Annotated in this window: 54 protein-coding genes and 1 other RNA gene (2 of these 55 cut by a window edge); 17 read left to right on the top strand and 38 right to left on the bottom strand. The window is 68.1% G+C overall.

The window, feature by feature from the left end:
• Positions 1 to 638, top strand: partial view of an ABC transporter permease gene (locus ACN0RJ_RS19075; protein ID WP_417721535.1) — the 3' portion only. It extends 124 nt beyond the left edge of the window; the window shows 638 of its 762 coding nt (coding positions 125-762); the start codon falls outside the window, past its left edge; the stop codon is at positions 636 to 638.
• Between the two features lie 184 nt (positions 639 to 822).
• Positions 823 to 921: signal recognition particle sRNA small type (gene ffs, locus ACN0RJ_RS19070), an RNA gene on the top strand.
• 89 nt (positions 922 to 1,010) lie between these two features.
• On the opposite strand, the gene ACN0RJ_RS19065 is transcribed toward ffs, so the two are convergent.
• Genes ACN0RJ_RS19065 through ACN0RJ_RS19055 form a run of 3 tightly spaced genes read right to left on the bottom strand, consistent with a single transcriptional unit; the run spans position 1,011 to position 4,007 of the window.
• Entirely contained in the window at positions 1,011 to 1,772 is a 762-nt protein-coding gene (locus tag ACN0RJ_RS19065) for an ABC transporter ATP-binding protein (RefSeq protein ID WP_417721536.1), read from the bottom strand.
• A complete protein-coding gene (locus tag ACN0RJ_RS19060; protein WP_417721537.1) occupies positions 1,766 to 2,824 on the bottom strand; it encodes a FecCD family ABC transporter permease in 1,059 nt (352 codons plus the stop codon). Before ACN0RJ_RS19060 ends, ACN0RJ_RS19065 begins: the two co-directional genes overlap by 7 nt.
• Before the next feature lie 46 nt (positions 2,825 to 2,870).
• Positions 2,871 to 4,007, bottom strand: a complete 1,137-nt coding sequence (locus tag ACN0RJ_RS19055) for an ABC transporter substrate-binding protein (protein ID WP_417725288.1) — start codon at positions 4,005 to 4,007, stop codon at positions 2,871 to 2,873.
• Positions 4,008 to 4,128: 121 nt separating this feature from the next.
• Between ACN0RJ_RS19055 and ACN0RJ_RS19050 the strand changes: the two genes are divergently transcribed.
• Positions 4,129 to 4,887: a class I SAM-dependent methyltransferase gene (locus tag ACN0RJ_RS19050; protein ID WP_417725287.1), complete on the top strand. Its 759-nt coding sequence runs from the start codon at positions 4,129 to 4,131 to the stop codon at positions 4,885 to 4,887.
• 264 nt (positions 4,888 to 5,151) lie between these two features.
• Positions 5,152 to 5,814, top strand: a complete 663-nt coding sequence (locus ACN0RJ_RS19045) for a flavin reductase family protein (RefSeq protein WP_417725286.1) — start codon at positions 5,152 to 5,154, stop codon at positions 5,812 to 5,814.
• A 47-nt stretch (positions 5,815 to 5,861) separates the two neighbouring features.
• On the opposite strand, the gene ACN0RJ_RS19040 is transcribed toward ACN0RJ_RS19045, so the two are convergent.
• The 9 genes from ACN0RJ_RS19040 to ACN0RJ_RS19000 all read right to left on the bottom strand — a co-directional run bounded on the left by ACN0RJ_RS19040 (position 5,862) and on the right by ACN0RJ_RS19000 (position 14,376).
• Positions 5,862 to 6,803 carry an SMP-30/gluconolactonase/LRE family protein gene (locus ACN0RJ_RS19040; RefSeq protein ID WP_417725285.1) on the bottom strand — a complete coding sequence of 314 codons (942 nt, stop codon included), beginning with the start codon at positions 6,801 to 6,803 and terminating at the stop codon, positions 5,862 to 5,864.
• 4 nt (positions 6,804 to 6,807) lie between these two features.
• Entirely contained in the window at positions 6,808 to 8,100 is a 1,293-nt protein-coding gene (locus ACN0RJ_RS19035; RefSeq protein ID WP_417725284.1) for a TRAP transporter large permease, read from the bottom strand.
• Positions 8,100 to 8,618, bottom strand: coding sequence for a TRAP transporter small permease (locus ACN0RJ_RS19030; protein WP_417725283.1), 519 nt, complete (start codon positions 8,616 to 8,618; stop codon positions 8,100 to 8,102). The genes ACN0RJ_RS19035 and ACN0RJ_RS19030 overlap by 1 nt, the downstream gene beginning before the upstream one ends.
• Before the next feature lies 1 nt (position 8,619).
• A complete protein-coding gene (gene dctP, locus ACN0RJ_RS19025) occupies positions 8,620 to 9,594 on the bottom strand; it encodes a TRAP transporter substrate-binding protein DctP (protein WP_417725282.1) in 975 nt (324 codons plus the stop codon).
• A 77-nt stretch (positions 9,595 to 9,671) separates the two neighbouring features.
• The gene (locus tag ACN0RJ_RS19020; protein WP_417725281.1) at positions 9,672 to 11,177 is read right to left on the bottom strand and encodes a tripartite tricarboxylate transporter permease; all 1,506 of its coding nucleotides are present in this window, start codon (positions 11,175 to 11,177) and stop codon (positions 9,672 to 9,674) included.
• Positions 11,178 to 11,184: 7 nt separating this feature from the next.
• Complete coding sequence (locus tag ACN0RJ_RS19015; RefSeq protein WP_417725280.1) at positions 11,185 to 11,646, bottom strand: tripartite tricarboxylate transporter TctB family protein; 462 nt, start codon at positions 11,644 to 11,646, stop codon at positions 11,185 to 11,187.
• Positions 11,647 to 11,703: 57 nt separating this feature from the next.
• Positions 11,704 to 12,657 (bottom strand): tripartite tricarboxylate transporter substrate binding protein, encoded by a 954-nt coding sequence (locus ACN0RJ_RS19010; RefSeq protein ID WP_417725279.1) that lies wholly within the window; start codon positions 12,655 to 12,657, stop codon positions 11,704 to 11,706.
• A 27-nt stretch (positions 12,658 to 12,684) separates the two neighbouring features.
• Complete coding sequence (locus tag ACN0RJ_RS19005) at positions 12,685 to 13,365, bottom strand: RraA family protein (RefSeq protein ID WP_417725278.1); 681 nt, start codon at positions 13,363 to 13,365, stop codon at positions 12,685 to 12,687.
• A 3-nt stretch (positions 13,366 to 13,368) separates the two neighbouring features.
• On the bottom strand, positions 13,369 to 14,376 hold the full coding sequence (locus ACN0RJ_RS19000) for a hydroxyacid dehydrogenase (RefSeq protein WP_417725277.1): 1,008 nt from the start codon (positions 14,374 to 14,376) through the stop codon (positions 13,369 to 13,371).
• Positions 14,377 to 14,560: 184 nt separating this feature from the next.
• On the opposite strand from ACN0RJ_RS19000, the gene ACN0RJ_RS18995 reads away from it, so the two are divergent.
• Complete coding sequence (locus tag ACN0RJ_RS18995) at positions 14,561 to 15,475, top strand: LysR substrate-binding domain-containing protein (protein WP_417721550.1); 915 nt, start codon at positions 14,561 to 14,563, stop codon at positions 15,473 to 15,475.
• Between the two features lie 19 nt (positions 15,476 to 15,494).
• Here the strand turns inward: ACN0RJ_RS18995 and ACN0RJ_RS18990 are convergent, their stop codons facing one another.
• Positions 15,495 to 16,205: a GntR family transcriptional regulator gene (locus ACN0RJ_RS18990; RefSeq protein WP_417721551.1), complete on the bottom strand. Its 711-nt coding sequence runs from the start codon at positions 16,203 to 16,205 to the stop codon at positions 15,495 to 15,497.
• 212 nt (positions 16,206 to 16,417) lie between these two features.
• Here ACN0RJ_RS18990 and ACN0RJ_RS18985 point away from each other — a divergent pair, with 212 nt between their 5' ends.
• The 4 genes from ACN0RJ_RS18985 (at position 16,418) to ACN0RJ_RS18970 (ending at position 20,740) form a co-directional block, all read left to right on the top strand.
• Positions 16,418 to 16,957, top strand: coding sequence for a TRAP transporter small permease (locus tag ACN0RJ_RS18985; protein WP_417721552.1), 540 nt, complete (start codon positions 16,418 to 16,420; stop codon positions 16,955 to 16,957).
• Positions 16,954 to 18,240, top strand: coding sequence for a TRAP transporter large permease (locus ACN0RJ_RS18980; RefSeq protein ID WP_417721553.1), 1,287 nt, complete (start codon positions 16,954 to 16,956; stop codon positions 18,238 to 18,240). Before ACN0RJ_RS18985 ends, ACN0RJ_RS18980 begins: the two co-directional genes overlap by 4 nt.
• A 56-nt stretch (positions 18,241 to 18,296) precedes the next feature.
• Positions 18,297 to 19,268, top strand: coding sequence for a TRAP transporter substrate-binding protein (locus ACN0RJ_RS18975; RefSeq protein WP_417721554.1), 972 nt, complete (start codon positions 18,297 to 18,299; stop codon positions 19,266 to 19,268).
• An 89-nt stretch (positions 19,269 to 19,357) separates the two neighbouring features.
• Positions 19,358 to 20,740, top strand: a complete 1,383-nt coding sequence (locus ACN0RJ_RS18970) for an NAD(P)H-dependent oxidoreductase (RefSeq protein ID WP_417725276.1) — start codon at positions 19,358 to 19,360, stop codon at positions 20,738 to 20,740.
• A gap of 37 nt (positions 20,741 to 20,777) precedes the next feature.
• Here ACN0RJ_RS18970 and ACN0RJ_RS18965 read toward each other — a convergent pair whose 3' ends face one another.
• The 14 genes from ACN0RJ_RS18965 to ACN0RJ_RS18900 form a co-directional block, all read right to left on the bottom strand.
• A complete protein-coding gene (locus tag ACN0RJ_RS18965; RefSeq protein WP_417725275.1) occupies positions 20,778 to 21,473 on the bottom strand; it encodes a Sua5/YciO/YrdC/YwlC family protein in 696 nt (231 codons plus the stop codon).
• A gap of 2 nt (positions 21,474 to 21,475) precedes the next feature.
• Positions 21,476 to 22,375 (bottom strand): isocitrate lyase/PEP mutase family protein, encoded by a 900-nt coding sequence (locus ACN0RJ_RS18960; protein WP_417721557.1) that lies wholly within the window; start codon positions 22,373 to 22,375, stop codon positions 21,476 to 21,478.
• Positions 22,376 to 22,545: 170 nt separating this feature from the next.
• Entirely contained in the window at positions 22,546 to 23,274 is a 729-nt protein-coding gene (locus ACN0RJ_RS18955) for a Sua5/YciO/YrdC/YwlC family protein (RefSeq protein ID WP_417725274.1), read from the bottom strand.
• Positions 23,275 to 23,277: 3 nt separating this feature from the next.
• Positions 23,278 to 25,170 carry a TRAP transporter permease gene (locus ACN0RJ_RS18950; protein WP_417725273.1) on the bottom strand — a complete coding sequence of 631 codons (1,893 nt, stop codon included), beginning with the start codon at positions 25,168 to 25,170 and terminating at the stop codon, positions 23,278 to 23,280.
• Positions 25,171 to 25,195: 25 nt separating this feature from the next.
• Entirely contained in the window at positions 25,196 to 26,149 is a 954-nt protein-coding gene (locus ACN0RJ_RS18945; protein ID WP_417725272.1) for a TAXI family TRAP transporter solute-binding subunit, read from the bottom strand.
• A 149-nt stretch (positions 26,150 to 26,298) separates the two neighbouring features.
• Entirely contained in the window at positions 26,299 to 27,048 is a 750-nt protein-coding gene (locus ACN0RJ_RS18940) for a GntR family transcriptional regulator (RefSeq protein WP_417721561.1), read from the bottom strand.
• 211 nt (positions 27,049 to 27,259) lie between these two features.
• Positions 27,260 to 28,072, bottom strand: coding sequence for a shikimate dehydrogenase family protein (locus ACN0RJ_RS18935; protein WP_417721562.1), 813 nt, complete (start codon positions 28,070 to 28,072; stop codon positions 27,260 to 27,262).
• Positions 28,069 to 30,081 carry a transketolase gene (gene tkt / locus ACN0RJ_RS18930; protein WP_417725271.1) on the bottom strand — a complete coding sequence of 671 codons (2,013 nt, stop codon included), beginning with the start codon at positions 30,079 to 30,081 and terminating at the stop codon, positions 28,069 to 28,071. The genes ACN0RJ_RS18935 and tkt overlap by 4 nt, the downstream gene beginning before the upstream one ends.
• Before the next feature lie 26 nt (positions 30,082 to 30,107).
• Entirely contained in the window at positions 30,108 to 31,403 is a 1,296-nt protein-coding gene (locus ACN0RJ_RS18925) for a TRAP transporter large permease (RefSeq protein ID WP_417725270.1), read from the bottom strand.
• Positions 31,400 to 31,951, bottom strand: a complete 552-nt coding sequence (locus ACN0RJ_RS18920; protein WP_417721565.1) for a TRAP transporter small permease — start codon at positions 31,949 to 31,951, stop codon at positions 31,400 to 31,402. Before ACN0RJ_RS18920 ends, ACN0RJ_RS18925 begins: the two co-directional genes overlap by 4 nt.
• Positions 31,952 to 32,023: 72 nt before the next feature.
• Positions 32,024 to 33,067 (bottom strand): TRAP transporter substrate-binding protein, encoded by a 1,044-nt coding sequence (locus tag ACN0RJ_RS18915; protein ID WP_417725269.1) that lies wholly within the window; start codon positions 33,065 to 33,067, stop codon positions 32,024 to 32,026.
• A 105-nt stretch (positions 33,068 to 33,172) separates the two neighbouring features.
• A complete protein-coding gene (iolB, locus tag ACN0RJ_RS18910) occupies positions 33,173 to 34,003 on the bottom strand; it encodes a 5-deoxy-glucuronate isomerase (RefSeq protein ID WP_417725268.1) in 831 nt (276 codons plus the stop codon).
• On the bottom strand, positions 34,000 to 35,919 hold the full coding sequence (locus ACN0RJ_RS18905; protein WP_417725267.1) for a bifunctional 5-dehydro-2-deoxygluconokinase/5-dehydro-2-deoxyphosphogluconate aldolase: 1,920 nt from the start codon (positions 35,917 to 35,919) through the stop codon (positions 34,000 to 34,002). The genes iolB and ACN0RJ_RS18905 overlap by 4 nt, the downstream gene beginning before the upstream one ends.
• Positions 35,920 to 36,008: 89 nt before the next feature.
• Entirely contained in the window at positions 36,009 to 36,833 is an 825-nt protein-coding gene (locus tag ACN0RJ_RS18900) for a MurR/RpiR family transcriptional regulator (RefSeq protein ID WP_417725266.1), read from the bottom strand.
• Between the two features lie 371 nt (positions 36,834 to 37,204).
• Here ACN0RJ_RS18900 and ACN0RJ_RS18895 point away from each other — a divergent pair, with 371 nt between their 5' ends.
• The 6 genes from ACN0RJ_RS18895 to ACN0RJ_RS18870 all read left to right on the top strand — a co-directional run bounded on the left by ACN0RJ_RS18895 (position 37,205) and on the right by ACN0RJ_RS18870 (position 43,979).
• Positions 37,205 to 38,146 carry an aminotransferase class IV gene (locus ACN0RJ_RS18895; RefSeq protein WP_417725265.1) on the top strand — a complete coding sequence of 314 codons (942 nt, stop codon included), beginning with the start codon at positions 37,205 to 37,207 and terminating at the stop codon, positions 38,144 to 38,146.
• 138 nt (positions 38,147 to 38,284) lie between these two features.
• On the top strand, positions 38,285 to 39,457 hold the full coding sequence (locus ACN0RJ_RS18890) for an ABC transporter substrate-binding protein (protein ID WP_417721571.1): 1,173 nt from the start codon (positions 38,285 to 38,287) through the stop codon (positions 39,455 to 39,457).
• A gap of 68 nt (positions 39,458 to 39,525) precedes the next feature.
• Positions 39,526 to 40,620, top strand: coding sequence for an ABC transporter ATP-binding protein (locus tag ACN0RJ_RS18885; RefSeq protein ID WP_417721572.1), 1,095 nt, complete (start codon positions 39,526 to 39,528; stop codon positions 40,618 to 40,620).
• Complete coding sequence (locus ACN0RJ_RS18880; RefSeq protein ID WP_417721573.1) at positions 40,617 to 41,477, top strand: ABC transporter permease; 861 nt, start codon at positions 40,617 to 40,619, stop codon at positions 41,475 to 41,477. Before ACN0RJ_RS18885 ends, ACN0RJ_RS18880 begins: the two co-directional genes overlap by 4 nt.
• A 2-nt stretch (positions 41,478 to 41,479) precedes the next feature.
• Positions 41,480 to 42,379 (top strand): ABC transporter permease, encoded by a 900-nt coding sequence (locus tag ACN0RJ_RS18875; protein ID WP_417721574.1) that lies wholly within the window; start codon positions 41,480 to 41,482, stop codon positions 42,377 to 42,379.
• Complete coding sequence (locus ACN0RJ_RS18870) at positions 42,372 to 43,979, top strand: PLP-dependent aminotransferase family protein (protein ID WP_417725264.1); 1,608 nt, start codon at positions 42,372 to 42,374, stop codon at positions 43,977 to 43,979. Before ACN0RJ_RS18875 ends, ACN0RJ_RS18870 begins: the two co-directional genes overlap by 8 nt.
• Before the next feature lie 8 nt (positions 43,980 to 43,987).
• On the opposite strand, the gene ACN0RJ_RS18865 is transcribed toward ACN0RJ_RS18870, so the two are convergent.
• Together ACN0RJ_RS18865 and ACN0RJ_RS18860 are read right to left on the bottom strand one after the other, a co-directional pair.
• Positions 43,988 to 44,866, bottom strand: coding sequence for a PfkB family carbohydrate kinase (locus ACN0RJ_RS18865; protein WP_417725263.1), 879 nt, complete (start codon positions 44,864 to 44,866; stop codon positions 43,988 to 43,990).
• On the bottom strand, positions 44,863 to 45,813 hold the full coding sequence (locus ACN0RJ_RS18860; protein ID WP_417725262.1) for a dihydrodipicolinate synthase family protein: 951 nt from the start codon (positions 45,811 to 45,813) through the stop codon (positions 44,863 to 44,865). The genes ACN0RJ_RS18865 and ACN0RJ_RS18860 overlap by 4 nt, the downstream gene beginning before the upstream one ends.
• Positions 45,814 to 45,896: 83 nt before the next feature.
• On the opposite strand from ACN0RJ_RS18860, the gene ACN0RJ_RS18855 reads away from it, so the two are divergent.
• Both ACN0RJ_RS18855 and ACN0RJ_RS18850 read left to right on the top strand, forming a co-directional pair.
• A complete protein-coding gene (locus ACN0RJ_RS18855; protein ID WP_417725261.1) occupies positions 45,897 to 47,873 on the top strand; it encodes an FG-GAP repeat domain-containing protein in 1,977 nt (658 codons plus the stop codon).
• Positions 47,861 to 48,664 (top strand): shikimate dehydrogenase family protein, encoded by an 804-nt coding sequence (locus ACN0RJ_RS18850; protein ID WP_417725260.1) that lies wholly within the window; start codon positions 47,861 to 47,863, stop codon positions 48,662 to 48,664. The genes ACN0RJ_RS18855 and ACN0RJ_RS18850 overlap by 13 nt, the downstream gene beginning before the upstream one ends.
• 21 nt (positions 48,665 to 48,685) lie before the next feature.
• Here ACN0RJ_RS18850 and ACN0RJ_RS18845 read toward each other — a convergent pair whose 3' ends face one another.
• The 9 genes from ACN0RJ_RS18845 to ACN0RJ_RS18805 all read right to left on the bottom strand — a co-directional run.
• Positions 48,686 to 49,519, bottom strand: a complete 834-nt coding sequence (locus ACN0RJ_RS18845; protein WP_417725259.1) for a shikimate dehydrogenase family protein — start codon at positions 49,517 to 49,519, stop codon at positions 48,686 to 48,688.
• Positions 49,516 to 50,328, bottom strand: a complete 813-nt coding sequence (locus tag ACN0RJ_RS18840) for a sugar phosphate isomerase/epimerase family protein (RefSeq protein WP_417725258.1) — start codon at positions 50,326 to 50,328, stop codon at positions 49,516 to 49,518. The genes ACN0RJ_RS18845 and ACN0RJ_RS18840 overlap by 4 nt, the downstream gene beginning before the upstream one ends.
• A gap of 3 nt (positions 50,329 to 50,331) precedes the next feature.
• The gene (locus ACN0RJ_RS18835) at positions 50,332 to 51,177 is read right to left on the bottom strand and encodes an ABC transporter ATP-binding protein (protein ID WP_417725257.1); all 846 of its coding nucleotides are present in this window, start codon (positions 51,175 to 51,177) and stop codon (positions 50,332 to 50,334) included.
• A 27-nt stretch (positions 51,178 to 51,204) separates the two neighbouring features.
• The gene (locus ACN0RJ_RS18830) at positions 51,205 to 52,044 is read right to left on the bottom strand and encodes an ABC transporter permease (protein WP_417725256.1); all 840 of its coding nucleotides are present in this window, start codon (positions 52,042 to 52,044) and stop codon (positions 51,205 to 51,207) included.
• 69 nt (positions 52,045 to 52,113) lie between these two features.
• Positions 52,114 to 53,118 (bottom strand): ABC transporter substrate-binding protein, encoded by a 1,005-nt coding sequence (locus ACN0RJ_RS18825; protein WP_417725255.1) that lies wholly within the window; start codon positions 53,116 to 53,118, stop codon positions 52,114 to 52,116.
• A 51-nt stretch (positions 53,119 to 53,169) separates the two neighbouring features.
• Positions 53,170 to 53,928, bottom strand: coding sequence for an ABC transporter permease (locus ACN0RJ_RS18820; protein WP_417721585.1), 759 nt, complete (start codon positions 53,926 to 53,928; stop codon positions 53,170 to 53,172).
• Complete coding sequence (locus tag ACN0RJ_RS18815; protein WP_417721586.1) at positions 53,925 to 54,761, bottom strand: IclR family transcriptional regulator; 837 nt, start codon at positions 54,759 to 54,761, stop codon at positions 53,925 to 53,927. Before ACN0RJ_RS18815 ends, ACN0RJ_RS18820 begins: the two co-directional genes overlap by 4 nt.
• 224 nt (positions 54,762 to 54,985) lie before the next feature.
• A complete protein-coding gene (locus ACN0RJ_RS18810; RefSeq protein ID WP_417725254.1) occupies positions 54,986 to 55,699 on the bottom strand; it encodes an ATP-binding cassette domain-containing protein in 714 nt (237 codons plus the stop codon).
• A protein-coding gene (locus ACN0RJ_RS18805) for a thiamine/thiamine pyrophosphate ABC transporter permease ThiP (protein WP_417725300.1) crosses the window boundary here: on the bottom strand, positions 55,686 to 55,771 show its end. The gene runs 1,456 nt beyond the window's last position; the window shows 86 of its 1,542 coding nt (coding positions 1,457-1,542); its start codon lies beyond the right edge, outside the window; its stop codon occupies positions 55,686 to 55,688. The genes ACN0RJ_RS18810 and ACN0RJ_RS18805 overlap by 14 nt, the downstream gene beginning before the upstream one ends.

The raw sequence follows: 55,771 nt of genomic DNA, 5'->3' as shown, positions 1-55,771 counted from the left end.
CCGCCTATGCGCGCTACTGGAACCTGTTCCTGGTCATGGGCTGGCAGACGCTCTGGCGCACGGTCGCCGGGCTGATCCTCGCCATCGTCTTCGGCACCGCGCTCGGCATGGTCATGGGCTTCTCGCGCACCATGCGCGACGCGCTCTACCCGCTGCTCGTCGGCTTCAACGCCGTTCCCAAGGCGACCGTCGTGCCCATCGTGGCGCTGATGTTCGTCGGCTGGCACGATTTCAACACCGTGCTCATCGCCTTCATGATCTCGTTCTTCCCGATCGCCGTCTCGGTCTCCATCGGCCTCTCGACGCTCGAACCCGAATACCGCGACATCCTGCGCTCGCTCGGGGCATCGCAGACCACCATCTTCCGCAAGATCGCCCTGCCCAAGACCCTGCCCGAGTTCTTCGGCGCCCTGAAGGTCGCGGTCACCCTCGCCTTCATCGGCACCAACCTGATGGAGATCGTCTCGCCCCATGGCCGCGGCCTCGGGGCGCTGTTCGATTCCGGCAAGACCAATTCCGATTACCCGCTGATGTTCGCGGTCCTCATCGCGCTCGCCTTCCTGGGGATCGTTCTCTACTACATCGTGGTCGCGCTGGAAAAGATCTTTGCCGGATGGGCCGAACGCCCGGCGGGCTGAAGGGAACACCCCGACCGAACCACCTCCGGTTCCGCGCCGCAAGGTGTTGCACCGGGCAGATCGCACGGGCTGCCGGGACAGGTCTCGCCGGGATCTTTCCCGGATGCATCGCCACGGCCTCCCCAAGGGACCCGATGACAGCCCTCCCCTTGCGAATCCTCTCCGTAACGCCTAGATGACGTCTCGAGAGGTTGGCGCGGGCAGGCACCTCGCCAACCCGGTCAGGTCCGGAAGGAAGCAGCCGTAACGAGCCCCGCTTGGGTCGTTGTCCAGCCTCTCACTTACCCCCCCCTCTTGCAGGCGACGCGCGTCGGACCGGGCCTCGGGCCGTCGACATGCCGTTCGGCAGATGGCGCCGCGAGGCGCGGGCGTTCACGATGCCCGGCGGGTCGGGCCGTCCACGATCATCATGGGACATCCCCTGGAACAGCGCTCCACCCGGCTGTCGATGCCGTAGAGATCGCGGATCATCGCCGGTGTCAGCACCTCCAGCGTCGGACCGGAGGCAAGGATCCGCCCCCCGGCCAGAGCCATCACCGTCGTGCAGGCGCGCATGACCTGGTTCAGATCGTGCAGCGCGAGGATCATCACCGCGCCGGTGTCCTCGGCATAGGCGCGCAGCGACTCGAGCACCTCGTACTGGCGATAGAGGTCGAGCGCGGAGGTCGGCTCGTCCATCAGGACGACCCTGGGCCGCGTGACCAGCGTCTGCGCGATCGACACCGCCTGCCGCTGGCCGCCGGACAGCTCGGTCAGCTGGCGCTCGGCCAGATGGGCGACGCCGAAGCGGTTCAGGATGTCATCGACCGAGGCCAGCTCGGACGCCGACAGCCGCCAACCGCCGCCGTTCTGCTTCAGCGCAAGGATGACGGATTCGTAGACCGTGAGCGCCGCCCCCATCGCCGTGTCCTGGGGCATGTAGCGCAGGTCGCCCTCCTCGGCGCCCACCAGTCGCACAAGGCCGCCGCCGCGCAGCTGGCCCGCAATGCGCCGGAACAGCGTCGACTTGCCCGCCGCGTTCGCCCCGACCAGCGCCGTCAGGGTGCCGCCGCAGATGGCAGGCACGGTTGCATCCGTCAGGATCTCGCGCCGTCCGTAGCGCGCGCCGACCCGATCTAGGGCGAGACTTACCATGACTTGCGCCCCTTCGTGAGGATCAGCGCGGCAAAGAACGGCACGCCGACCAGCGCCGTGATGATGCCGATGGGCAGCACCGCCCCCGGCAGGATCGCTTTTGACAGGACCGAGGTCGCGGAGAGGATGATCGCCCCCGAGAGCATCGCGCCGGGCAGGAAGAACCTCTGGTCCTCTCCCAGCAGCAACCGCGCCACATGCGGGCCGACGATGCCGATGAAGCCGATCGTCCCGACGAAGCTGACCGGCACCGCGGCCAGCAGCGAGACGAGGAACAGCGCCTCAAGCCGCAGCCGTTTCACCGGCACCCCCATCGCGGCGGCGCGGGTTTCGCCGAGACGGATGGCGGTCAGGGCCCAGGCCCGGCGGGCAAAGAGCGGCGTGCAGACCGCCAGGATCGCCGCCGTCACCGCCACCTTGCCCCAGGTCGCCTTGGTCAGGCTGCCCATGGTCCAGAACACCACCGCCGACAGCGCCTGTTCGGAGGCGAAATACTGCAGGAGGGCAAGCGCCGCGTTGAAGCTGAACACCAGCGCGATGCCGAGCAGAACGATGGTTTCCACCGTCACGCCGCGCAGGGTGCTGAGGCCGAAGATCAGCAGCGACGCGGCCATCGCCATGGCAAAGGCGTTGACCGGCACCATGAGCGAGATCATCCCAGGGAACAGCGCCACGCCCAGCACCATCGCCAGCGCGGCGCCGAAACTGGCGGCGGCCGACAGACCCAGCGTGAACGGGCTGGCCAGCGGATTGGCGAGGATGGTCTGCATCTGCGCCCCGGCAAGCGACAGGCTCGCCCCCACCGTGACGGCGAGCATCGCCATGGGCATGCGGATGTCCCAGACCACCACCCGCATCTGGAGATCGACCGAGCCCGGCGCGAAGAGCGTCCGGAGCACATCGGCCAGCGGGTAGCGTGCCGGCCCCAGCGACACGTCCACCGCCAGCGACAGGATCAGAAGCGTCGCGAGACCGGCGAGGATCGCGATGCGCCGGGTCACCAGCGCCCGGTAGCTGGTGGCGTGCGAAGGGTTGGTGGCGAGAGCGGTCAAGATGCCTCCTTGGCGAAAGGACGGCCCCGCGGGGCCGCCCTTCGGCTCAGTTGGTGTTGGCTTCGGACAGCGACACCCAGTAGCCGGGGCGATAGGCGACCGGCAGGAAGCGCGCGTGCAGCTCCTTCAGGGTGGCTTCGGGATCGAGATCCGCGAACAGGTCCGGGTGCAGCCAGGTGGCAAGGCGCTGCACCGCCACGAAGCTGTAGGGGTTGTTGTAGAACTGGTGCCAGATCGCGTGCACCTGGCCGGTTTCGACCGCCTTGACGCCGGTAAAGCCGGGGCGCTCCATCAGGTCCGCCAGCTTCCGCTTGGCCTCGGCCTCGTCCGAACCGGGGCCGACGCCGATCCACTTGCCACCGGGGACGTAGGCCTCCCAGTTGCCGCCGGTCACGACGATCTGATCCGGGTCCGACGCGATGATCTGCTCGGCATTCACCGTGCCGAAGGTGCCGGGAATGAAGGGCGCGGCCATGTTCTCGCCACCCGCCAGCTCGACGAAGGTGCCGAAGTTGCCGTTGCCGAAGGACATGCAGCAATCCTCGGAATATCCGCCGGCGCGCTCCACGAAGACGAGCGGTCGCTCGAGATCGGGCTGCGCCTCGATCACGTCGGTGACCCGCGCGATCTGCTGCGCGTAGAAGTCGTTGAACTCGGCGGCGCGCTCTTCCTTGCCGAAAAGCTGTCCGATGATCTGCATCGACCGGGCGGTGTGTTCGAACGGCTTCTCGCGGAAGTCCACATAGACGATCGGGATGCCGACGCCGGCGAGCTTTTCCTCGTAGCCCGCCTCGTCCGTGGCAACCTTGGCCTCGAGGTTCATGATCATCACGTCCGGGTCCAGCGACACCGCCTGCTCGATGTCGAAGGTGCCTTCCTTGAACCCGCCGAAGGTCGGGATCGCCGCCATGTCTGGGAATTTCTCGGCATAGAGCGCGTAGCTCTCGGGCGCCGCCTGGCGGAGATCGTCGCGCCATCCCACGATGCGCCTGAACGGTTCCTCGCCATCCAGCACCGCGGCAAAGAAGATCTGCCGGCCTTCGCCGAGGATGACACGCTCGACCGGCCCGTCCAGCGTGACCTCGCGCCCGGCGATGTCGGTCAGGGTGACGGGGTCGGCCAGCGCCATGCCGGTCGCGATCAGGGTCAGCGCGGACGCGCCGAGCGCCATTCGAAGGGTCATTCCGAAAGCCTCTCGTTGGGAATTTGCCCCGGCATATGAATTCCGACTTTTTTCGTCAAGAACTAAGTTGACAATTTCTGTCATCTAACGAAAACGGGGCACCGACATTCAGGGGGCCAAGATGAACATCTCTCCGAACCACAACCGCGATCTGCGCGACGACATCCGCGAATACTGGTCCGACCGTGCCGCGACCTTCGATCAGGACCCCGGCCACAGGATCGCCGAGGGCGCAGAGCTGTCCGCGTGGGAGGATCTGTTCCGCCGTCATCTCGGACCGGCCGAGGGCCGCCGCCTGCTGGATCTCGCCTCCGGGACTGGCGAAATCGCACGCCTGACCCGCGGCCTCGGGTTTCATGTCACCGGGCTAGACTGGTCGGAACGGATGCTGGACCGGGCGCGGTCAAAGCTGCCCGACGTGACCTTCCTTCAGGCGGATGCCGAACGCACGATGCTGCCCGATGCCTGCATGGACGTGATCGTGACGCGGCACCTCGTCTGGACGCTGGTCGATCCGCAAGCGGCCTTTGCCGAATGGCACCGCGTCCTCGTACCCGGCGGCCGGATCCTCGTGGTGGACGGGGATTTCGTGAACGGAAGCTGGCTGACGCGGCTGCTGGCGGGCCTGCGCGCTCCCGCCCCCGCGCCTTCGCGGCAGCGGCATCAAGAGATCCTGCGGCGGGTGCATTTCTCCGGCGGGGCGCGCGCGGAGCTCGTGACCGACCTGCTGGCGGGGGCGGGGTTTGCCGGGCTCCGGATCGACAGGCGGCTCGGCCGGATTCACCGCGCCCAGGCCGCCCAACTCGGCTGGCGCCGCTCCCTGATGCGCAATATCGAGCACCGCTACGCCATCAGCGCCACGAAGCCCGCCGAAGGCTAGGCGTTGCATCGCCGCAAGTCGTCGCGGCGGGCCGCGCGATTTCGCCCGTGGTCAATTCCCGGGCAGGACGGGCGGAAAGAAAGCGTTCCGCCGCGCGGCACACCCCCTTCCCCGGCTGCACGAGGCCACGGCCCCCGTCATGCGGACGCAATGGCTTGAGCCCGTGCCGGCGGGCTGCAATATCGGCGGCAAGTTCGTCGTGACGCGGGACGGTTCGGAAAACCCGCCGCGTCACGCGCCCCTCGAAACCTGCCGGGTGCCCGCATGAAGGATCTCGATTTGAACAGTCTCGCTTTCGACTTCGCCGAGCTGACGCCGAAGGAGCGCTACAAGCTGCTGATCGGCACGGTGATCCCGCGGCCCATCGCGCTCATCACCACCCTGTCCGAAAAGGGCGTGCCGAATGCCGGGTCCTTCAGCTTTTTCAACATCCTGACCCATGATCCCGCGATCATGGCGGTCGGGATAGAACACAAACCCGACGGCACGCCCAAGGACACCGCCGCCAACATCATCGCCACCGGCGAATTCACCGTCCACATCTCGGACCACGCGCTTGTCGACCAGATGGAGATCTGCTCGATCAAGTTTCCCGCCGACGTGGACGAGCTTCAGGTGGCGGGCCTCGAAACCGCACCGGGCGAAACGGTGCGCAGCCCGCGCATCGTCGCCGCCCCGGCTGCGTTCGAATGCCATCTGGTGCAGACCGTGCCCGTCACCCCCGCCCGCACCATCGTCCTCGGAGAGGTGAAGCGCATGTTCGTGCGGGAAACGCTGGTCGATCCCCAAACGCTCTACGTCGACCAGATCGGCATCGACGCGGTCGGGCGCCTCGGCGGACACCTCTATGCGCGCCAGCGCGACCAGTTCGAGCGGGTAACGCCCACGGTCGACGCCTTCCGCGCCCGGGCGAAGACCGCGGGCTGACCTTGCCTTGCCCACCGGCGGGCGCCCCTGCCCCCGTTGCGCGGTGCCTAGCTCAGCGCAAAGGTCGGGTGCCCCGACAGGTCCGCATCGGACGGCAACTCCGCCCTCAGGATGGTTCCGCTGTCGGATTCCGTGATGAAGAGCGTGCGCAGGTCCGGCCCTCCGAAGGCGCAGTTCGTCGTGCCGAGGCCGCGCGGCGAGCGGATGACCGCAACCGGCCGCCCCAGCGCATCGTGTACCCACACCAGCCCCATGCCGGTCTGGCAGACCACCACGCCGTTCTGCGCGGTCAGAGCGAGCCCGTCCGGCCCCGCGCGCCCGCCCGAAAACTGCAGGAACAGCCCGGCCTTGTTCACCCGCCCGCTGGGCGAGAGCGGCAACCGCCAGACCGCGTTGGCGCGCGTGACCGCGAGGAAGAGCACATGTTCGGCAAGGTCGAGCACGAGGCCGTTCGGGCTCGGCACCTTGTCGATCAGGCAGGTGAGCTGTCCGGTCTCCGGCTGCCAGCGGTACACGCGCCCGGTCGGGTCCTGAAGGCCGGTCTGGCCCTGATCGGTGAAGTAGAGCGCGCCGTCGCGGCCGAAGTGCAGGTCGTTGCAGCCCTTGAACCCCTCGGTGTCGCAATCCCTCAGGGCGTGCGACACCTCGCCCGTGGTCGGGTCGAGCGTCATGATCCCGTTCTGGAAATCGGCGATGAAGATGCGTCCGTCGGCATGGATCTTGAGCCCGTTCGGCTGGCCCTCGTATTCGGCCACCTGAACCACGTTGCCCTGCGGATCGGCGCGGAAGACCCGCCCGAAGGGGATGTCGACGAACCAGAGGTTGCCCTGCCGGTCGAAGGACGGACCTTCGACGAAGCTGTCCACCGTCGCGCCGCGCCGGTTGCGGTCGGCCCAGTACGAGGACACGCCGGGACGGCGCAGGGCGGCGGGAAGTTCGGCAAAGACCTCGGCGTCGATCACCAGTGGGTCGGGAAAGGGATAGGACATCGGATCACCCCAGCGTCAGGGAAGGAAAGAACAGCGCGATCTGCGGCACCGCGATCAGCAGCAGCATGAAGGCCACGATGATGACGAAGAACGGCAGCGTGCCCATGATGACATCCTCGACCGTCACGTTGTCCGAGGACCCCGCCACCACGAAGAGGATCACCCCCAGCGGCGGCGTAAGCTGCCCCAGCTCCACGAGGATCACCACGAAGACGCCGAACCAGATCGGGTCGACCTGCATCGCCACCAGCGCCGGGAAGATCACCGGCACGATGATCGCGATCATGCCCAGCCCCTCCATGAAACAGCCGAGAATGGCGAAGGTCACCATGATGACGAGCAGGAAGGTCAGCCGCGAGACGTTCGCCTCGTCCAGGAACGACACGAGGTGTTCGCCCACCTGCGACAGCGCCGTGGCATAGGCGAAGATCATCGAGGTGAAGACGATGAACAGGATGTTGCCGCTCATCGTTGCGGTGCGGGCCAGCGCCCCGGTCAGCAGGGTCAGGCTGAACTTGCCGTAGATGGCCGAGATCAGGATCGCGCCGACGACGCCCACCGCGCCCGCTTCGGTCGGGGTGGCGAGGCCGCCGTAGATGCTGCCGAGGACGATCAGGATCAGCAGCAGGAACGGCAGGATGTCGAGCAGCGCCGCGCCGAGTTCGCGGGGCGTCGCCCGCGTGGTGTCGCGCGGTGCGAGCGCGGGGTTCAGCGTGGCGCGCAGGGCGATGAAGCCCATGTAGAACAGCGCCAGCACGATGCCCGGCACCAGCCCCGCCGCAAAGAGCCGCGCGATCGAGGTTTCGGTGAAGGTGGCGTAGATGATCATGGTGATCGAGGGCGGGATCAGGATGCCGAGCGTGCCGCCCGCCGCCAGAGACCCCGAGACGAGGCGCAGGTCGTAGCCGCGCCGCCCCAGCTCCGGCAGGGCCACGGTCGACATGGCCGCCGCCGTCGGCGCGCTGCCGCCCGAGATCGCGGCAAAGATGCCGCTGCCCGCGATATTGGTGTGCAGCAGCCCGCCCGGCAGCCGCCGCACGAAGGGCGCGACCCCGTTGTAGAGCCGCGTCGACAGGCCCGATCCGAGCAGGATCTCGGCCATCAGCACGAAGAGCGGAATGGCGGCGAGGGTAAAGCTGTTCGACGCGCCCCAGCTCACGATGCCGAGCGCCTTCCACCCGGCAAAGCCCTTGAGCAGCCAGACATAGAACAGGCCCGCGCCCGCGACGGCGAACTGCACCCACATGCCGCCGAGGATGAGGCCGATGAGAAGCCCGAAGGCGAGAAGCGCTTCCATCAGTCTTCCCCCCTCGGCGTCCGGCCGCAGAGCAGGAACTGCTCGACCAGGAAGGTGGCGATGAGCAGGAAACCCACCGGCAGCAGAAGCTGCGGGATCCACAGGGGCGTGCGCAGGACCGTGGGCGCGAACTTGCCCCGCGACAGCGAGCTTGCCATCAGGTCGTAGCCCTTCCACGCCAGCACCGCGCTGATGACCAGCGCGGTGACGACGAAGAGGCGCAGCACGATGCGGCGGGTGGCGGGTGCAAACCGTTCGAACAGGAAATGCACCTGGAACAGCGACCCCGAGCGCAGGGCCAGCGCCGCGCCGAAAAAGGTCAGCATCACCACGGCATAGCCGGTCAGCTCCTCCGCGAAGCCGAGCGAGACGTTGGCGAATCCGCGCAGCATCGCCTCGGTGCAGACCAGCAGGACCAGCGCCACGAGGACGGCGCCGGTCAGCACTCCGGTGATGCGCGCCAGAAGGTCGAAGGCGGGACCGGCCGATGCCGGTCCCCTTGAGGTGTCGGGAGTCATGTCACTTGCCGATGGCTGCGCGGACGGTCGCCAGCGCCTGTTCGTATTCGGCGCCGTTTTCCTGCGCCCAGGCTTCCCAGAACGGCGCCAGCTTTTCGCGCGCGACGGGCGCATCCCCGGCCGCGGCCTCGGTGATGGTCATGCCGGCCGCGGTTTGCGCCGCCATCTGGTCGGTTTCGTCGACGAGGAATGCCGCGGTGATCGCCGCGCCTTCCTCGCTGACGATCTCGCGCAGCCGGGCCTGCGTGTCGGCACTCAGCGCGTCGAAGGCGTCGGCATTGGCGATGATCATGGAGTTGCCGTAGTTCACCGCGAAGCGGTAGTTGTAGGGCAGGAATTCATGCCAGTTCTTGGCCCCGCCCGCGCTGGCCGTCAGCACGCCCTCGATCACGCCCCGTTCGAGCGAGGTCGGAACCTCGCTGCCCGAGAGCGTGATCGCCGCGCCGCCGAAATCCTCGACGAAGCGGCCCTGCTCGGGCGAGGTGACGCGGATCTTGTGCCCGGTCAGGTCGTCGAGGCTGTCGATCTCGAAAGTGGTGAAGATGGTCTGCTCGGGGTAGCGGTAGCCGCCCAGCAGAACCACGCCCTGCTGCGCGAAGGCGTCGATCAGGACCGGCTCCATCGCGGCATAGGCCTTGTTCCACTCGTCGTCGGTCTCGATCAGCATCGGCAGGTTCAGGATGCGCGCGATCGGCACGTTGCCGGAAAAGAAGAAATCCGCCGCGAAGTCGACGATTCCGTCACCCACCGCCTGGGTGATGTCGGACGAGGCGATCTGCAGCGTCTTGCCGAGGTGCACGGTGATCGTCAGGTCGCCGCCGGTCTCTTCGGCGACACGGTCGGCGATCCGGTTCATGCCCTTGACGGCGGCGGTCGTCGAGACCGCGGAATAGGTGTAGCCGGTCCAGTCCGCCGCCTCGGCGGCCAAGGTGGATGCGGTCAGGACGGCGAAAGCGCCCAGGATGGGATGGGTCATGTGGTCTCTCCTCCATTGAAGTCTTTGTTGATCTGTCGGGGAATGTCACCCCGGTCGTGCCGGGGCGACATGCGGGGTCAGGTTTGCCGTGCGGTGCCGCGGCGCCCGAGGATGCGCCGCTTGAGGCCGGGTCCGAAGACCACCGCCAGCGTCATCGCGACCAGGACGAGGCTGGTCGGGTTCCGGAACAGGATCGACCAGTCGCCGCGCCCGATCCGCAGGGCAAGGCGCAGGTTCTCTTCGGCAAAGGCGCCGAGGATGAGGCCGAGCACCACCGGCGGCAGCGGAAAGTCGAGCTTGTCCATGATGTAGCCCACCGCGCCGAAGCCGAGCATGAGGTAGACGTCGAACATCCTGCCGTGGATCGAGTAGACCCCGATCAGCATGAGCACGATGATGACCGAGCCGAGCAGCGGGCGGGGCAGTTTCAGCACCTTGGCAAAGCTGTTGGTGGCAAGCGAGCCGCCGAGGAAGAACAGCAGGATCGCGCCGAACAGGAACTGCCACATGAAGCCGAAGACGATGTCGGGATTGTCACGGAACAGCATCGGCCCCGGTTGCAGCCCGTGGATCAGCAGCCCGCCCAGCATGACCGCCGCGACGGCGGTGCCGGGAATGCCCAGCGTCAGCGCGGGGATCAGGGCCGAAGCGGTGTCGGCGTTGTTCGCCACTTCCGCCGCCGCGACGCCCTCGGGTTCGCCCTTGCCCCAGGTCTCGGGGGTCTTCGAGGTGCGGCGCGCCTCGTTGTAGGACATGAAGGCCGCCATCGAACCGCCGGCGCCGGGCAGGATGCCGATCCAGATCCCGAGGATCGAGCCGCGCAGCCAGGTCTTCCGGAACCGCGCCATGCGCGGCAGCGTGCGCCAGATCGGTTCGGTGCCGAGGCTTTCGTTGGCGGCCTCGGTCTTGAGAGGCGATTCCAGCAGGTCGATGACCGGCGGCAGGGCGTAGAGGCCGACCAGCAGTATGACGATGCTGATGCCGTCCAGCAGTTCGAGCTGACCGAAGGTGTAGCGGTCGGTGCCGAAGATCGGGTCCGATCCGACGACCGAGACGAAGACACCGAAGCAGGCGCTGATGAGGCCTTTGACCACGTTCCCGCCGAGCAGGAAGATGATGCTGCAGAGGCCGAAGACCGCGACCCAGAACACTTCGGAGGGGCCGAAGAGCAGCGTGACCTTCGACAGCGGCGGCGCCAGCAGCATCAGCGCGATGGCGCTGGCGATGCCGCCGATGCAGGACGACACGACCGCGACCTGCAGGGCAAAGCCGCCCTCGCCCTTCTGCGCCATCGGGTAGCCGTCGAAGCTGGTGGCGACGGCGGCGGGCGTGCCGGGGATGCGCAGCAGCACGGCGGGGATGGCACCGCCGTACATGGCGCCGTTGTAGATCCCCGCCATCAGGCCGAGCGCGACCAGCGGCTCCAGCCCGAAGGTGAAGGGCACGAGGACCGAGATCGCCATGGTCGCGCTGAGGCCCGGCAGGGCGCCGACCACGATGCCGGCGACGACGCCGATGACCACGGCAAGGAAATTGGTGAGGCTCAGGACCTCGGGCAGGGCGTGGAAGAGTTCGGAATACATGGCGTCCTCACAGCGACCAGAAACGGCCGGTCGGGAAGTCCCGGGACATGGCGAGGCCGAAGATCAGCCAGATCGAGGCCAGGACGATGAGCGTGGCGATGGCAAGGCCGAGCGGGTGGCGGTAGCCGAAGACGCGCGCCACCAGCGGGACGGACAGCGCCGTGCTCGGGTAGAAGCCGATCAGGTCGACGGCGACGGCATAGAGCACGATGAGCCCGAAGGCACCGAGGACCCGACCCGGGGCCTTCATCATCGGTTGCGCCGCCTCGCCCGCGGCGGCCTTGCGCTGGTCCTTGACCAGCATGATCGCGGCAAGGATCAACAGCCCGACGAGCATGGCAGCCGGCAGCAGCGCGGAAATCGGGCGCAGGCCGGCGGCGGGGATGAGCAGCCCGGCAGAGACGGCGATCAGGCCGATGGCCGTCAGGGTCTCGGGCCGGACAAGACTGTGGTTGCGGTGGTCTGGCATGGCGGTTTCTCCGTCAGGGGAGGGACCGGGCGAGGGTCTCCCCCCGCCCGATGCCGGTCAGTTCCAGGGCGTGGTTTCCCAGACGGTCCTTGCGAGGTCGAGCACCTCGGCGTTGAGCGCCTCGAAGTCGGGGCCGACCTTGATCTCGACCGGGTTTGCGGTCGCGGCCATGGCGGCGAGGAACTCCTTGTCCTCCCCGAGCCTGGCAAAGGCCTCGAGCAACCTCGCCTCGACATCCGCGGGCAGGCCCGCCGGCGCCACGAAACCGCGCATGGAACCGCCGGTCAGCTCCAGCCCCTGTTCCTTGAAGGTCGCGATGTCCGGCGCGAATTCCGACCGCTTTTCCATCGCGACACCGAGGATGTTGATCGAATCCTGGAACTCGGCCACTTCGGAGACGTTCAGGATGCCCATGGCGACGTGACCGCCCATCAGCGCCGTCCGCGCCGGGGCGGAGCCCTTGAACGGCACGATGGTTAACTCCGAACCCGTGATGTTCTGCAACTTGGTGAGCAGGAAGTGGTCGTCGCCGCCGAGGCTCGACATGCCGACGGTGACCGCGCCCGGCTCGGCCCTGGCAGCCTCCAGCAGCTTGTCGAGCGTGTCGAGACCGCTGTCCCGGGCGGTGACGATCACGTTCGGATCGTTCACCACGTTGGCAAGGTAGGTGAAGCTGTCGGCGGAATAGCCCGCCTCGCGGTCCAGCGTCCGCGCCATCATGCCGGGCAGGTTGTAGGTGCCGATGGTATAGCCGTCGGGCGATGCGTTGGCGGTTTCGGTCACGCCGATCTGGCCGCTGGCGCCGGGGACGTTCTTGACCACGAGGCTGGCACCGTCACCAAGATACTTCTCGATGAAGGGGGCCGCCGTGCGGGCCATCACATCGGTGCCGCCACCGGCGTCGAAGCCGACGATGACCTCGACGGGCTTTTCGGGATATTCGGCCCGCGCCGCGCCTGCGGCCAGGACCAGGGCGCCGATGAGCACCGGAATCCGGATGGTGTCGCGCATGTTACTCCTCCTTTTCATGCATTGGGGTCAGTCGTTCGGAAAGGCGCAGCCACGCGCGCGCAGCGCCGCGTCGACCCAGGCGCGGTCGTTCGTGCCCGCCTCGATCTCCTGCATCTGCCTGGCTTCGGCGGCCTGCTTGGTCTCGGTCCGTCTCAGGATCTCTTCGGCCCCGGCGAGCGGAATGGCGAGCACCCCGTCGGAATCGCCGATGACGATGTCGCCGGGCTCGATCACCATGCCGTCGAGGCTGATCGCCGTGTTGATCTCGCCGGGGCCGTCCTTGTAGGGGCCGCGATGGGTCACCCCGGCGGCAAAGGTCGGCAGGTTGGTCGCGACAAAGGCATCCGCATCGCGGATCGCGCCGTTGAGGACAAAGCCCGCCACGCCCCGCTTGACCGCGTAGGCCAGCATCAGCTCGCCCATCAGGGCGTTGGTCAGATCGCCGCCCGCGTCGCAGACAATCACGTCGCCGGGCCGGGCCATGTCGATGGCCTTGTGCAGCATCAGGTTGTCGCCGGGCCGCGCGCGGACGGTCAGCGCGACCCCCGCCATGCCGCCGGAGGCGTGCATCGGGCGCAGGGTCGGCCCGGCAGCGGTCATGCGGTGCATCGAATCCGAGACATTGGCGACGGGCAGCCTTGCAAAGGCCGCGACCAGCGCGTCCGGCGCGGCCTGCTTGCGGTTGAGGATGCGGAATCCGGTGGACATGGCTCAGTCTCCTGCCTTGACGAGGGGGGCGCCTGCCTCGGGGAGCAGGGCGCGGTTGACGATGCGCTCGGGGGCGACGGGCCGGCCTTCGAGGATCTGGAGGATGCCGCGCACGGCATCGACGCCGACACGGGCCCCGGCCTGCCGCGTCACCCCGCCGATATGCGGGGTCAGCACGATGCGCGGTTCGGCAAAGAACGGATGATCCGGGGCGGGCGGTTCGACAGCGAAGGTGTCGAGCCCCGCGCCCGCCAGTTGACCGGAGGCGATGGCGGCAAGCAGCGCATCCTCGTCGATCAGCCCGCCGCGCGCCGTGTTGACCACATAGCTGCCCTCGGGCATCCGCGCGATGGCGCCGGCATTCAGAAGGCCGCGGGTCTGGTCGTTGAGCGGGCAATGCAGGCTCAGCACGTCGGACTGCGCGAGCAGATCCTCGAAGCCGGCGCAACGCGTGGCGCCGATGGCCTCGAAGGCGGCATCGGGCGCGAAGGGGTCATGGCCGTAAAGCTTCAGCCCCAGCCCGGCGGCGATTCGCCCCGTGGCCTGCGCGATGGCGCCCATTCCCACGAGCCCCAGCCGCGCCCCGAGCAGTTCGCGCCCGAGGAACCCCGGCTTTTCCCAGCGTCCCGCCCGCAGCCCGGCATCCAGCGGCAGCACCCGCTTCACCGTGGCCAGCATCAGCGCGACCGCATGTTCGGCGACCGAAACCGCGTTGGCGCCGGTGGCGACCAGCACGGGAATCCCCCGCCGCGACGCCGCCGCGACGTCGATGTTGTCGACGCCGACGCCATGCTTGGAAATCACCCGCAACCAGGGTGCGGCGTCCATCACCGAGGCATCGAGGCGCCCCATCCGCGACACGATGCCTTCGGCCCGGCTCCGGACCAGGTGCTCCGCGATCACGGCGCTGTCGGCATAGGGCGGAGTATGGACGGCCTCGAAGCCGTGATCCTTCATCAGCTTCACGGCGCCGGGGTCAAGGTCGGGCCCTGTCACGAGGATGGTCTTCATGCATACGTCTCCTGGCTCCTGCCCCGAGGGGCAAGGCGATCGTCGGTCTGGTTTTCGGTGGGTCGACCGTGCCCGTTTCCTCCCGGCAGGCGCGGTCCGTCTCCTCTCCCGAAGCAGATAGAGCAAAGATCATCTTAACAAAAACGAATAAATCTGGTTCACTGATTAAGAAAAACTGGATTTGATGATGGACACCCGCCAACTCAGGACCCTTGTCGCCATCACCACGCATGGCACTTTCGCCCGTGCCGCCGAGGTGGTGAACCTCACGCCGTCGGCGGTCAGCCAGCAGGTTCAGGCGCTGGAACAGGAGCTGGCCGTCCTGCTCTTCGAACGCAAGTCACGCCCGCCCAAGCTGACCCCGCAGGGGATGCAGGTGCTTGAAATGGCTCAGGGTATTCTGCGCCTCGAAGAGGACACCAAGACCAGCCTGCGCGGCGACCGGATCGCCGGAACGCTGATGCTCGGCTCGGTCCGCTCCAGCGCGCTGAACCTCCTGCCGAAGGCGATCGTGCAGATGCGCGACAGCTATCCGCTGCTCAAGACCAACCTGCGGGTGTCGCTTTCGGCCACGCTGATCGCCGATGTCGCCTCGGGCCGGCTCGATGCGGCCATCGTCGCGGAGCACGTGGCGATTCCGCCGACCCTGCGCTGGAGCCCCTACATGCGCGAACCACTCTGGCTGATCGCGCCGGAAAGCACCGATGCGGCCGACGCCGCGCAACTTCTGGCCCGCAGCCCCTTCATCCGGTTCCGCAGCCCGGTTCCGCTGGCCAACCTCATCGACACCGAGATCTCCCGCCTCGGCATCGCCACCAACGACGTGGCCGAGATGGACACCATCGGCTCCATCGTGACCTGCGTGCGGCAGGGCATGGGCGTGTCGGTCGTGCCGCATGTGGCGCTGCAGGAACCGGAGGACCGGCGGCTGCTGCGCCTGCCCTTCGGACAGCCGCAGGTCACGCGCAAGATCGGCATCGTGGAACGGATCGTCTCGCCCAGGGCAGAGATCATCGCGCGCCTGCACGCCGTGCTCGCGCAGCTTTGCGGGGAACACGGCGTGGCGCGGGACAGCCCCACGGGCGATACCGGCGCCTAGCCCCGCGCGGGGCGCGGCGTCAGCCCTTCGTGCGCTCCGGAAAGGCCTTGGACCGCGCGACCCGCCAGCCGTTGCCCACATGCGAACGCAGCAGCGCACCGAGCAGCTTGGCATCGCGTTCGGCAATGGCGATCATGATGTGCTGATGTTCCAGCACCGCGCGGGCCCAGCGCTCCGGGGTCCTGTTGCCGTCAAAGCGGTAACGGGCGAAGCGGTCGATCAGGTTCGACAGGGTTTCCGCCAGCAGCGGATTGCGTGCTCCCTGCATGATCCGCCGGTGGATCTCCTGGTTGACCTTGAAATAGCCCAGCAGGTCGCCCGCCGCGTGATGCGTGCCGAGGTCCTGCGTGAGGGCCGACAGCGCCTCGATTTCCTCGTCGGTGATGTGCTGGCACAGCAGCTCGCCCGCCAGCCCTTCGAGCGTGGACATCACGATCATCGCATTGTCGACATCCTCGGCGCTGACCGGGGTGACGATGGCCCCGCGGTTCGGCTGAAGAGTCAGGATCCTCTCGACTGCAAGCACCTTGAACGCCTCGCGCAGGGGGGTGCGCGAAATCCCCAGCCGCCGGCAGGTCGCGACTTCGGGGATCCGGTCGCCGGGCTTGAACTCGCCCTCGATGATGCGGTCGCGCAGCCAGTTGGCGACGCGGCTGTGCTGGCTCTGCTGACCGGCACCGCCGACAGCGGCGGCCAGGCCGTTTTCCTCCTCGAACGCTGTTTCGGTCAACGGCTCCCCTCCTCCGGAATTGCATGCATCCTACTGAACTCTCGGCGGGCTTCCAATGAATAATACCCGTTATTGCGTGCAATCCTGACATATTTTTCCGAAATTACCGAGTTTTTGGTTTGACTGACACCGTTTTGCATGCATTTTGGAGATGAGGACGCGATCCGCCAGGGGCCGGGAGGCCCGGACAGGTCGCGCAAAGGGAGGATTACATGCCATCACCAACCGCCGGTCGCCCGGCGGCGGACCTGCGCCTGCGGGCGGTCCGCTTGCTGGAACTTGCCCTGTTCGCATTCTGCGTCGTCCTGATGGTCGCGCTGTTTCTCGTCATCATCGTGGCGGTGTTTTCCAGGGCCTTCGGAAACTCCCTGCCGTGGTATGACGAGGTCGCCTCGGTCGGGCTGGCCTGGCTGACCTTCTACGGCAGCGCGCTCGCGGCGCTGAAATCCGCGCACCTGAACTTCGACGCGCTGCTGCGCCCCCTGCCCCCCGGTGCCCGGCGGGCGGTGTTCCTGCTCTCCAAGGCGATCACCGTCGCCTTTTTCGCCGCGATGGCCTGGGCCGGCACCTACCTGCTGCGGGTCTTCGGCTCCGAGACCCTGACCAGCCTCGACTGGGTGCCGCTCGCGCTCACCCAGTCCGCACTGCCGGTCGGCGCCGCCCTCTTCATCCTCGCCGAACTGCTGACCCTGCCCGAGAGCCTCGCCAACGTCGGCCGGCACCACCCCGAACATGCCGAGCCGCTGTCATGACCATCCTGATCGTCATTCTCGCCATCTTCCTGGTCTGCGCCCTCGGCGTGCCGATCGCCGTGTCCATCGCCGTCGTCGCGCTGGTGGGGATGCTGCTCGAAAGCGGCGACCTCGCGCTCTACAACGCCGCGCTGGCGATCTACTCGGGCGCGGTCAGCTTTCCGCTCATCGCCATTCCCCTGTTCATCCTCGCGGGGGCGCTGATGAACACCTCGGGCATCTCGCGGCGGATCATCGGCTTCACCTCGGCGCTGGTCGGGTTCGTGCGGGGCGGGCTGGCGATGGTCAACGTCGTCGCCTCGATGTTCTTCGCCGAGATCTCGGGCTCCGCCGTGGCGGATTCCGCCGCCCTGGGCTCGATCCTGATCCCCGAAATGAAACGGCGCGGCTACAAGGCGGCCTTCGCGGCGGCGGTCACCTCGTCCTCGGCCTCGCTTGCCATCATCATCCCGCCGTCGCTGACCATGATCCTCTACGGCGCGGTGGCCGAGACCTCTATCGTGCGGCTTTTCGTGGCCGGCGTGGTGCCGGGCCTGCTGGGCGGGTTCATGATGATGGGCGTCTGCTACTGGGCCGCCGTGCGCTACGATCTGCCGCGCGACGGTGCCTTCAGCCTGCGCCGCCTGTGGCTGGCCTTCCGCGAGGCGTTCTGGGCGCTGACCCTGCCGCTCATCATCCTCGGCGGCATCTTCGGCGGCTTCGTGACCGCGACCGAAGGCGCCGCCCTCGCCGTGCTGGCCGCGCTGGTCATAGGCTTCGGCGTCTATCGCGAACTCGACCTCCGGCTGCTGGTGGACTCCCTGCGCGAGGGCATCATGCAGACCGCCGTGGTGATGATGCTGGTCGCCGCCTCGGCGGTGCTGGGCCTCTACCTCACGCAGGCGAAGATCCCCCAGCAGATGACCGAGCAGATCCTCGCCCTGACCGACAACCGCTTCGTGGTGCTGGCCCTGCTGAACGTTCTGCTGCTGCTCATCGGGATGTTCCTGCACGGCGCGGCGGCGATCATCCTCGTGGTGCCCATCGTCCTGCCGCTGGTGCGCGAGATGGGAATCGACCCGATCCAGTTCGGCATCATGCTGACGCTCAACCTCGCCATCGGCCAGCAGACGCCGCCGGTGGCCTCGGTGCTCGCCACCACCTGCTCCATCGCCAAGACCGACATGATGACGGTGACCCGGGCCAACCTGCCCTTCATCGCCGTACTTCTCGTGGTGCTGATCCTCGTGACCTACGTGCCCGCCGTTCCGCTTTCGCTGGTGCACCTGGTCTACGGCGGCTGAGGCATTCCGATCAAACCGGCGGCCCGTCCGCCATGTCCAAAGGGAGGAAACCGGACATGAAACACCTGATTGCAGCACTACTGACAGCGGGATCGCTGGGGGCCGGGGCGGCAGAGGCCCAGACCGAGATCGTCTTCGGCATCAGCACGCCGCTCGGCGCCATGGGCCAGCAGTCCGGCCAGCGCTTCACCGACCTGGTGAACGAAAAGCTCGAGGGCGTGGCCCATGTGGATTACTACCACTCCGACCAGCTCGGCTCGGACAAGGATCTGATGCAGAAGCTGAAGCTCGGCGCCGTGAACCTCACGCACATGTCCTCGGTCATGCCGGGCTACGTGCCCGAGACGGCGATCTTCGACATGCCCTTCCTCGTGAAGGACCGCGCCCACGTCGAGGCCATCGGCGGCGCCTGGCTGGACGAACGCCTCGCGCCCGCCTTCGAGGCCAAGGGCTACAAGCTCATCGCCTTCTGGGAAAACGGCTTCCGCCAGATCACCAACAACGTGCGCCCGATCGTCACGCCCGCCGATCTCGACGGGGTGAAGCTGCGGACGCCGAACAGCCAGTGGCGCGTGCGCATGTTCGAGACCCTCGGCGCGAACCCGACGCCGATGCCGTTCTCCGAGGTCTTCGTCGGACTCCAGACCGGCGCGATCGACGGGCAGGAGAACCCGCTGACCCACATCGCGGCGAACCAGCTCAACGAGGTGCAGAGCTACCTCTCGCTGTCGAGCCACGTCTACAGCCCGGTGTTCCTCATCACCACCACCCGCCAGTGGGACGGCTGGCCCGAAGAGGTCCGCACCGCCATCGAGGAGACTGCCGAAGAGATCCGCCCCTGGATCTACGAAACGGTGGACAAGGCCGACGGCGCCCTCGTCGACGAGCTTGCCGCAAAGGGGATGGAGGTGAACGAGGTCGACCGAGCCGCCTTCGTCGCCGCCTCCGCCCCGGTCTACGAGGCCTTCGATGCCGAGATCGAGGGCGGCCAGGCGATGATCGACGAGATCCTGAAGCTGGCCGACTGACGCCCCTTCCAACCGAAACCGGCGTGGCGCGCCCTCGTGCGTCACGCCTGCCGCACCGGCCCGGAAGGCCGCCAGAGGACATAGAAGACATGCATTACGGTTCCCTTCTCGCAAAGGCCCGGGAGGCGCATGTGCGCATCGCCATCATCGGCCTCGGAGATTACGGACGCTCCCTCGCCTTCCAGGCCCGGCGCGCGCCGGGGCTCGAGGTTGTCGCCGTCTGCGACCGGGATCCGCAGCGGGCCCGCGCCGCGCTGATCGCCGCCGGACTGCCGGCGGATCGCGCCGCGATCTGCGACGGCCTGCCCGCCGCCACCGCCGCCCTTCAGCGCGGCGACGTGGTGGTGACCGACGACGGAGACCTCGTTGCCCGACTGCCGCTCGACGTGGTGGTCGAGGCGACCGGCCACCCCGAGGCCGCCGCCCGCCACGCCGATCTGGCGCTGCGCGAGGGCCGGCACGTGGTCATGGTCTCGAAGGAGGCCGATTCCGTGGTCGGACCGCTTTTCGCGGCGCGGGCCCGGGCGGCGGGGCTGGTCTATACCCCTGTCGACGGCGACCAGCCCAGCCTGCTGATCCAGCTCGCGCTCTGGGCCCGGACCTGCGGCCTCACCATCCTGAGCGCGGCAAAATCCAGCGAATACGATTTCGTCTTCGATCCCGCCACCGACATCGTCACCTGCCTGAACCGCAGCGCCCCGGCGCCGGGGTTCGGCGCCCTGTGGGCGTTCGGCGACCGAGACCCGGCCGGGGTCGTCGCCGCCCGCGCCAAGGCGCTGCAGGCGCTGCCGCAGCGCACCGTGGCCGACCTTACCGAAATGGGCATCGTCGCCAATGCCCTCGGGCTCGGGGTCGACCGCGCGGATTTCCACGCGCCGATCGCGCGCACCGGGGAAATTCCCGACCTTCTGGTTCCCGGCGGCCTGCTCTCCGCCCCCGGTTCGGTCGACGTGGTCAACCTGCTGCGACGGCCCGATGAATTCAGCCTGGCGGGCGGGGTCTTCGTCACCGTCGCCTGCGAGGATCGCCACACCTGGGAGGTGCTGCGCGAAAAGGGCCACCTCGTCAGCCGCGACGGCACCGCGGCGACCATCGTCAACCCGGTGCACCTGCTCGGGGTGCAATCGGCCACGACGATCCTGCTTGCCGCGCTGGAACGGCGGACGAGCGGAACCGACACCACCGCGCCGCTGGTCGATCTGGTCGCGCGCGCCCGCGTGCCGCTGAAGGCCGGAACCCTGCTCGAAGCGCAGGGCCACCACCACGAGATCCCCGGAACCGACGGAGAGCTGCGCCCGGCTCGGGCGGTCACCGGGTCCGCTCCGGTGCCCTTCTACATGCTGAGCGGCCACCGGCTGCGCGCGGATGTCTCCGCGGGCGACCTCGTCACGCTGGACAAGGTCGAGGCACCGGCGGAGTCCATGCTCTGGCGCCTGCGCGCCGAGATGGACGCCTCCCTCCCCGCCCGCTAGGGCCGGAGGGCGGCGCGTGGCCGCGCCCCGCGAACCGTCAGGCGGCGACGAGCGCCTGGCGGGGTTCCGGGATCGCGATGCCGAAATCGCGGTCCAGCGCGTCGCGGATCAGTTCGTAGCACGACCCTTCGCGCACCACGGACATGTCCCTCAGGTCCAGCAGGGTCGAGCTCTTGCCGTAGAGGTGATACTTCCGCAGACCGTAGTCGATCTCCACATCGGCCACGGCGCGGATTTCCGGTTCGATATCCTCGACCCTGAACTTGGTGCCCTGAAGCGTCCGGTTGGCGGACGAGCCGAACAGCGGATGACAGGCCTCGTGGCTGAGCCGCGAGATCGCCGCGTGGAAGGCGCCAGCGTTCAGCAGCATGCAGATCGTGCCGTCGCGGGTCGACCGCCGCCGCCCCTCGTCGTCCAGCGCGCGGATCAGCGGATGGTCCATGTCGGCCTGGGCGATGATGCCCAGCGGCAGGCCCCGGTCGCGGGTCAGCGCGTCGACCACCGCGCGCTGCGCCGCATCGAGGTGGTGCAGCTCTTCGGACAGGATGTTGTCGCCGATCATCGCGTTCAGCTTTTCCGGCGCGCGGCCCTTGGTGTCGAAGATGCGGATCAGCGCCCCGGTCGAGCCGCCGATGATCGAATAGCCCACGTCCATCGGCAGGATCGCGCTGCCCCCCGAGCGCAGGACGGAAAAGGCGCGGGCCGCATCTGCGGCGATATCGGGTGCGGACATGGTCATTCCTCCTCGGGACGCGGATCGCCGACGCCCCAACGTTGTTCGAATTCATAGACTTTCGGAAAGCCCATCAGGGTGTTGAACTCTCCGAAATCGTGCAGGGGGACGGCGCTGCCGGCGCTCGACCCGGTGTCGCGCAAATGGCCGTAGGCGGCGCGCAGCGCGTGGCCCGCCGACAGGAAGCCGAAGGACGGGAAGATCGCGGCGCTGTAGCCGAGCCGTTCGAGATCGTCCCGCGACAGCACCGGCGTGCGCCCGCCCTCGACCATGTTGGCCAGCAGGGGCAGGTCGTAGGCCGCGCAGATGCGCTGCATCTCGTCCGCGCTCTCGGGGCTTTCGATGAACAGGACATCCGCCCCGGCCTCGGCATAGAGATCGCCGCGCCGCATCGCCTCGTCCAGGCCCAGCGAGGTGCGGGCATCGGTCCGGGCGATGATGAGAAAGTTGGGATCGTCGCGGGTGTCGCGCGCGACGCGGATCTTGGCCACCATGTCTTCGGCCGGAATCACCCGGCGACCCAGCATGTGACCGCATTTCTTGGGGAATTCCTGGTCCTCGATCTGCATCGCCGCGGCGCCCGCGCGTTCGTAGCCGCGCACCGTGCGTTCGAGGTTCAGCAGCCCGCCGAAGCCGGTATCCGCATCCGCGACAAGCGGCGTCGCCGTGCCCTGCGCGATGGTTTCCACCCGGTCCAGCATCTCGCGGTAGCTTGCCAGCCCCGCGTCGGGAATGCCCAGCGACGAGGCGACCGTGCCGTATCCGGTCATGTAGATCGCCGCAAATCCCATGCGGTCGGCAATCCGGGCCGAGATCATGTCGTAGACGCCGGGGATCGTGGTCAGACCGGGGGCCTGAAGGCGGCCCTTGAGGTCCTGTCGCGAAGAGGTGCAGTCTTTCATGGCGGTCTCACGTCGTCGGTTGAAGGGGGGCAGGAAAGGCCCGGATGACGGACGGCCGCTCCGGACCGCCCTCTGCCGCGCGCGGGCCGGGGCGCTGCCGGGGGCCGCGCTGACCGTGGAGACGGTCCGGCCCGGCGTGGTTCCGGGCCCCGTCGGCGGCGCTGCGGGGCTCAGCCATGCGCCGGTTCGCCCAGCGCCGCGCCGCGCACGAGGCCGCGTTCGGGCATCGGCGGCAGGGCGATCCGGAAGTGACGGGCGAGGATGTCGCGGATCTGGTCGTAGCAGACACCGAAGCGGTGCACTTCGTAGGTCCCGAGGTCGATGATCGTCGACGAGATCGCGAGCGGGTTGTTGTAGCGGCACAGACCGTAGTCCACGCAGATCGCCGCCGCGTCGCGCACCGGCGCCTCGACATCCGCCAGCCGGAACTTGGACCCGCCGAGCGAGACACTGGCCGAGGACCCCATGATCGGCTGCCCCCTGTCCCGCGACAGCGCCGTCAGCGCGCGGTGCAGCGGCCCCGCGTTCATCAGAAGGTCCATCGTGCCGTTCTTGGTCGAGCGTTCGTAGCAGAACGGGTCCAGCGCGGCGGTGAACCCGTTCCCCTCGCGGTGCTTGCCGACGATGGACAGCGGCAGGTCGTAATCGACGGTGATCGCCTCGACCACCTCGCGGGCCCGGCTGTCGACGTCGTGCACCTCGCGGAAGATGTCGAGATTGGCGAGCGTGCCGTTGGGCTTGGAAAAGCTGCGGCCCTTGGCGGTGTAGATGGTGCGGATGGCCTCGGCGTTGGTGCCGAAGACGGCATAGGCCACGTCCAGCGGCACCACGGCCACGCCTCCGGCCATCATCGCGTCGAAGATGCGCAGTGCATCGGCTTCGGGGTCGAGAACGCCCATGGGTCAGGTCCTTTCGGTCTTGGCAAGGAAGGGAAGGCGGAGGCGGCTGGCCAGCAGCCAGAGCGCAACGGCAAGGAGGCACCCGGTCAGCGAGGCGGCCCAGTCCGGAACCAGCATCAGCCCCCCGGTGGCGACGAGCAGGACGCGCGCGCCGCGGGTGACGGGCACGCCGAGCCAGCCGGTCAGCCCCGCCGCGATCACCGTGCACCCGGCCAGCGCCGTGGCGAGCGAGAAGGCCACGCGCGGCACGGTGGCATCGCGCAGCAGGAACACCGGGTCATGGATGAAGATCATCGGCAGGACGAAGGCGACGGCGCCCAGCGTGATCGCCCGGACCGAGGTCCGCAGCGGGTTCGCCCCGGCGATCCCCGCCGCCGCATAGGTGGCAAGGTCCACCGGCGGCGTGATGTGCGACAGGTTGGCGTAGTAGAAGACGAACAGATGCACGGCGAGCGGATCGTACCCCATCCGGATGAGCGTCGGCGCGACCACGACGGCGGCAAGGATGTAGGCGGCGGTTGCGGGCAGTCCCATGCCCAGCACGATCACCACCAGCATCCCGAGCAGCAGCGCCAGCGCCGGGCTGTCCCCCGCGAAGGAGATCAGGAACTGCGAGAACTTGATCGCCAGCCCCGTGCCGTCCATCGCGCCGATGATGATGCCCGCGCAGGCACAGGCGGCGATGACCCCGGCGGCCTGTTCGGCGCTGTCGGTCATCGCGGCGAGAATGTCGCGCGGCCCCATCGGCGTCAGCAGCCAGGACAGCGCGACGCAGAACGCGATGGTATAGAGCGCCGCGCGGACCGGGGGGATGTCGATGGCGATGAAACCCATCAGCACGACCACCGGCAGCAGGTAGGGCGCGCAGCGTTTCAGCGCCGCGCCGCGCGCCTCGCCTTCCAGCGGGGCGCGGATGCCCAGCTTGCGGCTCTCGAAATGCACCGCGCCGTAGACGACCGAGAAATAGAGCAGCGCCGGGATGATCGCGGCAAGGACGATGGTGCCGTAGGGGATCTGCAGCAGTTCGGCCATGATGAAGGCCCCCGCCCCCATCACCGGCGGCATGATGAGCCCGCCGGTCGAGGCCACTGCCTCGACCGCGCCGGCGAAATGCGGCTTGAAGCCGGCCTTCTTCATCAGCGGGATGGTGAAACGGCCCGTGGCGACGACATTGGCGACGGAACTGCCCGATATCGTTCCCATCAGCGCCGAAGAGAAGACGGCGACCTTGGCCGAGCCGCCCCAGGAGCCGCGTGTGAAGGCCTGGCTCAGGTCCAGCACCCGCTCCATCGTACCCATGCGCGACAGGAAGGCGCCCAGCGCCACGAAGACGAAGATCAGCGTCGCGGCGGTCTTGGGGGCGACGCCGAACAGCCCCTCGCTCTGCATGTAGAGGCTGAAGGTCATGAAGGGCACGTCCCAGCCCACGTGCCGCCAGGCCGGCGGCAGGACGTTGCCGAAAAAGGCATAGGTCAGCATCACCAGCGCGATGACCGGCAGCGCCATGCCGAAGTAGCGCCGGGTGATCTCGAGGATCGCCAGAACCGCGACGACGCAGCCCGCCTGGTCCAGAAAGGTCGGCATCACCTGCCGCATCTGGATGGCGGAATAGTTCACCAGCACATTGGCGAAGGCCAGCGCGACCAGCACCGCGAGGCAGAGGTTCAGCGCCGGGTGATATAGCAGCCCGACCCGCGTCCGCGCGGTCTGCAGGAAGGCGTAGGACAGCACGAGGCACAGGCTCATCGCCGTATGCCACATGGGTTGCAGCAACCCGTAGTAATTGGCGCCGAGGTGGTAGCCCGTCACCACGACCCCGAGCACGGGCACGAGCCGCGTGAAGATCCACGCATCCGATCCGGTTGCCGTCGTCATGGTCATGTCGGAAATCGCCACTCGAGCTTGCTCCCCGGCGCCTGCGTCACTTCAGCCAGCCCTGTTCGCGGTAATATCTCTCCGCGCCCGGATGCAGCGGCGCGATGGGGATCAGCGCGGCCTCGATCCAGTCGGGGGTGAGGTATTTCTGCGAGGGGTGCACATCGGCCAGTTCGTCGAGGTTTTCCCAGACGGCCTTGGTCATCTTGTAGACGAGGTCGTCGCCGACGTCGGAGTTGATGATGTTGATGGTGTACCCGACGATGATCGGCACGTCGGCGTCGATGCTCTGGTAGCTTTCCGCCGGGATGATCCCGCCCGAGAGCAGGTCGCTCGACGCATCGACTGTGGCGATCTGGTCCTCGGTCAGCCCGACGATGCGGACCTCGCGCGAGGATTCCAGTTCGAGAACGCCCGCCGTGGGAATGCCCGTCGTCTCGATCACCGCGTCGAGGGTGCCGTTCTTGAAGCCCTCGACCATCTCGGCATGGGGGATCTGGTATTCGTCGATCCTGTCGTAGCCAACGCCGATCGCTTCGAGGATCGCGCGGTTCGTCTGCTCGCCCACCGAGCCGACCGAGCCGACGCCGACGCGCTTGCCGTCGAGGTCGCTCCAGTTCTCGATATCGCTGTCGGCGGGCACGACAAGCTGCGCACCGTAGACGTAGATCGGCATCCAGGTCCGGATCTTGTCCGCTTCCGGCTGGCCCTCGAATTCCCCGATGGAGCGCACCGCCTCGTAGGGCGCGGTATTGCCCGCGGGCCCGGCCTGGATGCGTCCCTGCTGGACAAGCTGCGTGGTCGGCACGCTGGCACCGGAGGCCTGCACCGTCACCGAAACCTCCGGAACCTCGCGATTGATGACCCCGGCCCAGCCGGTCATGATCTGGAACGTCGTGTGACCGGAGCCCGATGCCCCTTGCACGAAGCTTTCCTGAGCGCCGGCCGTACCGCAAAGCGCGGCCGTTGCGACAAATGTCGCAGCAAGTGTGATGTTCATGTTTTCCTCCCAGAAATCGGCCCGTGTCGGGACGAACCGCTTGATGCGCCTTGTGGTGCCGGGGCCGGCGCCCGCCCCTGTCCGCCCTCTCTGCCCGGCAGGGTGCCGGACCACGGGCAACGGATCTGTCCTCCCCCCTTCGGGTCGTTTCAGGTTGCGCGGGCCTCCTCGCCGGCGACCTGCCTGCCAGGTGTCAGAATGCGTTTGCCCCGCGACGAGACCTCGGGCCTCCGCCCGCCCTGCCGCCGCGTGCGGGTCTTGCGGACCGCCATGCGGTCGCGCGCCGCCCAGATATGTTCGCGCATGTGCGCCGCCGCCCGCTCGGCGTCGCCGTCGACCAGCGAGGCGAGGATCGAGACATGGGCCTCGTGGCTCTTGGCCAGTTCCTCGGGCGAGAAGTTGAAGAAGTTGCGAAGGGCCAACGGCAGTTCCATCGCCGCATCGATCCGGTTGCGCAGGAAGCGGTTGCCGCACTGATCGTAGATCAGGTTGTGAAAGTCGTAGTTGTGGCGCTGAAAGACCAGCCGTTCCGCATTGCTGCCGGTTTCATGCGCGACGATCCCGGCCATCGCATCCCGCAACGCGCAGAGGCGCGTCTTCACCGGGTCCGACAGGCCGCGCCGCCCGGCGAGGCGGACCGCCTCGGATTCCAGCAGCGCGCGGACGCCGTAGATCTCGCGCACCTCCTCGACGGTAAAGACCTTGACCCGGAAGCCGACGTTGGGCTCGTGGATGAGAAAGCCCTCTCCCTCCAGCCGCGACAGGGCAGCCCGCACCGGTGTGCGCGACATCCCGGTCAATTCGGATACGACGGCCTCCGACACCTTGTCGCCCATGCCGAAGACACCGTCACAGATTTTTGCCCGCAAGGCTTCGTATGCGATCTGCGCCAAGCTCATGGCTGCCCCCAACCGTTCCTTGCGTCATCATGTCCCGACCGGCGCCACAGATCGACCCGTTCTCATGATTCCTTCAAAATACTGATTTATAATGAAATACTGATAATCGGAAATCTCTATCGGATACAATCATCCCCCATTGATTGGGGATTGGTCACTGAATTTCAGATACTTGACAGAAATTTCAGAATGCGCCGCGCCGCCCGCGCGGCTACCGGGGCGCCATCCCGAGGAATTCCGCGACCAGCCTCGCCTGAGGGCGCAGCATCGCCTTGCCGGGGACCGTCCGGCAGCCCGTTTCGGCCGCCACCGCCAGCAGGCGCGTGACGGGCGGCGTCAGGATCACGTCGGCCACGACGGTCGAATCCGTCAGCCCTTGCGGATCGACGGGACAGGCATCCGCATCGCCCATGCCGACGGTGGTGGTGTTGACCACGAGCGAATGGCGCGACAGGTCGGGAGTGCCGTCGCAGACCGTCACATCCACATCGGGAAAGGCGGCGCGCATGTCGGCGGCCAGCGCCTCGGCGCGCGGACGGGTCCGGTTCGTCAGGGTGATCCGCCCTGCGCCCGCCGCCGCGAGGCCGAAGGCTATGGCACGGGCAACCCCGCCCGCGCCGATCTGCAACACGCTCTGCCCGGCGGGGTCGACACCGCGATCGCGCAGCCCCTGAACAAAGCCCGCCCCGTCCATGTTGGTCCCCGTGAGGCTTCCGTCCGCCTCCCGGCGCACGAAATTCACCGCCCCGGCAAGCCGCGCGGCGTCGGTCAGCCGGTCGAGAAGCGGCACCACCGCGATCTTGTGCGGCACGGTGAGAGAGAAGCCCGCCACGTTCGCGGTCCGGCGCAGAAGGCTCAGGCAATCGGCAAGATCGCCGGGGCGCACGTGCAGCGGCGACACCGCGATGTCGAGGCCCCACCCGGCAAAGGCTCGGTTCATCTCGGCCGATCCGATGATCTGCACCACCGGATCGCCGAGAATGAACAGGATCGCCGTCCGGCCGGTGATCTCAGGGCCGGTCATGCGCGGGCGAGGCCGCCGCGCACCGCCTGCACCACCGCTTCGGGGGTGAAGCCGAAGTGCTTCAGCACGTCCGCCGCCGGGGCCGAAGCGCCGAAACTGTCGACCCCGAGGACAATCCCGTCGCGCCCCACGTAGCGTTCCCAGCCGAGGGGGGAGAGCGCCTCGACCGCAACGGCCAGCGCGTCGCGGGGGCCGAGCACGGCATCACGCCAGGCCCTTGGCTGGCTGTCGAACAGCCGCCAGTTCGGCATCGAGACGACGGCGGTGGCGATGCCCTCCGCCTCCAGCGTCTCGCGGGCGCGGACCGCCAGCGCCAGTTCCGACCCGGTCGCAAGCAGCGTCACCCGGCGGGGGCCGGAGGCCTCCTGCAGCACGTAGCCGCCGCGCGCCGAGAGGTTCTCCTCCGCCTCTTCGCGCAGCACCGGCAGGGGGTTGCGCGACAGGCAGAGGACCGTCGGCGCCCCGGCGTCGTTCAGCGCCAGCTCCCAGCACTCCAGCGCCTCGACCATGTCGCCGGGCCGGAAGACGTTGAGGTTCGGCGTCGCGCGCAGCCCGGCAAGGTGCTCGACCGGCTGATGGGTCGGACCGTCTTCGCCCACGGTGATGCAATCGTGAGTCATCACGAAGATCTCGCGCTGGTGCATCATCGCGGCAAGGCGCACGGCGGGGCGGGCATAGTCGATGAAGCACAGGAAGGTGCCACCGAAGGGGATGAACCCGCCGTGCAGCGCGATGCCGGTCATGAAGGCCGCCATGCCGTGCTCGCGCACGCCGTAGGGAATGTAGCGACCGCCGTAATCCTGCGGCGTGATGGCGCGGGCCCCGGTCGGCCAGGTCTGGGTCGACCCGGCTAGGTCGGCGGACCCGCCGACCAGTTCGGGCATGGTGTCGAACAGCGCGTTCAGCACCCGGGACGAGGCCATGCGCGTCGCCACGTCCGCCTCGCCCACCGCCTCGCGGCGCAGCTCCGCCAGGATGCCGGCGGCCCCGGCGGGCAACTCGCCCCGGATCCGGCGGCGGAATTCCGACGCGATGCCGTCGGGCGCCCGGTCGAGCCGCTCGTCCCAGGCCGCGCGAGCGGTGGCGCCGCGCCGGCCCGCCTTGCGCCAGGCCGCGACCACGCTTTCGGGGATCTCGAAGGCGCCGTGCGGCCAGTTCAGCAGCGTCTGCATGGCGGCGCGATCCTCGGCACCGATGGCTCCGAAATGGGCGGCGGGCTTGCCCTGCTTGGCGACGGAGCCGCGCCCGATCACCGTCCGGCAGGCGATCATCGACGGCCGCGGGTCCTGCCGGGCGGCCAGCAGCGCGGCCTCGATCGCGGCGGTGTCGTGGCCGTCGACCGCCTGCACGTGCCAGCCCGCCGCCGAAAAGCGGGCCTGCTGATCTTCGGAGGTGGCATGATCGGTCAGCCCGTCGATGGTCACCGCATTGTCGTCGAACAGCACCACGAGCTTGCCCAGCTTCATGTGCGCGGCAAAGGTGATCGCCTCCTGGCTGATGCCCTCCATCAGACAGCCGTCGCCGGCCATGACCCAGGTGTGGTGATCCACCAGCGCGTCGCCGAATTCCGCGTTGAGCATCCGCTCGGCCAGCGCCATGCCGACGGCATTGGCGATCCCCTGCCCCAGCGGCCCGGTCGTCGCCTCGACCCCGAGCAGTTGTTCGTACTCGGGGTGGCCTGCCGTGCGCACCCCCAGCTTGCGGAAATTGCGCAGGTCCTGCAGCGTGATGTCGGGATAACCGCTCAGCCAGAGCAGCCCGTAGAGCAGCATGGAGCCATGCCCCACCGACAGCACGAACCGGTCGCGGTCGGGCCATTCGGGGTCGGCAGCGTCGTATTTCATCACCTTCGAGAACAGCACGGCCGCGACGTCGGCCATGCCCATCGGCATGCCGGGGTGGCCGGACTGGGCGACCTCGACCGCGTCCACGGTCAGGAAGCGCAGGGCATTGGCCATCTCGTCGAGCGAGGTGTCGCGGCGGTCGAGCAGGGATGTGTCGGAAGTCATGTCTCTTGTCCTGGTTGGGGGCGCGGTCAGATCAGGCCGGCGAGGCGCGGGAAGAACAGCACCAGTTCGGGGAACAGCGAGATCAGCGCGAGCACGGCGATGCTGATGCCGAGGAAGGGCGCGATCTCTCGCGAGATGGCGCCGATGCCGGTCTCGCGGGAGGTGATGGCCGAACCCGCGAACAGGCACAGCCCGTAGGGCGGGGTCATGAGGCCGATCATCAGGTTGAACACCATGACCACGCCGAAATGGATCGGGTCGATGCCGACCGAGACCGCGATGGGTGTCAGGATCGGACCGAGGATCAGGATCGCCGGGGCGGCGTCCATGAACATGCCCCAGACCAGCAGCAGCAGGTTGATGAGCAGCAGAACCACCAGCGGATTGACCGAGGCCGTGCGGATCCAGTCCGCCGCGTGCTGGGGAAGCTGCGCGACCGACAGGATCCAGCCGAAGATCCCCGCCGTGCCGATCAGGAAGAAGATCGCGGCGGAATCCCGCGCCACGTGCGCCCCGATGCGCAGCAGCGCCCCGAGCGACAGGTTGCGGTAGACGATGAAGCCCAGCAGCAGCGCGTAGCCCACCGCGACCGAGGCGGCTTCGGTCGGCGTGAAGATGCCGGACAGGATGCCCCCCATCAGGATCACCGGCATCAGCAGCGCCGGGATGGCGGATTTGCAGACGTGCAGGATCTCGGCCATGCGATAGGCGCCGTGGGACGAGCGGTAGTTGCGGCGGCGGGCGATCAGCCAGACCACCAGCATCTGCGCCAATCCGAGCAGGATGCCCGGCACCGCCCCGCCGACCAGCAGCGCGCCGGTGGACACCTGCGCCACCGACGCGAAGATCACCATCGGGATCGACGGCGGCAGGATCGGTCCTTGCACCGAAGAGGCGACGGTGACGGCGGCGGCGAAGGGTTCCTCGTAGCCGTTCTTCTTCATCGCCGGGATCAGCACGGAGCCGAGCCCCGCCACATCCGCCAGCGCCGAGCCCGAGCAGCCGCCGAACATCATCGACGAGACCACGTTGACCTGCGCCAGCCCGCCGCGCATCCGCCCGACCAGCACGTTGGCGAGGTTGATGATGTTGTCGGTGATGCGGCACTCGGCCATCACGTGCCCCGCCATCACGAACAGCGGCACCGCCAGCAGCACGAAGCTGTCGATGGAGGTGAAGAACTGGTGCACGATCGTGTTCATCGACTGGTCGGACACGAAGAAATAGATCAGCGCGGCAATGCCCGTGGTGAAGGACAGCGGCACGCCGAGGATCGCCAGCAGGCCGAAGGCCGCCAGCATCAGGGATACCCCGAGGGTCATGCAGGGAACTCCGTCGCATCGAGAAGGGGATCGGCGTCCGGCGGCATCAGCCAGCTGCGCCCCCAGACGAGGATGTTGGCGGTATCGAGCACCAGGTAGCAGAGCACGCAGACCGCGCCGAGCGGCACCGCGAAGAACGGCCAGAAGAACGAGATCTGAAGCCCCGGCGTGGTCATCCATTCGTTGGAGACCGCGTAGCGCCAGCCGACGTAGGCGAAGACGCAGAAGAAGATGAAGACCGGGATCCGCAGGATCAGGTCGTAGACCCTGAGCCGCGACCCGCTGAGCGCGGAGGTCACGATCATCAGGTAGGGATGGGCATAATTGCGATAGGCCACTGCCGCGCCGATGGTCGTGACGTAGATCATCAGGTACTTGGCCAGCTCCTCGGACCAGTAGAGCGGCAGCGAGAAGACGTAGCGGCACAGGACCTGCGCGAACAGCACGCCGAAGATCCCGAAGACCATGAGCGCGAGAACCAGTCGCAGCGCGATGTCGAGGCCGTCGAGCAGGCGCTCCACGACCGTCTTGGAAGGAAGGGGGGGCATTGTGTCACCCGTCAGCACGTGCGTGTCGGAAGGGATGGCGGGGATGCGTCGCGCGCACCCCCGCCGGCGGCATCAGTAGACGAGTTCGCCGAACTGGCCCTGCAGGCGGTCGATTTCCTCGGTGACCTTCTTCAGCACCTCGGCGCCGCCTTCGACATTGGCGTCGAACCAGGCGAAGGCCGGGGGCTGGAGGACGGATTTGAAGCCCTCGATCTCCTCGGCGGTGGGGGTGTAGATCTCGACCCCCTGTTCGGTCAGCCACTTGGCGTCCAGCACGTCCTTGACCGGGGCCAGCGCCATCGCCCCGACCGAGGCTTCCTCGCCCGCCTTCATGATCGCGACCTGAAGCTCGGGCTCGAGGCTTTCGAACCATGCGACGTTGTAGGTCACCGCGCCGACAAGGTGCACGTGGCGCGTCAGGGTGATGTAGTTCTGAACCTCCTGGAAGTTCATCGCGCGGATCGTGGCAAGCGGGTTTTCCTGCCCGTCGACCACCCCGGTCTGGAGCGAGGAATAGACCTCGAGCCACGGCACCGGCGTCGCCTGCGCCCCGGCGGCGTTGAACATCTCGATATGCGGGCGGACCTGCATGGTGCGCACCTTGACGCCCTTCAGGTCGGCGACGGTCTTGACCTGCTTGCCCTTGGTGGTCAGCTGACGATAGGCCTGCGGCATGAAGAACATGATGCCCACGCCGGTGGTGTCCTCCATCTCGGTCAGGATTTCCTTCATCATGGGATTGCGGCGGGTGTAGAGCTTCTGCGCCACCGCCATGTCCGGGATCACGTAGGGCAGATCGGTGAAGGTGATCTTGGGGAACAGGTTCGACATGACGCCCATCGCCAGTTCGCTGCCCTGGAGTTCGCCCGATTTCACCTGCTGGAGACCGGAAAGCTGGTCGCCGAGCTGGCCGTCGGGAAAGATCTGAACGTCGACCCGGCCGTTGGTGTATTCCTCGACCTTCTGTTCGAAGATCGTCAGCGATGCCGATGCCGGCAGCGCCAGCGGGTCGGCGGGGTTGCCGCTCGCGATGCGCATGACGTGGTCCTGCGCGCTGGCGATCGAGCCCAGCAGCGCCGCGGCGCAGGTCAGGCCCAGAAGTAGTGATGTCCGCATGTTGTCCTCCTCCTTTTTGTTCCCCGTCCCCGGGGTCGCTTGCGCGGGCGGGCCTTTCCCGCCTGCGCACCTTCGCTTGTCCCTCGCCGCGCTCCCTTGCGCGGCTCAGACCTCTTCCCCGGCATCGCGTTTCGCAAGCCAGTCGAATTCCGGATGATTTTCGAACCGCCATTTGCGCAGCGGGCCCGCCATCACGTTCAGGTAGTACATCTCGAACCCGTAGGGCACGCCGCAGGGATGGTGGCCGCGCGGCACCAGGACGGTGTCGCGGTCCGCGACGGCCATCGTCTCGTCCAGCGAGCCGTCATCGGTGAAGACCCGCTGCACGCCGAAGCCCGTCGCCGGGTTCAGGCGGTGGTAATAGGTCTCTTCGAGATAGGTCATGCGGGGAAAGTCGTCCTCGTCATGGCGGTGCGGCGGATAGGAGGACCAGTGCCCCTGCGGGGTGAAGACCTCGGTCACCAGCAGGCTGTCGGCAATGTCCCGGTCCTCCATCGCGATGGGGTTCACGTGGCGCAGGTTGGTGCCCTTGCCGCGGGCCTGCGTGGCGATGCCCTCGGGGCCGATGCGCGCCGCCTTGCGCCCGCCGGGCGACGGCGCGGTGCAGACCGCCAGTTCGCAGGGCCCCTCGGCACGGGCCTCCCAGGCCTCGCCGGGCGGGAGGTAGACCGCATGGGGCAGCCCGCCGTCGAACACCCGGGCGCGGTCCCCGACCCGCCCGAAGGCCATGGTGTCGGAGGTGATGTCGGCCCTGCCCTCGACCAGCACGAGGATGGTCTCGCGGCCCTCCTCGCGGCCCTTGGCCCGCCCGCCGTCGCCGAGCTTCCAGAGGTCGAAGCCGACATGGCCCCACCCGGCGCGCTCCGGGGTGATGCGGTGGATACGGCCCGATGCGCCCTCGGGGCGGCAGAGCAGCGGAGAGGTGGCGCGGCTCATGCGGTTTCCTTCCGGTCTTCGGTCAGCACGCCGCGTGCCTCGTCCCACTCGCGGCACAGTCGGGCAAAGCCCCCGGCCATGGTCGAGACGGCCGTCGCGTCGTCGATCCGCCCGGCGAACCATTGCTCGGCGACCGCGCCGAAGATCGTGCGGCCGACGGCAAACCCCTTGACCAGCGGCTGGCGCGCGGCGGCGGCAAAGCTGGCGCTGAGCACGGCCTCCTCCTCGCCGAGGCCGAGCACGACGACGCCGCGGCAATGGGGATCGCGGGTCGAGATGGTCTCGCAAACCTGTTCCCAGTCCGCCGCCGACTGCATCGGGGCCAGCTTCCACCAGTCGGGCCAGACGCCGAGATCGTAGAACCGCGCGATGGCCCGCGCCGTGAGCGCGCCGTCACCCGAATCCGGGTCCGGAAGGATGACCTCCAGAAGCAGGTCGAGCCCGGCCCGGCGCGCGGCATCGGCGAGACGGAGAATGCAGGCCTCCTGCGCGTCGCGCATCTCCTGCGGTTCGTCGGGGTGATAGCGGCAGAGCACCTTGACGGTGTGATCCACCGGCCAGTCGATCAGGTCCGAGCCGTAGTCCGGCCCGATCTCCAGTTCCAGCGGGCGCGAGGACGGCACCTCGACCGGGCGGCCGATCCAGAGCGGCGTCTCGGCGGCGGCATGCAGCGCCGCGCGGCCGAGCCGGTCGTCGCAGAGGATGCCGAAGCCGTCGCGCCCGTCCGCCACCTGCAGGGCGGCGCGCAGGCAGAGCAGCTTGAAGGCGGGGATGCGGTCGGCCGGCGCCTCGTTCGCCGCGGCGATCTCCTCGATCTGGGCCCGGTGGTCGAAGGCAAAGGCGCGCAGCGACGGCCAGTGCTTTCGACGCAGAGTCGACCAGTGGATCTGCTCCAGCGCGCGGTCATGGCGCAGGGCCGGATTGGTGATCGGGGTGGACAGGAAATGCGTCAGTTCCGGCAGGCTGGGATAGGCCGGCGCGCAACCGTGGCGCGAAACCGCCAGCGCGCCGCAGGCATTGGCCCGGGTCAGCGCGGTTTCCCAGGGCTCGCCCTCGATCCAGCCCTTGAGCAGCCCGGCCATGAAGCCGTCCCCCGCCCCGAGCACGTTGAACACCTCGACCTTGAAGCCCTTGCCGTGAATCCCGGCGTCGAGGCTGTCGGGAATCTCCCCCTCGAATACGGTCGCGCCCATCGGGCCGCGCTTGCACACCAGCACCGCGTCGCAGAGGCCGCGCACCCGGCGCAGCGCCTCCAGCGTGTCGGTCGAGCCGCCCGCGATGTGGAATTCCTCCTCGGTGCCGACGATCAGGTCGAACAGGCCGAGGGTCGATTGCAGCTTGGCGGTGACCGCGCGGCTTTCCTGGTAGCGTTCCTCTCCGGTATCGTGGCCGCCGAGACCCCAGAGGTTCGGGCGATAGTCGATGTCGAGCGCGGTGGCCCGCCCCGCCTCGCGCGCGATGGTCAGCGCCTTGATGACGGCGGCCTCGGTGCGGGGGTGGGACAGATGCGTGCCGGTGGCCACGACCGTGCGGGCCGAGGCGATGAAGGCGGGGTCGATGTCGTCTTCGCAGAGCGCCATGTCGGCGCAGTTCTCGCGCACGAAGATCAGAGGAAAGCGCGTCTCGTCCCGGATGCCGAGCAGGACCAGCGCGGTCAGGCGCTCCGGATCGGTGACGAGGCCGCGCAGATCGCAGCCCTCGCGGGCAAGCTGTTCGCGGATGAACCGGCCCATCGCCTCGTCCCCGACCCGCGACACCAGCGCCGTGCGCAGCCCCAGCCGCGCCGCGCCGATGGCGATGTTGCAGGGCGATCCGCCGACGTATTTGCGGAAGGAGGACATGTCTTCGAGGCGGCCGCCGGTCTGCATGCCGTAGAGGTCGACAGAGGAACGTCCGATGGTGATGAGGTCAAGCATTGGGGTCCGAATCCATTCAGTTATGGAACGTATAATCCAATCTTTACATTTGTAAAACTTTTATTCCATTTCTGGAACGCCCGTTCCGTTCACAACCGACCGCCCACCGCCACCGCCAGCGCGGAGGCGAGGCAGAACGTCGCCGAGAAGGAGCGGAAGCCGCCGACTTCGGTTTCCACCACCTCGAGGCAGATGTCGGCGGTGCGGCGCAACGGGCTGAGCGCGGTATCGGTCAGCACGATGACCGTCGCCGCCGTTCCGCTGGCACGGGTCGCGATCTTGATCGCCTCTTCCGCATAGGGTTCGAAGGAGATGATGAGCACGACCTCGTCGCCGGAAAAGGCGCGCGGCGCCTCCATTGCGCCCGCGCCGGTGTCCATCTCGACCCGCTTGCCGAACTGCCCCAGAACATAGGTGAGATAGCTCGCCACCGCGAAGGAGCGGCGATAGCCCGCGATGTAGACGTGCCGCGCGCCGACGATGGCCTCGACCGCCGCTTCGAGCGCCTCGTGATCCAGACTGGCGTGCAGGCGGTCGACGGAATGATGCGCCGCCCCGACGAAATCGCCCAGCAGGTGCCCGGTCGATCCGGAACCGCTGTCCTGCAGCGACTGCACCCGGCTGGGATAGTCCGGCCGCCGGCTGCCGGCGGAGCGGAAGATGCGCTGCAGGTCGGTATAGCCGGACAGGCCGATGGACTGGCAGAACCGGATCAGGGCCGAGGGCTGCACCTGCGCCGCCTCCGCGACCTGGGCGGCGGTCAGAAAGACGATCTCCTCGCCCGAGCGCATCACGAAGGAGGCGCAGTCGCGCAGCTTGCGGGGGAGGTCGGGTTCCAGTTCCACGATGCGCGCGCGCAGGTCCTCGACCGTTTCCGGCGCGCCCGGGGCTGCTGTCGCGCGTCGCTGCGCCATGGCTCTGTCCTTCCACCAACTTCACCGCCTGCTTAGCGCATCACCATGCGCATGGACACGGGGACGGTCCAGCGCAAGCTGGCCGGAGTCGCGCCGCGCTCTGCCCGTCCGGCGCGCGCAACTGCCTGCCGGGCAGGCACTCCGCGAACGCCGGGGCACGGAAAATGCACGTCGGACCATGCTGACCGGAATTCGATGGTCCTTTTTCCGCGTCGCCGCAACACACTGACTCTTCTCGGGTTTTCCGGCCTCAACACCCCGGGGAAGTGAGGATGGTCTTATACGATTTCCGGGAAATGGACCTTTCCGCAGTGCGGCACATGGCCGGAGGATCGGTCGTGTTCACTAATGAAACAAGGTTGGTTCTACCAATGACAGACACGATCTACAAAGGCGGCGCGGCTTTCATCGAAGGCAAATTCGTCCCGATTTCCGAGGCCCGCCTGCCGGTGGGCGACTGGGGATTCACGCATTCGGACGTGACCTATGACGTGGTGCATGTCACCGACGGCGCCTTCTTCCGCCTCGACACGCACCTCGACCGGTTCGCCAAATCGCTCAAGGGCTACCGGCTGGACCCCGGCTACAGCCGCGAGGAGATGCGCCAGATCCTCGGCAAGTGCGTCGCGCTCTCCGAATTGCAGGACGCCTTCGTCGCGATGATCTCGACCCGCGGCATTCCGCGCGTCTACGGCTCGCGCAACCCGCTGGATTGCGACAACACCTTCATCGCCTACTCGGTGCCCTGGGTCGATGTCATCAAGCCCGACGTGCAGGCCCGCGGCGCGCATCTGATCGTGTCCGAGACGCCGCGCATCTCGCCGCTGTCGCTGGACCCGACGCTCAAGAACTACATGTGGCGCGACTTTACCCGCGGCATGTTCGAGGCGCTGGACAAGGGCGCGGACACCGCGATCCTGCTCGACCAGGAGGGCTATCTGACCGAAGGCGCGGGGTTCAACGTCTTCATCGTCAAGGGCAAGGACGTGATCACCCCGGATCGCGGCGCGCTGGAAGGGATCACCCGTCTCTCGGTGCTCGACATCTGCCCGGAACTCGGTCTCGAGGGAAAGATCGCCCCGATCACCTACGAAGACCTGATGGACGCGGACGAGGTCTTCACCGCCACCACGGCGGGCGGCGTCATGCCCTGCTCGCGCGTGGACGGAAAGATCTACGGCAACGACCGCCCCGGCCCGATCAGCACGAAAATCAAGGATCTCTATTGGCAGAAGCACAAGGACGGGTGGAACATGACCCCCGTCAACTACGCCGATGCCGAGAATCCCTTTGCCGTGACGGCCGACGCCTGAACGCACGGGCCGCCGGTTCCGGCCGGCGGTCCCGACCGGAGGCGCCCGACTGCGGGGCGCTTCCGAAGCACCGAAAGATCTGCCCCGGCCGGACAGGACCGGAGGACGACAGCTTCAACCGACAGGGAACCCCAGACCATGACACAGACACCCGGAACCAAGATCAGCCGACGCCGCGCCCTGAACCTGATGGCCGCGGGCACGGCCACCACCCTTGCCGCGCCCTGGTACATCCGCCCCGCCGAGGCGCAGGCCAACACCCTGCGCGCCCTGATGTGGGAGGGCTACGCCGTGCCCGAGATCATCCAGGCCTTCGAGGAGGAACACGGCATCCGCTTCACCCCCACCTTCTTCGACGGCAATTCCGAAGCCTACAACAAGCTGCGCGTCGGCGGCACGCGCGACTTCGACCTCGTGCAGGCCGACGGCTACTGGCCGGGGCTCTACTACGGCGAAGGGCTGATCCGCAGCTTCGACTTCCGCTCGATGAAAAGCGCGGGCGGCTTCTTTCCGGTCTTCGAACCGGAGGCCTTCAAGCTGCTCATGGATGCCGACAGCGGCGAGATCTTCGGCGCGCCCTTCTGCTGGGGCAGCTACGGCATCACCTACAACGCCGATGCCGTCACCCGCGACGAGGCGTCGAGCATCGAGATGATGTTCAGCCCCGCCCATGCCGGGCGCCTCTCCACCTCGGCCCGCTTCGAGGAAAACATCGCCCTTGCCGGGATCCTCGTCGCCACCCGCATGGGCACCATCGACGCCGAACGGCCGGACGGCAAATCCTTCAACCCCTATGTCCTGACCGACGAGGAACTCGCCGGGGTCGAGGCGCTGCTGGTCGAACAGAAGCGCCTGTTGCTGACCCGCTACCAGGACAACAACACCCTGCAGCAGCTGCTCATGGGGCAGGCCATCGTGGCGGCGCCGGAATTCGCCCAGGTCTATCGCCTGCTGCGCACGGCCAAGGCCGAAGGGGCGATCGACACCACCTTCGACCATGTCCTGACGCCGAAGGAAGGCGGCCTCGGCTGGGTCGACACCTGGCTGGTTTCGGCCGGGGTCGAGGACGGCGAGAAGCTGGATCTCGCCACAGCCTGGATCGACATGGTCAGCTCTCCCGAGGTGATCCGCAAGATTTCGCTCAGCGCGGGCACCTCGACCACGGTCGACATCCGCGCGATCTCCTCGCCCGAAGAGGTCGACCTCTACCTGATGGAACGTACCGGCGAGCTTGCCAACATGTACATGTTCGACCAGCCGTCCTCGACCGAGAAATGGGAGCGGGTCTGGTCCAACATGCAGGCGGCCTGACCCGACGCCTGCACCCCGCGGCCCCGGCGACGGGGCCGTCCCCCTCCCCCCTTCGGAAGAACAAGCACATGTACATCACCCTTGACGGGATTTCCAAGGAATACTCGGGTTTCCGGGCCATCGACCGCGCCACCATGTCGATCGGGCGCGACGAATTCATCTCGCTCCTCGGGCCGTCCGGTTCGGGCAAGACCACCCTTCTGCGCATCATCGCCGGGCTGGAGCGTCCGACCCGCGGCCGCGTCATCATCGACGGGCAGGATGTCACCGCCCTGCCCCCGCACAGGCGCGGAGTGGCCATGGTGTTCCAGGAATTCCTGCTGTTCCCGCACCGCACCGTGGCCGAGAACCTCGCCTTTCCGCTGCGCATGATGAAGATGCCCCGCGCCGACATCGAGGAGCGGCTGCGCTGGATCGTCGGCCTGATGTCGCTCAACGGCCTCGAGGACCGCTATCCCAACCAGCTCTCCGGCGGTCAGCAGCAGCGCGTGGCGTTGGGGCGCGGCCTTGTCGGCAAGCCCAAGGCGCTGCTGCTCGACGAACCGCTCGCCAACCTCGACCGCGAGCTGCGCCAGGAGATGGAGATCGAGATCCGCCGCCATCAGGCGACCCTCGGCATCCCCTTCATCTACGTGACCCACAACCAGGAAGAGGCGCTGAGCATGTCCGACCGCATCGCCGTGGTGCGCAGGGGCCGGATCGAGGATTTCGCCGAGCGCAGCGCCGTCTACGACCGCCCCCGGACCAGCTTCATCGCTCAGTTCGTCGGCCGGTCGAACCGCTTCGACGGGCAGTTCGGCCCGGACGGCCGCCTGCTCGATACCGGCAACGGCCCGCAGCTCGCCCTGCCCGAGGACGGCCTGCGCGGCCTGCCCGGACATGCGGCGCAGGCCTTCGTGAAGGTCGAGAAGATCCGCCTGTCCGACGCCCCCGACGGTCCCCTCCCCGGACCGAACGCGATGCTCTGCACCGTGCGCGACATCATCCTGCGCGGACCGCAGATCGACTACCTGCTCGACGCTGGGGGCCGCGAACTGTCGGTCAGCAGCCCGCGCGACGCCGCCCCCTTCGCGCGCGGTCACCGCGTGCTGGCCAGGTGGCGCCCGGAGGACATCGACCTGTTCCCGCAGGAAACCGACCTGCCGGCGGAGCAGGCGGCATGAGGGACAACCGACTTGCCCGCCTCGCCTTTCTCGGCCTGCCGAGCCTCTACCTCGTGGTGTTCTTCGTGGTGCCGCTGATCGCGATGACCGTGCTCGCCTTCTGGCGGACCGAGAACTACCACATCATCCGGGAGGCCGGTCTCGGCAATTTCCACACCCTGCTGGTCGAACCGGCCTACCAGACCTTCCTGCTGCGCTCGGTCGTCATGGCGGTGGCGGTTTCGGCGATCTGCACCGGCATCGCCTGGCCTGTGGCCTATGCCATCATGCTCTACGGCGGACGCTACAAGCTGCTGTTCACCCTCGCGCTCGCGGTGCCCTTCCTCACCGGCGAGGTGCTGCGGGTGATCGCCCTTCAGGGCCTGCTGGGGCCGATGGGGCTCATCAATGCGGTGCTCGTGCACATGGGCGCCGTGCCGCTGCGGTTCCTGATGTATTCCAACATCGCCAGCGCCATCGGGCTGGTCTATCTCTACCTGCCCATCGCGATCACGGTGATCTACCTGTCGCTGCTGAATTTCGACGCGCGCCTTGCCGATGCCGCCCGCATCTTCGGTGCCGGCCCGGTGCGCACCTTCTTCGAGATCACCTGGCCGCTGAACCTCTTCGGCACGCTGATCTCGGTCATCCTGTGCTTCATTCCCTGCCTGTCGACGACGCTGGTCCCGCGCTTTCTCGGCGGTCCGGACGGCACGCTCTACGGCATGGCGCTGGCCCAGCAATTCGCGGAATCCGGCACCTGGGCGCTGGGGGCGGCAATGGGCGTGGTGCTGTTCGTGGTGTCGATCTCGGTCACGCTGCTGCTGTTCCGCCTCGACCTGCGCCGCAGCGGCTTTTCCGGACTGGGGAGGGCCTGACCATGACCGACACATCCGCACGACAGGACCTTCCCGCCATGACCGCGACCGACGCCCCGCAGGGGGGCAGGACCCTTCCGATCCGTGCTCTTGCCACGGCGGCGCTGCTGCTCGCGGTGATGGCGGTGGTCTATGTCTTCCTCTACCTGCCGATCGTGCATATCGGCCTCAGCTCCATCGCCAAGAACCACACCTTCCCCTATCCGCCGCGGCTGACCGGCAAGGCATTCGCCGACCTCTTCGGCAACCAGCTCTACCAGCGCGCGCTGGGGAACAGCATCCTGCTCGGGTTCGGCTCGGCCCTGGTGACCGTGACGATGACCACCATGGCCACCATCGGCGTGATCCGCTTTGCCGGGCGCAGGGCGCGGTACTTCGTCGTGCTCTTCGTCGCGCCGCTGTTCGTGGCCGAGGTGCTCGTGGGGATCTCGTCGCTGGTGTTCTCCGGGCTGTTCCTGGGGTTGCCGGGGAACCTCGGGTCGGCGATCCTCGCCAACTCGGTGCATTGCTTCAGCTACGCACTGCTGATCATCGCCACGCAGTTGTTCCGCTACGACTGGCGGCTGGACGAGGCCGCGACCGTGTTCGGAGCCACGCCGGTGCAGACCTTCCGCGAGGTGACGCTGCCGCTGATCTGGCCGGGCCTGATGGGGGCCTTCCTGATCTCGTTCATCCTGTCCTTCAACAACCTCGAGATCAGCTTCTACCTGCTCGGCGCGACGCCAACCCTGCCCTCGGTGGCCTGGGGCGCGCTGCGCTACGGCGTGAAACCGGAGCTTTTCGCGCTGGCGACCCTTGTCAATCTCGTCGTGATCGCGATCCTGATCGCCATGTATCTCGCCATGGCCCGCGGCATCGCGAAGTTCGGCCACAGACCCGAAAGGCAAAGAGCGGTTGGCTGATCCCGCCCCTCCAGGACCGCTTCGCCCGGCGCCCCCCGAGGCCGACCGGGCGAAGACCGGCAGCGACGGCTCTCCGCCGCTGCTGGACATGCTCGCCATCGCCATAGACCGGGAACAGGAGGCCTCGCCGCTCTATCACCAGGTCTACGAGGCGATCACCACCGGCATCGAACGCGGCGTGATCCGGCCGGGCGACCGGCTGCCCTCGACCCGCAAGCTCGCCTCGGAACTCAACGTCTCGCGCACAACGGTGGTGCTGGCCTTCGAACAGCTCACCGCCGAGGGCTGGATCGAGGGCCAGAGCGGCGCCGGCAGTTTCGTCTCCGAAGCGCCGCCGCTGACCGAGAAACCCCGCGATTCCCGGCTGAACCCGGCGCTGGAAGCCGCCGGCGGCATCGGGCGCACCGCCGAGATGCGCCCCGAGGTCGCGCAGGTGCCCCCGACCCTGCGCCACATGCGCCGCCCGGTGCCGTTCCGCTCCAACCTGCCCGCCATAGACGCCTTTCCGACCGAACTCTGGGCGCGCTGCCTCACCGAGGTGCTGCGCCGTCTCAAGGGCGAGCAGGCCGCGCATATCCTGGGCGAAGGCGATCCGCAGGGGCTGTTCGCGCTGCGCGAACAGGTGGCGATCCACGTCGCCCGCACCCGCGGCGTCGTCTGCACGGCGTCCGAGGTCGTCATCTTCGCCGGGGCGCAGCAGGCGGTCGACCTCTGCTCGCGGCTCCTGCTCATGCCCTCGGACAAGGTGATCTGCGAGGACCCCGGCTATGACGGCATCTATGCCTCGGCGGTCGCGGTGTCGGCCCTGCCTGTGCCGGTGCCGGTCGACGAACACGGACTGATCGTCGCCGAGGCCCGCAAGCGCGCGCCGGACGCGCGGATGATCTACAGCAGCCCGTCCAAGCAGTTCCCGCTCGGCTGCACGCTGTCGCTGCGCCGCCGGATCGAACTGATCGACTGGGTGCGCGAATCCGGCGCCTGGATCCTCGAAGACGATTACGACTGCGAATTCCGCTATGCCGGCAAGGCGCTGCCGTCGCTGTTCAGCCTCGACGACACGCAGTCGGTGATCTACCTCGGCACCTTCTCCAAGTCGCTCTTTCCGGCCCTGCGCCTCGGCTACGCCATCCTGCCGAAGCGGCTGATCGAACCCGTGGTCTCGGCGCGCACCGTGCTCGACCGCTACGCCGCGATCCTGCCGCAGCTTCAGGTCGCGCATTTCATGCGGGCGGGTCATTTCGCCAAGCACGTGCGGCGGATGCGAAAGCTCTATTCCGACCGCCAGGAGCTGCTGCTCGACGCCATGGCGCGCGAGCTGCAGGACTGGCTGATCCCGCAGCGCAGCGAAACCGGGTTCGAACTGGTCGCGCGCGTCTCGCCCCGGCTGACCGGGCGGGGCATCACCGCGCGCGATATCTCCAAGGCCGCGCGGTCCGAGGGGATGGAACTTCAGGCGACCTCGGCCTTCGGGCGCGAGCCGCGCGAGGACGACAGGCTGGTGCTGGGCTTTGCCACCTTCACCGGAGAGCAGATCGACCGCGCCGCGCGCCAGCTCGCGCAGATCTGCCGCGATCTGGCCGGAGAGGCGGGCGCGGCCTGACCCGGCCGTCAGGGCGCGGCGTCGAGCAGCCCGTCGATTTCGCCCGCGAGAGGGATCACCTCGACCGCGCCGTTGCGTCCGACCTGCAGCGCCGCGGCGGCATTGGCGCGGCGCATCGCCTCCTCCACCGGCCTGCCGAGGTCCGTCTCGGCAAGGAAGACGCCGAGGAACACGTCCCCCGCGCCGGTGGTGTCCACGACCGGCACGCGGCGCGAGTCGACCCGGACCCGCCGGTCGCCGTGGCGGTACTCCGCCCCCTCGGCGCCGCGCGTCACCAGCAGGGCCAGCCCGGCGGGCAGATGATCGGTCCCGCCGAGCGCCGCAAGAAGCTGGTCCAGTTCCACCGCGTTGACCGACAGCAGGTCCACGTCCTCCAGCAGCGGCACGATGCGGCTTGCCACGAAGGGCGCCGCCGAACAGGCGACCTTCAGCCCCCGCGCGCGCGCCAGCCGGGCGCAGCCTGCCGCCTGGTTCGTCTCGTTCTGGAACAGCAGCCAGTCGCCGGGCGTGGCGTCGGCAACCGCCCGTGCCACCAGCGCGTCGGGGATGCAAAGGTTGGCGCCGGGGTCCAGCACGATGAGGTTCTCGCCCTCCGGGTCGACGAAGATCGTCGCGCTGCCCGTCTCGACCCCCGCCACCCCGGTCACGAAGCCGAGGTCGAGCCCCAGCGCGCGCAGCGCCTCACGGATGCCGGCATCGCCCTCGCCCACCGCGCCGACATGGCGGACCGAGCCCCCGGCACGGAGGATCGCGACCGACTGGTTCAGCCCCTTGCCCCCCAGCCCGACCGACGCCGAAAGCGCCTGCAGGGTTTCGCCGGGCTGCGGGAAATGCGGCACGCGCAGGACCCGGTCCCGGTTCACCGATCCGACGTTGAGGATGGTCATGTCGTGGCGGAAGCCCCGTCGGCGGCGGCGATCTCGGCGCGGAACGCCTCGGTGCCGGTCTCGATATGGTCGAGCAGCGCCATCACCCCCCAGAACCGTTTGGGAATATCGAAGTCGATGACCCGCGAATGCGCCGACGCGAAGGTGCCGCGCCGCACGTGGAAGAGCTTGGCCAGACCGGGATAGCCCATCGGCTCGGCCATGGCGGCAAGCGCGAGGAAGGTTTCGAGACGGCGGCGCAGGTCGCTGTCCAGATCCTTGTTCCGGTAGAGCCAGGCATAGAGATCCGGGTGGAAGTTGGTGAAGACCCCGGAAAAGCCCAGCGAACCGGCGCGCATCGCATCGGCCGCGATCGCGGCGTTGGCGTTCACCACGGAAAAGCCGCTGTCGCCGGACATCGCGATGCGGCGGCGGACGGTCCCGAGATCGCAGGACACGTCCTTGAGCGTCACGAAGCGCCCCGAATCCCGGCAGAGCTTGAATTCGTCGTCGCTGAGCAGGCGGCGGAACGGTGCGGGGCATTCATAGAGCCCGAGCGGCAGATCCCCGGGCAGCCAGCCCAGCGCCGCGTCCAGCCCGGCGCGGAACGCCTCGGTCCCCGCCTGCGCGGGGTCGAGGTGGTTGGTGACGAGCACCAGCGCATCTATCCCGGTCCCCGCCATGGCCCGAAGCTCTTCGCGCTGGTCGTCGGGCGCGTCGCTGATGTGACCCGAGGCGATCACCGGCAGCCGGCCTGCCGCGAAGGCGACGGTGCGGCGCGCCAGTTCGGTGCGCTCGTCCAGCGTCAGCCGTTGCATTTCGCTCGACTGACACACGGCAAAGAGCGTATCCGCACCGTTGTCGACATACCATTCGACCAGCCGTTCGAGCCCGTCCCAGTCGATCCGGTCGTCCTCGGTGAAGGGCGTGAGCATGACCGGCACGATGCCGTTCGCCTTTTTGTGCATCTCGGGCTCTTTCTGATGGAAATGTAATCTCTTTCAGTTTTAGAATAGCATTCCACAAACGGTACGGACAAGGAGATTCTCGGGTGAGCGTCAAAAGATGGGAAGACGACGCGATCGTCTGGCACGGTCCGGATTACGGCGCGGAGACACTGGCCTATCATCCGGACGTGCGATCGGCCGCCGTGGCGGGCCGGATCATCACCTGCGTCGACGTGGTGGACTGGTCGGGAACCGGCACGCGCGACCTGCTGCTGTCCTCCTGGGACGCCTGCTACGACGGCAAGGTCTTTCTGCGGCGCCAGATCGGAACCCGCGACGACGGCACGCCGATCCTCGGCGCCGAGGAATGCGTGGACGGCGTGCGCGGCTACGTGACCGCCGTGCCGGACGGAGAGGTCTTTCACCTCGTCTCGGCCTCGCGCATGCGGCGGGAGATCTACCTCTTCCCGAACATCGGCAGCAGAGGCGCACCCGCTTTCGGCGAGCCGGTGGTGCTCGACCTCGACGCGGACTGGGTGGTCGGCAACGAATATTTCCACATGGTCCGTTTCCACGACATCGACAACGACGGTGTGCCCGAACTGATCGTCGGCAGCGATTCCTGGGACGATTACTGGCCCAACGGGCTGGAATGGAACGACCACGGCTATCGCGGCTACGATGCCGCGGGGCGCTGGCTGGGCGGGCCGTTGCGCGGCTTTCTCTACGCGTTCAAGAACCGCGGCACCCTCGCGGCGCCGGTGCTCGACAAGGGGCGGCCCCTGATGGCGGGGGATACCCCGCTCGAGGTCTACGGCCAGCTCGCCCCGGCCTTCGGCACCTTCTCGGAGGGGGGCCAGAGCCTGATCGCGGGCGAATTCTGGAACATCCTGCACATCCTGCGCCAGCGCGCGGACGGGCATTTCGATCCCGGCCAGCTTGTGCGCACTCCCGACGGCGGGACGCTGGAACTCGACCAGTGCATCCACCTGCCCTGCGTCACCGACTGGAACGGCGACGGGCGGCCCGACATCCTAGTGGGGGCCGAGGACGGCTACATCACCTACCTGCGCAACTGCGGGCTCGACGATGACGGCACGCCGCACTTCGAAAAGGTCGGCCGCGTGGAGACCACCGCGCCGCTGATCCACGCCGGCGTGCTGCCGAGCCCCGCCGCCCATGACTTCACCGGCAACGGGCGGGCGGATCTGGTCGTCGGCAATTCCACCGGCGAACTGTTGTTCTACGCGAATCGCGGCGACACGGACCCGCGCCACCTCGGGAAGGAATTGATGCTGACCGCCGGCGGCACCCCGATCCGCATCGCGGCGGGCCTGTCGGGGTCGATCCAGGGACCGTCGGAAAAGATGTTCGGCTACAGCTGCCCGACAGTCGCCGACTGGACCGGGAGCGGCCGGGGCGACATCCTGGCAAGCGACGTGACCGGCCATCACCGCCTGTTCCGCAACCTCGGCGGCGATTTCGTCCCGCCACGCTTCGCGGCGGAAGAGCTGCTGCGCTACAAGGGCGCGCCGCTGAAGACCGTCTGGCGCGTGCGTCCCGCCGTGACCGACTGGGGCGGCGACCGGCTGCACTACGTCGCGCTGGACGAGGAGGGCGTGCTGTCGGACTGGACCCGCGCCTCGGACACCGAACTCACCGACAAGCGCAGCCTCACCTGGGAGGACGGCCGCCCGATCCGCTTCACCGTGGATGTCGGCGGCGGGCGCGGCCGGGTCAAGCTCTGCCTCTGCGACTGGGAGGGGACGGGGCGCACCGATCTCATCTTCGGCACCCATGCCCGGGCCTGCGTGCCCGACGATCCCGCCACCGGCGCGCCGCGCAATACCACCAGGCAGGCGGGCCTGTTCCTGGCCCGCAACCTCGGCACCCCGGACCACCCGCGCTTTGCCGCGCCGGTGGCGATGAAGCACAAGGGCGAGACCATCGCGATGGCGATGCACGTCGCCTCGCCCGAGGCGGTGGACTGGGACAACCGCGGCGCGCTCGACCTCGTCGTCGGGGTCGAGGACGGCAGTCTCGTCTGGCTCAAGCGGGAGGATCTGTCGTGGGAATCGTGATCGGCGGCACCACCCGGTTGATGGGCGTCATCGGCGATCCGATCGTGCAGGCAAGAACCCCCGGCGCGATCAACCCGATCTTCGCGGCCATGGGTGCCGACATCGTCTGCGTGCCGCTCCATGTGCCCGCCGCCGATCTCGCGACCTGCTGGGCCGGGCTGAAGGCGATGCCCAACCTCGTCGGATTCGGCATCACCCTGCCCCACAAGCAGGCGGCGCTGGCGCTCTGCGACAGCCTCGACCCGCTGGCGGAACGGGTCGGCGCGGTCAACCTCGTACGGCGCGAGGCGGACGGCAGCTTTCGCGGCTACCAGTTCGACGGCGCGGGGTTCCTGCGCGGGCTGACGCAGGCCGGGATCGCGGTCGAGGGACGGTCCTGCCTGATGATCGGCGCGGGCGGCGCGGCGGTCGCCATCGCCTTTGCCCTGGCCGAGGCGGGCGCCTCGGACATCACCGTCGCCAACCGCACCAACGCCAAGGCCGACGCGCTGGCCGACAAGGTCAACACCGCGCTCCGCCGGGCGGTGCTGCGCGCGGGCCCACCCGAGCCCGCGCCCGGCCAGCTTGTCATCAATGCGACCTCGCTCGGCCTGCAGGAGAGCGATGCGCTGCCGCTCGACCCCGAGGCGCTGCATCCCGGCATGACCGTTGCCGAGGTGATCGCGCAGCCCGAGGTCACGGCGCTGCTGCGCGCCGCCGAGGCGCGGGGGGTCGCGGTGCATTCCGGAATGCGCATGATCGAGGGCCAGGTCTCCGCCATCGCGGAGCATCTCGCCGAACGCCGGGGCTGACCGGCGCGGCGGGGTCGCGGTTCAGCGGCCCAGCGCCTCTCCCGCCGGAAGACCCGCCGCGAACCCGGCGATCAGCGCGATCTGCGCGGCCAGCATGTCGGTCCCGTCCGAGGTCGTCGCCCCCGCCGCCCGCGCGGCGCGCAGCAGCGGGGTTTCGACCGCCAGCGCCGCGATGTCCGCGACCAGCATGTCCGGGCGCAGCGCCGCGGGCGGGACGGGGAAGCGGGCGTCGCCCTTGATGCCGATGGGGGTGGCGTTGATGATCACGTCCACCGTGTCGACGGCGGCCGAAGCGACGGCCCGCGCCGTCGGCCGCCCGGTGGCGGCATCGACCATCGCAGCGGTGAAGGCCGCCGCCTCGGGGTCGAGATCCAGCAGGTCGAGCCGCGCGACGCCTTCGCCCGCCAGCGCATGGGCAATGGCGCGACCGGCCCCGCCCGCCCCGACCAGCAGCACCCGCGCTCCCGCGAGACGCGCGCGCCCGGCGCCGAGCCCGAGGACGAACCCCGTCCCGTCGAACAGCGCGCCGTGCATCGACCCGTCCGCGTCGCGCCGGACGGAATTCACCGCACCCACCGCCTCTGCGGTCGGTGTCAGCGTGGCGCAGCGTCGTGCGGCGGCGACCTTGTGCGGCACCGTCACTCCGATCCCGGCAACATTGTCGAGCGCCGCGAAGGTATCCCAGCTTGCCCCGAACTGCGCCGGGGTTACGTGGAACGGGACGGCCAGGATGTTGCGCCCCGCCGCCGCGAAGATCGCGTTTATCAGGCGCGGTGTCTGCACCTGCGCCACCGGATCGCCGAAGACCGCATAGATCCGGGAGGCGCCGTCGATGGCGGGCGCGCCGCCGGTCATGCCGCCCGCTCCGCCCCGAAGATCCGCGCGCAGCGGTCGAGCGCGATGTCCATGACCTCGGCCGGATCGCGGGCCCACCACTCGGTCGAGAAGATCTCGACCTCGACCGGGCCGGAGAACCCGGCGCGGCGCACGAGGCGCTCCATCCGCGGCAGGTCGATCACCCCGTCGCCCATCATGCCGCGATCGGTCAGCAGGTGGCGGGTCGGAACCAGCCAGTCGTTGACGTGGAAGCCCAGGATGCGGCCCGCGCGGCCCGCGCGCATCACCTCGGCCTCGAGCCGGTCGTCCCACCAGAGGTGGTGCACGTCGATCACCACCCCGACCCCGTCCCCCAGCCGGTCGCAGAGGTCGTTGGCGTGGCCGAGGCTGGCGATCACCGTGCGGTCCCCGACCAGCATGGGATGCAGCGGTTCGATGGCCAGTTTCAGACCCAGCGGCCGGGCGATTTCCAGCAGGCGGGCCGTCACCTCTTCGGCATGACGGCGGGCGGCGGGCAGGTCGGTGTGGCCGTCGACGAAGCCGCCGGTGAAGAGAAAGACGTGATCCGCCCCGAAGCGCGCGGCGCGGTTCAGCTCCGCTTCGGCCCCGGCCAGCCCCTCGGGCGTGAAGGGACCGATGCGGTTGTATCCTGAAACCGTCATGCCGTGCGACCGGAGCGCGGCAAGCGCCCTGTCCTCGCCCACCCTGTCGATCTCGTTGCCCCAGATCGACACGCAGTCGAGCCCCCGCCCGGCGCAGAGGTCGAGAAAGGCGAGCATGTCGGCGCGCTCGCGCACCGTGGCGTGGTTGAAGACGATGCCGGCCATCCGTCAGAACTTGTAGACGCCGAGCTTCGCGAAGATCTTGTAGATCCGTTCGGCATATTTCGCGAATTCGGGATATTCGCCCAGGTGCGCAGGGCGCGGGCGCGGCAGGTCGATCCGGATCTCCTCGACGATCTGGCCGGGGCTCTGCGACATCACCAGCACGCGGTCCGACAGGCCGACCGCCTCCTCGATGGAATGGGTGATGAACAGCACGGTCTTGCGCGTCTCCAGCCACAGCATTTCGAGGTCGTGCCGGATCTGCGTGCGGGTGATCGCGTCGAGCGCGCCGAAGGGTTCGTCCATCAGCAGCATCGACGGGTTGTGAACCAGCGCGCGGGCGATGGACACCCGCTGCCGCATCCCGCCCGACAACTGGCGCGGATACTTGTCTTCGGACCCCTTGATGCCCAGCCGCTCGAACAGCACCTCGGCGCGGGAACGGAATTCCTTCGCGTCGAGGCCCCGGATCTCCTGTTGCAGCATGACGTTCTGCATCGCGGTGCGGAAATCCAGCAGCAGATGGTCCTGAAAGACGATGCCGACCTCGGAAATCGGCTTGGTCAGCGGCTTGCCGTCGACCTCTATCGTGCCCTCGGAGGCAGGCTCCAGACCGGAGGCCAGCAGCAGCGTCGTGCTCTTGCCGCAGCCCGAGGGGCCGATCAGGCTGACGAATTCCCCCGGCTTGATGTCGAGGTCGATGGGACCGAGGGCGAGGAACGGATCGGCCCCGCCCTGGCCGTAGACCTTGGTGATCCCCGCGGCGCGGATCGACGCGCCGATCCGGGTGTCTCCGGCCCCCGAAAGCGGCGTCGAAGGCGTGGCGGCGGGTTTGGTGGTGTCTTGTATCATGGGGTTCCTTTCACGGCGCGGCGGCCATCAATGCCCGCTGCGGGCCCAGGGCATGAGGGTGCGTTCGGCGACGGACATGGCGCCGTTGAAGATCAGCGCGACGATGGCTGCGGCGATCAGCCCCGCGAACATCAGCGAGACGTCCATGAAGCTCGACGCCTGCATGATCATGAAACCGAGACCTTTGTTCGAGGCGATGAACTCGGCGATGATGACGCCCTCGACCGCCTTCACGATGCCGATCTTCATCCCCGAGAAGATCGCGGGCATGGCGGCGGGCAGGCGGAATTTCCAGAAGCTCTGCCATTGCGACGCGCCCATCGACCGCGAGATGTAGAACAGGCGCGGGTCGACCGCCTTGAACCCCGACATGGCGTCCACGAGGATCGGGAAGAAGCACATAAGGAAGACGATCAGCGCGGCGACCAGCGGGCCGATGCCGAACCAGATGATGAGGATCGGGCCGATCACCGTCTTGGGCATGATGTTGAGGAACACGATCACCGGGTAGAGCCCGCGCTCGAGCGCCGCAACCGAGACGAGCGCCAATGCCAGCGGCACCGCGACGATCACGCTGAGCGCAAAGCCCTGCAGGATGGTCGACGAGGTGGCGAGGGCGTGAAAGCCGATGGTCTGCCAGTCCTCGATCAGCCGTCCGAGGAAATCCGAGGGTTTGGGCACGAGCCATGCGGGCACCTCGAACCAGATCGCCAGCGCCTCCCAGAGGCCCAGCAGGGCCGAGATGGCCGCCGCCCCGATCAGGATGGAGCCCAGCATCGAGCCGCGCAGGCCGTCCAGCGCGCGCTGCAGGGGGCCGGGGCCCGTGGCCCGCAGGGTCGCGGCCGTCTGTTGGTGGGATGTCGCCATGCGTCTGTCCTGTCGTCTGTCGGTCGCTCCGGGTCGGAGGCGCGGTCGGTGCCGCGCCCCCGGGTCGGGTCAGGGGCAGGTCACCGGCTCGGCCGGCACCAGGTCGTTGGTGTAATAGGTCGTCACCGGCTTATCCGAGGACAGGTCCATCGCCGTGGTCATGACCGAGAACATCTCTTCCCAGGTTTCCGGCGGCGTCACCCCGATGGTGTCGCCGCTGCCGGCCGGGCAGACCGAGGCAAAGCTGAACACCGCCGCCTGCTTCAGCGACTCGGCGGAATTCTCGGTCTCGGGAAAGACTTCGAGAAGGTCCGCGATGGCCTTGTCGGGATCCGCCATCGCCATCTTCCAACCCTCGGCCGTGGCCTGGATGAAGCGCGCCAGCACATCGCCCTTCTCGGCGATGGTGTCCTCGCGCGCGACGAGGCTGAGGCTCGCGATGGGCACGCCGTTGTCGTAGAAATACATGTTGCCCGCCTTGATGCCCTGTGCGGCCAGCGGCACGACGATGTTCTCCGGCGTCTGTGACACGGCATCGACCTGACCCGAGTTCAGCAACCCGAGGAAGGCGGATTCCGACGCGGTGACGATCTCGACGTCATCCTCGCCGAGCCCGTTGGCCTTCATGAAGACGGGAATGAGCGGCATCATGGCGGACCCCGGCGAAACGGCAAGTTTCCGGCCCTTGAGGTCGTCGGGCCCGGAAATGCCGGAATCCGCGAGGTACTGGATTCCGAACTGGCCGGATTTCCAGATCGTCGAAATGATCTTGATCGGCGCGCCCTTGGCGGCGACGTTCAGCGTCGCGCCGGTGTCGGCATAGCCCAGGTCCACCTGCCCGGTCGCCACGAGCTGCGCCGCGACGGCGGAGCCGCGACCCTCGACCAGCTCGACCTCGAGATCATGCTTTTCGTAGACGCCTTCGACCTGCGCCACGGCAAAGCCGAGATGGGCCGAATCCGCGGTCCAGTTCATCTGCAGCGACAGCTTGTCCGCCGCCATCGCCGATGTCGCCGCGGCAGCCGCGATCAGCCCCAGCGCGGTCGCGCCGAGAATTCTTCCTGAGATACTCATTCCGTTCCTCCCATTTGTCGTAGTGCTGGACGTGACCTGAGCCGCGCGGAGTCAGTAGCGTCTCCACGGAAGCAGGAGGCGCTCCAGCAGCGCCATTCCGAAACTGAGAACCACCCCGATCAGCGAGCCGACCACGAGTACCGCGAAGATCAGCGGCGTGTTCGCGCTGTCCATCGCCCGCAGGACGAGGTAGCCGAGGCCGTTCTGCGAATTCAGCCATTCGACGACGATGACGACGGTCACCGCGATCACGATGGTGATCCTGAACCCGGAAAAGATGCTCGGGGCGGCCGACGGCAGTTCGAACAGGCGGAAGGTCTGCCACCACGAGGCGCCGACCGACCGGCTGAGATAGTACTGCCGCGGGTCGATGGATTTGAACCCCGTCACGCTGTCCACCAGGACCGGGAAAAAGGTGATGAGCGAGGTCAGCAGGATCTTGGGCAGATCGCTGAACCCGAACCAGACCAGCATCAGCGGCGCCAGCGTGACCTTGGGCAGGCCCTGTATGAAGATCACGATGGGATAGAGGATCTGCTCGGCCACGCGGAACTTGGCGATCAGGTAGGCCAGGATCACCCCCGGCACCGCGCCGGCGAGGAAGCCGATCAGGATCAGCTTGGTGGTGATGAGACCGTGGTGCAGCAGGCGGGCCCGCTCCTCGACGATGTCGGCCAGGAAATCCGTGGGGGCGGGCAGCACGAAGATCGGCACCTCGAAGGCCCGCACCGCGATCTGCCACAACACCAGAAGCCCGGCAAACCAGAGCAGCGGTTCGGTGATGCGCCGGACAAGGGATGTTTGCGTCATCGGGAAGCCCTCATGCTGATCGGGATGGCGCGCCGGAAATCGGCGACGTTGCGCTGGCGGATCCGCAACGGCCAGAGCTGGCCGATTTCGGCCGCGGCGCGGTGCAGCGCCTCGGCCAGTTCGGGCCAGCGCGATTCCGGCAGGCGCAGCAGCGGCCCGGCGATCGAGATGGTCCCGGCCACCGGCGCATCCTCGTCGGGACCGGAGCGGAACGGCACCGCAAGCGCGGCAGTGCCGGCCTCGGCCTCCTCGACCGAGGTGCCGAAGCCCTGCGCCCGCGTCCTCGCCAGGCGCTCGCGCAGTTCGTCGACGGTCCGGGCGCTGTTCGGTCCCAGTTCGCGGTTCGCCTTGAAGCCGCGGGAATAGACGATGGAGAGGGCCTCCTCCTCTGGGAGGGTCGCGAGCCAGGCCTTGCCGTTGGCGGTGGCGTGCAGGACGATTTCCTGTCCCATGTCGGGATCGTAGCGCAGCCCGGCCACGGCGCCCTGCGACCGCGCGACCCAGACCAGGTCCTGGCCTTCGAGGATCGCGAGGCGGCAGTATTCCCGGGTTTCCGCCGCCAGCCGGTCGAGCTGGGCCTGCACCACGTCGGGCACGTTTCGCCCGTCGAGGTTGCGGAACGCCAGCGTGCTCATCCGCAGCGACAGGGCGTAGTGCTGGCTCGCCTCGTCCTGGATCACCCAGCCCTGATCGACCAGCGTGACGATCAGGCGGTGCGCCGCGCTGGGGGAAATGTCCAGCCGCGTGGCAAGTTCCGAAAGTTCGACCGGCTCGCTCTCTCCCGCCAGGATTTCCAGCAGGTTCAGGCACCGGGAAACGGCTGCAACAGTCACTTTGATTCTCCTCTCCCGAAACGTTACAGGATGCTTTTCAAAATTGGAATTGATTTCTAGTCTCAAAATTCGGGGCACTTTCGACGGCATGCCGAAGCCTCCGGACAGGCGCTATCAGAGCCCCCGCGCAATGGCGATGGACCGGGCGGCTCGAAGCGCGTCGGAGCAGGAAAACAGGCGGAACGGGCGCATCGACCGGGCAGTACCGTCCGCGCCGCGCCGGGTCAGGGCGTCGCGCCGCCGGTGCCGAGGTAGGCGCGCAGGGCGTCGGGCGGATCGGCGAAAAGCGCATCGGTCGCAACCGGCGCATGAGCCCGCCCGCCCGAGACCAACACCACCTCTTCGGCAAAGCGCCGGGCGTCGGTGGGGTCGTGCGTCACCATCAGCACCAGCGCGCGAAGCTCCGCCGCCACCTCGGACACCAGCGCCAGCATATCGGCCTTGAGCGCGGGACCGAGCGCCGAGAACGGCTCGTCCAGCGCGATGATGGGGCGGTCCTGCAGCAGCACCCGCGCCAGCGCCGCGCGGCTCTGCTGGCCGCCCGACAATTCGGACGGACGGCGCCCGGCCATGCCGGCCAGCCCGACACGGGCCAGCGCCGCTTCGATCCGTCCGGCCTCGGCGCCGCGGGGCGCGCGGCCGTCCGGCCTCAGGGCAAGGCCGAGATTGCGCGTCAGATCCAGATGCGGGAACAGGTTGTTTTCCTGGAACAGCATGGCCACGGGGCGGCGGTCCGGCGGTTGCCGCGTCATCTCGCGGCCCTGCCAGACCACCCGCCCGGATTGCGGCACGCGAAAGCCCGAGATCACGTCGAGCAGGGTCGACTTGCCCGCACCCGACGGCCCGATGATCGCCACGCGCCGCTCGGGCGCGACGGACCAGTCCGCCGTCAGGGTGAAATCGCCCTCGATCAGGGTCACGGCCTCAAGCGTCAGCACCCGCGCGCCCTCCCCTGTCGAAAATCCAGAACGTCCCGAAACTGACCACCAGCAGCACCAGCGCGGCCCCGG

Origin of the sequence: Salipiger sp. (assembly GCF_048261495.1) — a bacterium.
GTDB lineage: Bacteria > Pseudomonadota > Alphaproteobacteria > Rhodobacterales > Rhodobacteraceae > Salipiger.
Note: the sequence above shows the minus strand (reverse complement) of the source record. Positions and strands in the feature narration are given on the sequence as shown.

Coding starts and splice junctions, on each gene's coding strand:
- ACN0RJ_RS19065 (WP_417721536.1), bottom strand. CDS start 1,772: ATGGTAAGTCTCGCCCTAGATCGGGTCGGCGCGCGCTACGGACGGCGC.
- ACN0RJ_RS19055 (WP_417725288.1), bottom strand. CDS start 4,007: ATGACCCTTCGAATGGCGCTCGGCGCGTCCGCGCTGACCCTGATCGCG.
- ACN0RJ_RS19050 (WP_417725287.1), top strand. CDS start 4,129: ATGAACATCTCTCCGAACCACAACCGCGATCTGCGCGACGACATCCGC.
- ACN0RJ_RS19045 (WP_417725286.1), top strand. CDS start 5,152: ATGAAGGATCTCGATTTGAACAGTCTCGCTTTCGACTTCGCCGAGCTG.
- ACN0RJ_RS19040 (WP_417725285.1), bottom strand. CDS start 6,803: ATGTCCTATCCCTTTCCCGACCCACTGGTGATCGACGCCGAGGTCTTT.
- ACN0RJ_RS19035 (WP_417725284.1), bottom strand. CDS start 8,100: ATGGAAGCGCTTCTCGCCTTCGGGCTTCTCATCGGCCTCATCCTCGGC.
- ACN0RJ_RS19030 (WP_417725283.1), bottom strand. CDS start 8,618: ATGACTCCCGACACCTCAAGGGGACCGGCATCGGCCGGTCCCGCCTTC.
- dctP (WP_417725282.1), bottom strand. CDS start 9,594: ATGACCCATCCCATCCTGGGCGCTTTCGCCGTCCTGACCGCATCCACC.
- ACN0RJ_RS19020 (WP_417725281.1), bottom strand. CDS start 11,177: ATGTATTCCGAACTCTTCCACGCCCTGCCCGAGGTCCTGAGCCTCACC.
- ACN0RJ_RS19015 (WP_417725280.1), bottom strand. CDS start 11,646: ATGCCAGACCACCGCAACCACAGTCTTGTCCGGCCCGAGACCCTGACG.
- ACN0RJ_RS19010 (WP_417725279.1), bottom strand. CDS start 12,657: ATGCGCGACACCATCCGGATTCCGGTGCTCATCGGCGCCCTGGTCCTG.
- ACN0RJ_RS19005 (WP_417725278.1), bottom strand. CDS start 13,365: ATGTCCACCGGATTCCGCATCCTCAACCGCAAGCAGGCCGCGCCGGAC.
- ACN0RJ_RS19000 (WP_417725277.1), bottom strand. CDS start 14,376: ATGAAGACCATCCTCGTGACAGGGCCCGACCTTGACCCCGGCGCCGTG.
- ACN0RJ_RS18995 (WP_417721550.1), top strand. CDS start 14,561: ATGATGGACACCCGCCAACTCAGGACCCTTGTCGCCATCACCACGCAT.
- ACN0RJ_RS18985 (WP_417721552.1), top strand. CDS start 16,418: ATGCCATCACCAACCGCCGGTCGCCCGGCGGCGGACCTGCGCCTGCGG.
- ACN0RJ_RS18980 (WP_417721553.1), top strand. CDS start 16,954: ATGACCATCCTGATCGTCATTCTCGCCATCTTCCTGGTCTGCGCCCTC.
- ACN0RJ_RS18975 (WP_417721554.1), top strand. CDS start 18,297: ATGAAACACCTGATTGCAGCACTACTGACAGCGGGATCGCTGGGGGCC.
- ACN0RJ_RS18970 (WP_417725276.1), top strand. CDS start 19,358: ATGCATTACGGTTCCCTTCTCGCAAAGGCCCGGGAGGCGCATGTGCGC.
- ACN0RJ_RS18965 (WP_417725275.1), bottom strand. CDS start 21,473: ATGTCCGCACCCGATATCGCCGCAGATGCGGCCCGCGCCTTTTCCGTC.
- ACN0RJ_RS18960 (WP_417721557.1), bottom strand. CDS start 22,375: ATGAAAGACTGCACCTCTTCGCGACAGGACCTCAAGGGCCGCCTTCAG.
- ACN0RJ_RS18955 (WP_417725274.1), bottom strand. CDS start 23,274: ATGGGCGTTCTCGACCCCGAAGCCGATGCACTGCGCATCTTCGACGCG.
- ACN0RJ_RS18945 (WP_417725272.1), bottom strand. CDS start 26,149: ATGAACATCACACTTGCTGCGACATTTGTCGCAACGGCCGCGCTTTGC.
- ACN0RJ_RS18940 (WP_417721561.1), bottom strand. CDS start 27,048: ATGAGCTTGGCGCAGATCGCATACGAAGCCTTGCGGGCAAAAATCTGT.
- ACN0RJ_RS18935 (WP_417721562.1), bottom strand. CDS start 28,072: ATGACCGGCCCTGAGATCACCGGCCGGACGGCGATCCTGTTCATTCTC.
- tkt (WP_417725271.1), bottom strand. CDS start 30,081: ATGACTTCCGACACATCCCTGCTCGACCGCCGCGACACCTCGCTCGAC.
- ACN0RJ_RS18925 (WP_417725270.1), bottom strand. CDS start 31,403: ATGACCCTCGGGGTATCCCTGATGCTGGCGGCCTTCGGCCTGCTGGCG.
- ACN0RJ_RS18920 (WP_417721565.1), bottom strand. CDS start 31,951: ATGCCCCCCCTTCCTTCCAAGACGGTCGTGGAGCGCCTGCTCGACGGC.
- ACN0RJ_RS18915 (WP_417725269.1), bottom strand. CDS start 33,067: ATGCGGACATCACTACTTCTGGGCCTGACCTGCGCCGCGGCGCTGCTG.
- iolB (WP_417725268.1), bottom strand. CDS start 34,003: ATGAGCCGCGCCACCTCTCCGCTGCTCTGCCGCCCCGAGGGCGCATCG.
- ACN0RJ_RS18905 (WP_417725267.1), bottom strand. CDS start 35,919: ATGCTTGACCTCATCACCATCGGACGTTCCTCTGTCGACCTCTACGGC.
- ACN0RJ_RS18900 (WP_417725266.1), bottom strand. CDS start 36,833: ATGGCGCAGCGACGCGCGACAGCAGCCCCGGGCGCGCCGGAAACGGTC.
- ACN0RJ_RS18895 (WP_417725265.1), top strand. CDS start 37,205: ATGACAGACACGATCTACAAAGGCGGCGCGGCTTTCATCGAAGGCAAA.
- ACN0RJ_RS18890 (WP_417721571.1), top strand. CDS start 38,285: ATGACACAGACACCCGGAACCAAGATCAGCCGACGCCGCGCCCTGAAC.
- ACN0RJ_RS18885 (WP_417721572.1), top strand. CDS start 39,526: ATGTACATCACCCTTGACGGGATTTCCAAGGAATACTCGGGTTTCCGG.
- ACN0RJ_RS18880 (WP_417721573.1), top strand. CDS start 40,617: ATGAGGGACAACCGACTTGCCCGCCTCGCCTTTCTCGGCCTGCCGAGC.
- ACN0RJ_RS18875 (WP_417721574.1), top strand. CDS start 41,480: ATGACCGACACATCCGCACGACAGGACCTTCCCGCCATGACCGCGACC.
- ACN0RJ_RS18865 (WP_417725263.1), bottom strand. CDS start 44,866: ATGACCATCCTCAACGTCGGATCGGTGAACCGGGACCGGGTCCTGCGC.
- ACN0RJ_RS18860 (WP_417725262.1), bottom strand. CDS start 45,813: ATGCACAAAAAGGCGAACGGCATCGTGCCGGTCATGCTCACGCCCTTC.
- ACN0RJ_RS18845 (WP_417725259.1), bottom strand. CDS start 49,519: ATGACCGGCGGCGCGCCCGCCATCGACGGCGCCTCCCGGATCTATGCG.
- ACN0RJ_RS18840 (WP_417725258.1), bottom strand. CDS start 50,328: ATGGCCGGCATCGTCTTCAACCACGCCACGGTGCGCGAGCGCGCCGAC.
- ACN0RJ_RS18835 (WP_417725257.1), bottom strand. CDS start 51,177: ATGATACAAGACACCACCAAACCCGCCGCCACGCCTTCGACGCCGCTT.
- ACN0RJ_RS18830 (WP_417725256.1), bottom strand. CDS start 52,044: ATGGCGACATCCCACCAACAGACGGCCGCGACCCTGCGGGCCACGGGC.
- ACN0RJ_RS18825 (WP_417725255.1), bottom strand. CDS start 53,118: ATGAGTATCTCAGGAAGAATTCTCGGCGCGACCGCGCTGGGGCTGATC.
- ACN0RJ_RS18820 (WP_417721585.1), bottom strand. CDS start 53,928: ATGACGCAAACATCCCTTGTCCGGCGCATCACCGAACCGCTGCTCTGG.